This is a genomic window from Mycoplasmopsis mustelae (assembly GCF_004365095.1).
Taxonomy (GTDB): Bacteria; Bacillota_I; Bacilli_A; order Mycoplasmatales; family Metamycoplasmataceae; genus Mycoplasmopsis; species Mycoplasmopsis mustelae.
In genome coordinates, this window is record NZ_SOCN01000004.1 from 14,224 (window position 1) to 58,717 (window position 44,494).

General features: G+C 28.0%; 33 protein-coding genes and 1 pseudogene. 21 read left to right on the forward strand and 13 right to left on the reverse strand.

Annotation, left to right across the window (positions count from 1 at the left end):
- Positions 1-699, reverse strand: a pseudogene (locus BCF59_RS03215) (hypothetical protein); the annotation flags it as partial.
- A gap of 83 nt (positions 700-782) precedes the next feature.
- Here BCF59_RS03215 and BCF59_RS03220 point away from each other — a divergent pair.
- The 9 genes from BCF59_RS03220 (at position 783) to BCF59_RS03260 (ending at position 9,834) form a co-directional block, all read left to right on the forward strand.
- Entirely contained in the window at positions 783-1,244 is a 462-nt protein-coding gene (locus tag BCF59_RS03220) for a transcription antitermination factor NusB (protein WP_134111184.1), read from the forward strand.
- Positions 1,234-1,647, forward strand: a complete 414-nt coding sequence (locus BCF59_RS03225; protein ID WP_134111186.1) for a hypothetical protein — start codon at positions 1,234-1,236, stop codon at positions 1,645-1,647. Before BCF59_RS03220 ends, BCF59_RS03225 begins: the two co-directional genes overlap by 11 nt.
- Positions 1,647-2,807 (forward strand): aminotransferase class V-fold PLP-dependent enzyme, encoded by a 1,161-nt coding sequence (locus BCF59_RS03230; RefSeq protein ID WP_134111188.1) that lies wholly within the window; start codon positions 1,647-1,649, stop codon positions 2,805-2,807. The genes BCF59_RS03225 and BCF59_RS03230 overlap by 1 nt, the downstream gene beginning before the upstream one ends.
- The gene (locus tag BCF59_RS03235) at positions 2,797-3,210 is read left to right on the forward strand and encodes an iron-sulfur cluster assembly scaffold protein (protein WP_166666802.1); all 414 of its coding nucleotides are present in this window, start codon (positions 2,797-2,799) and stop codon (positions 3,208-3,210) included. The genes BCF59_RS03230 and BCF59_RS03235 overlap by 11 nt, the downstream gene beginning before the upstream one ends.
- Positions 3,203-4,444: a Y-family DNA polymerase gene (locus tag BCF59_RS03240; RefSeq protein ID WP_166666803.1), complete on the forward strand. Its 1,242-nt coding sequence runs from the start codon at positions 3,203-3,205 to the stop codon at positions 4,442-4,444. Before BCF59_RS03235 ends, BCF59_RS03240 begins: the two co-directional genes overlap by 8 nt.
- 4 nt (positions 4,445-4,448) lie before the next feature.
- Positions 4,449-5,531: a nicotinate-nucleotide adenylyltransferase gene (locus BCF59_RS03245; RefSeq protein ID WP_134111194.1), complete on the forward strand. Its 1,083-nt coding sequence runs from the start codon at positions 4,449-4,451 to the stop codon at positions 5,529-5,531.
- Positions 5,531-6,274, forward strand: coding sequence for a pseudouridine synthase (locus tag BCF59_RS03250; protein WP_134111196.1), 744 nt, complete (start codon positions 5,531-5,533; stop codon positions 6,272-6,274). The genes BCF59_RS03245 and BCF59_RS03250 overlap by 1 nt, the downstream gene beginning before the upstream one ends.
- A 434-nt stretch (positions 6,275-6,708) precedes the next feature.
- The gene (gene gyrA / locus BCF59_RS03255) at positions 6,709-9,333 is read left to right on the forward strand and encodes a DNA gyrase subunit A (RefSeq protein ID WP_134111199.1); all 2,625 of its coding nucleotides are present in this window, start codon (positions 6,709-6,711) and stop codon (positions 9,331-9,333) included.
- Positions 9,334-9,339: 6 nt separating this feature from the next.
- On the forward strand, positions 9,340-9,834 hold the full coding sequence (locus tag BCF59_RS03260; protein WP_234851426.1) for a large conductance mechanosensitive channel protein MscL: 495 nt from the start codon (positions 9,340-9,342) through the stop codon (positions 9,832-9,834).
- Between the two features lie 7 nt (positions 9,835-9,841).
- Here BCF59_RS03260 and BCF59_RS03265 read toward each other — a convergent pair whose 3' ends face one another.
- The 8 genes from BCF59_RS03265 to BCF59_RS03300 form a co-directional block, all read right to left on the reverse strand.
- Positions 9,842-11,800 (reverse strand): ABC transporter ATP-binding protein, encoded by a 1,959-nt coding sequence (locus BCF59_RS03265; RefSeq protein ID WP_134111201.1) that lies wholly within the window; start codon positions 11,798-11,800, stop codon positions 9,842-9,844.
- The gene (locus tag BCF59_RS03270) at positions 11,790-13,595 is read right to left on the reverse strand and encodes an ABC transporter ATP-binding protein (protein WP_134111203.1); all 1,806 of its coding nucleotides are present in this window, start codon (positions 13,593-13,595) and stop codon (positions 11,790-11,792) included. The genes BCF59_RS03265 and BCF59_RS03270 overlap by 11 nt, the downstream gene beginning before the upstream one ends.
- The gene (locus BCF59_RS03275) at positions 13,595-17,350 is read right to left on the reverse strand and encodes a DEAD/DEAH box helicase (protein ID WP_134111204.1); all 3,756 of its coding nucleotides are present in this window, start codon (positions 17,348-17,350) and stop codon (positions 13,595-13,597) included. Before BCF59_RS03275 ends, BCF59_RS03270 begins: the two co-directional genes overlap by 1 nt.
- 8 nt (positions 17,351-17,358) lie before the next feature.
- Positions 17,359-17,691, reverse strand: coding sequence for a PTS glucose transporter subunit IIB (locus tag BCF59_RS03280; RefSeq protein WP_234851427.1), 333 nt, complete (start codon positions 17,689-17,691; stop codon positions 17,359-17,361).
- A gap of 157 nt (positions 17,692-17,848) precedes the next feature.
- Positions 17,849-18,463, reverse strand: a complete 615-nt coding sequence (trmB, locus tag BCF59_RS03285) for a tRNA (guanosine(46)-N7)-methyltransferase TrmB (protein WP_134111208.1) — start codon at positions 18,461-18,463, stop codon at positions 17,849-17,851.
- Between the two features lie 21 nt (positions 18,464-18,484).
- Positions 18,485-19,996 carry a phospholipase D-like domain-containing protein gene (locus tag BCF59_RS03290; RefSeq protein WP_134111210.1) on the reverse strand — a complete coding sequence of 504 codons (1,512 nt, stop codon included), beginning with the start codon at positions 19,994-19,996 and terminating at the stop codon, positions 18,485-18,487.
- 48 nt (positions 19,997-20,044) lie between these two features.
- A complete protein-coding gene (locus BCF59_RS03295) occupies positions 20,045-20,272 on the reverse strand; it encodes a DUF2188 domain-containing protein (protein WP_134111212.1) in 228 nt (75 codons plus the stop codon).
- A 3-nt stretch (positions 20,273-20,275) separates the two neighbouring features.
- Positions 20,276-20,725: an RpiB/LacA/LacB family sugar-phosphate isomerase gene (locus BCF59_RS03300; protein WP_134111214.1), complete on the reverse strand. Its 450-nt coding sequence runs from the start codon at positions 20,723-20,725 to the stop codon at positions 20,276-20,278.
- 133 nt (positions 20,726-20,858) lie between these two features.
- Between BCF59_RS03300 and BCF59_RS03305 the strand changes: the two genes are divergently transcribed.
- The 9 genes from BCF59_RS03305 to glyA all read left to right on the forward strand — a co-directional run bounded on the left by BCF59_RS03305 (position 20,859) and on the right by glyA (position 30,180).
- Entirely contained in the window at positions 20,859-22,772 is a 1,914-nt protein-coding gene (locus BCF59_RS03305) for a DUF4357 domain-containing protein (protein ID WP_134111216.1), read from the forward strand.
- Between the two features lie 53 nt (positions 22,773-22,825).
- Complete coding sequence (rpmG, locus tag BCF59_RS03310) at positions 22,826-22,975, forward strand: 50S ribosomal protein L33 (protein ID WP_134111248.1); 150 nt, start codon at positions 22,826-22,828, stop codon at positions 22,973-22,975.
- Positions 22,975-23,205 (forward strand): preprotein translocase subunit SecE, encoded by a 231-nt coding sequence (gene secE, locus BCF59_RS03315; protein WP_134111218.1) that lies wholly within the window; start codon positions 22,975-22,977, stop codon positions 23,203-23,205. Before rpmG ends, secE begins: the two co-directional genes overlap by 1 nt.
- 7 nt (positions 23,206-23,212) lie before the next feature.
- Entirely contained in the window at positions 23,213-23,815 is a 603-nt protein-coding gene (gene nusG, locus BCF59_RS03320) for a transcription termination/antitermination protein NusG (protein ID WP_134111220.1), read from the forward strand.
- A 68-nt stretch (positions 23,816-23,883) separates the two neighbouring features.
- The gene (locus BCF59_RS03325; protein ID WP_134111222.1) at positions 23,884-25,131 is read left to right on the forward strand and encodes a replication-associated recombination protein A; all 1,248 of its coding nucleotides are present in this window, start codon (positions 23,884-23,886) and stop codon (positions 25,129-25,131) included.
- On the forward strand, positions 25,131-26,078 hold the full coding sequence (pheS, locus tag BCF59_RS03330; protein WP_134111224.1) for a phenylalanine--tRNA ligase subunit alpha: 948 nt from the start codon (positions 25,131-25,133) through the stop codon (positions 26,076-26,078). The genes BCF59_RS03325 and pheS overlap by 1 nt, the downstream gene beginning before the upstream one ends.
- Positions 26,068-26,757, forward strand: a complete 690-nt coding sequence (locus tag BCF59_RS03335; RefSeq protein WP_134111226.1) for a uracil-DNA glycosylase — start codon at positions 26,068-26,070, stop codon at positions 26,755-26,757. Before pheS ends, BCF59_RS03335 begins: the two co-directional genes overlap by 11 nt.
- A complete protein-coding gene (locus BCF59_RS03340) occupies positions 26,751-28,904 on the forward strand; it encodes a phenylalanine--tRNA ligase subunit beta (RefSeq protein WP_134111228.1) in 2,154 nt (717 codons plus the stop codon). The genes BCF59_RS03335 and BCF59_RS03340 overlap by 7 nt, the downstream gene beginning before the upstream one ends.
- Before the next feature lie 7 nt (positions 28,905-28,911).
- Positions 28,912-30,180: a serine hydroxymethyltransferase gene (gene glyA, locus BCF59_RS03345; RefSeq protein WP_134111230.1), complete on the forward strand. Its 1,269-nt coding sequence runs from the start codon at positions 28,912-28,914 to the stop codon at positions 30,178-30,180.
- A 17-nt stretch (positions 30,181-30,197) separates the two neighbouring features.
- Here the strand turns inward: glyA and rlmD are convergent, their stop codons facing one another.
- From rlmD to BCF59_RS03360, 3 genes are all read right to left on the reverse strand, one after another.
- Positions 30,198-31,508, reverse strand: coding sequence for a 23S rRNA (uracil(1939)-C(5))-methyltransferase RlmD (rlmD, locus tag BCF59_RS03350; RefSeq protein ID WP_134111232.1), 1,311 nt, complete (start codon positions 31,506-31,508; stop codon positions 30,198-30,200).
- Positions 31,501-32,046 (reverse strand): 16S rRNA (guanine(966)-N(2))-methyltransferase RsmD, encoded by a 546-nt coding sequence (gene rsmD / locus BCF59_RS03355; protein ID WP_134111234.1) that lies wholly within the window; start codon positions 32,044-32,046, stop codon positions 31,501-31,503. The genes rlmD and rsmD overlap by 8 nt, the downstream gene beginning before the upstream one ends.
- 66 nt (positions 32,047-32,112) lie before the next feature.
- Positions 32,113-34,206, reverse strand: a complete 2,094-nt coding sequence (locus BCF59_RS03360; protein WP_134111236.1) for a hypothetical protein — start codon at positions 34,204-34,206, stop codon at positions 32,113-32,115.
- A 143-nt stretch (positions 34,207-34,349) separates the two neighbouring features.
- Here BCF59_RS03360 and BCF59_RS03365 point away from each other — a divergent pair, with 143 nt between their 5' ends.
- The 3 genes from BCF59_RS03365 to BCF59_RS03375 are packed head-to-tail and all read left to right on the forward strand — an operon-like array spanning position 34,350 to position 37,920.
- Positions 34,350-35,969 carry a coiled-coil domain-containing protein gene (locus tag BCF59_RS03365; RefSeq protein ID WP_134111238.1) on the forward strand — a complete coding sequence of 540 codons (1,620 nt, stop codon included), beginning with the start codon at positions 34,350-34,352 and terminating at the stop codon, positions 35,967-35,969.
- Between the two features lie 11 nt (positions 35,970-35,980).
- Positions 35,981-36,946, forward strand: coding sequence for a DHH family phosphoesterase (locus BCF59_RS03370; RefSeq protein ID WP_134111240.1), 966 nt, complete (start codon positions 35,981-35,983; stop codon positions 36,944-36,946).
- Positions 36,946-37,920 carry a DHH family phosphoesterase gene (locus BCF59_RS03375; RefSeq protein ID WP_134111242.1) on the forward strand — a complete coding sequence of 325 codons (975 nt, stop codon included), beginning with the start codon at positions 36,946-36,948 and terminating at the stop codon, positions 37,918-37,920. Before BCF59_RS03370 ends, BCF59_RS03375 begins: the two co-directional genes overlap by 1 nt.
- A gap of 152 nt (positions 37,921-38,072) precedes the next feature.
- Here the strand turns inward: BCF59_RS03375 and BCF59_RS03380 are convergent, their stop codons facing one another.
- The gene (locus BCF59_RS03380; protein WP_134111244.1) at positions 38,073-44,363 is read right to left on the reverse strand and encodes a beta-N-acetylglucosaminidase domain-containing protein; all 6,291 of its coding nucleotides are present in this window, start codon (positions 44,361-44,363) and stop codon (positions 38,073-38,075) included.
- Positions 44,364-44,494: the final 131 nt, after the last annotated feature.

Consider the following 44,494-nt stretch of genomic DNA (forward strand, 5'->3'; position numbering starts at 1 on the left):
TCTTTCGAAATCAAACAAATCCCCCACACTTCGGTGCTTTCAAACAAAAGTTATTTTTAAATAAAATACAATAATTTTGTTGTCAAAAAAACATATTTTGAACACAAAGACAGTTAAAATTGCAAAATTGTACTTTCGTTGAAGAAGTGATAGGTAGCAATCTGTACCAAAAATTAATTTACCAATCTTTTGTTGTTCAATCAAATTTAATGAATATGTAATAGTAAGTGTTTTTAGTGTAGACCTTGAAATATTGTATCTTGAAATTCCTTGCGCTAATATAAGAATTTGATCTCTGAATTTTTTACTTCTTAATAAATAACCTAAATAATGTAAATCAAATGCTTCTAAATCAAACAATCTGTAGCCTACTGAAAAACTGTTTAAGTAAGTATTTTCTATATTTTTGTCTAATATCGAACTCATCGCAACCTCTTCAGGCGTTTCAGAAGATATAGTAAAGAAAATATCACCTTTATTAACTAAATTTTGTTTTTTGTCCTCTTTAATTTTCTTTAATTTACTTATATCTATAAATGTATTATTTAATATATTTAAATAATCAATGTAATAGAATTTTCCTATATTAAAATCATCTTTGGTTTTATTAGTTAAACTATTGTAAAAATCACCTAAGTTTCCCAAACTTCACCGCTTTCAAACTCTCGGCAAAACATGAGAAAAACAAATTTTTTTCATGTTTTCTCCATGTAGTTATATAAAAAACTTAGCACGATATGATATAATAAAAAGATTAAAAAATCATTAAATGAGGTGTTCTTATGCAAAAAAAAAATATATTATCTAGACGTAACAATCGTTTAAAAAATATCGCAGTAATTTATAAACGCGAATTACTAGAGATAGACTATGATATTGTAGAATTAACTAAGGAATTTAATTTAAATCAAGAGCAGATTGAACATCTTTTAATCGTTATTAAATGAGATAAATTTAATAAAACTATTTTATCAAAATTACTAAATGAAAATTGATCATTAGATCGTTTAAGCCCTTTAATTAAAGCTATTATTTTAAATGCTTGTGTAGAATTTTGAAATATTGAACCTAAAATCGTTATTAATGAAGCGATTGAAATTACTAAAGATTATTTTGGTAAACCAAACGAATTAATTTCCGGTAAATCTAATGATGAAAATTTATATCAATTTGTAAATGGAGTCTTAGAAAATTTTTATAAATTATTGATTAAATTTGAATCAGAAAGTAAAAATGTTAAATAATAACCTATTGCAATGGTTATATCAAAAAAATCTTAAAATTTTTACTTCTACTTTCGAAATATTTAAACATCTAAATTTAATTAGTAATATCAATCCGGTTTTTAAAGAACAAATAATTAATAATCTAGATGATTTAAAAAATGCTGTATATGAATTTTGTGTTCCTTTAAATAGTGATTATACTTCTTTGCTTACTAATTTTTATACATTCTTATTTTGTCACTTAATGATAAAAAAAAGAAGTCTTAATGAAATCAAAAAATCTTCTTATAAGTTTTTAATTAATGATTTAATTCTTTTTAATTCTTTCAAACGTACATTTTATTATGATTTTTTAGATGAATTTAAACAATTTCCTTGTTATAATGTGTTCTTAATTAAACTTTTAAAGAGAGTTTTGTAATGAAAAATCAATCCATCCGAAAACATTTTCCTATTTTAAAAGAAATTACATATTTTGATAGTGCTGCGTTAGTGTTAAAACCAAAAATTGCTGCTGATGCAATTTATGATTTTTATACTAAAACTTCAATATCTTCGAGAACCGCAGATACTCCATTAGGAAATTTGGTAAACCAAAAAATTGAAACAGTCCGCAAAAAAGTTGCAGATTTATTAGACGCTAAGAGTGAAGAAATTATTTTTACTAGTGGAACCACCGAAAGTATTAACTTATTCGTGAATATGTTGGCACAACTTTTAACACCAAATGATATTATTTTATTAGACACACATAATCATTCATCTAATATGATTCCTTGAATAGAAATTGCTAAAAAAACTCATAGTAAAATATTAATTAGCGACGATATTTTAAAAGACATTAATTTGCATAATAATATTAAGATTATAGCTTTTGCCCAAGAAAATAATACCTTTTATAAAAACTATGATTTAAATAAAATCAAAGATATCGCTACAGCAAAAAATATTTTAATTTTTAACGATGCTGCACAAGCTATTTGTCACCAAAAAGTTTCATTACAAATTTGCGATGTTATAGTCTTTAGCACCAATAAGTTTTATGGACCAACCGGAATGGGGGTTTTAGCAGTGCAAAAAACACTACTAAAACAACTAAAACCTGTAAAATTTGGTGGTGGAAGTGTAAATGAAATTAAAATTAACGGTGAATGAAGTTTAAAACAAACAATCGCTGCTTTTGAACCCGGAACACCAGATTTGGCTGGATTTTTTATGTTTGATAAAGCAATAGATTTTTTTAATTCTATTGGTTATCAAAAAACCAAATATATTCTTCAAAAACTTTCAATTTACCTACATCAAAGACTCTCTGAATTACCAAATATTACCATTGCAAGTAAGCCTGGTGATTACATTGCTTTAATTAATGTAAAAGGAATTAACGCACAAGACGTAGCTGGATATCTAGGTAAGAAAAATATTTATACAATTGCCGGAATTTTTTGTACTCCTTATCTTAGAAATATTGATTATGAATATTCGTATTTACGTATTTCATTGGGAATTTATAATAATTTTGAAGATATAGATAAATTAATTGATGCATTAGCAAATGGAGGTGATTTTTATGGATTTTAATCCAAACCAAGCGCGTGAAAGTATAATGTCACATTATATGCATCCACAAAACAAAGATTCAAACCTAAATGAATATCAAACTTTTTTTAGTACTAGTTGTTCTGATACTTTAAAAATTCAACTAACTTGAGAAGGCGAAGTTTTAAATGATGCAAAATTTGATGGAAATGGTTGTGCTCCATTTGTTGCCGCTACTGATATGTTTTTAAATTTGGTTAAAAATAAAACTAAAACTGAAATTAAAGAATTAGCTACTTTATTTAGCAATTTTGTTAAAGGTCAGCAATTAAACGAATCTGAATTACAAAAAATCAAAAATTTATGAGTTTTTTATAATATCAAAAGTCAACCTAATCGCATTAGTTGTAGTTTGCTAATTACACAAGTATTTGATGATGTTTAGACCATATATTTTTCATATTGATTTTGATTGTTATTTTGTTAGTGCAATTCGTGCTTTAAAACCTAATTTGAAAAACAAACCAATTGCAATCGCAAACAAACATCCTAACGCCGTAGCAATTTCTGTAAGTTATGATTTAAGAGACAAAGGAATCAGAGCAGGTTGAAAAGTTTCAAAAATTCTACAACTAGAACCTAAAACTATCATCGAACAGCCACGCTTTGATTTATACATCACTACATCGAACGCTATTTTTAGACATCTTAAAAAATATTATGCAAAGCAGTTTGAAATTGGTTCTATCGATGAATGTTATTTATTAATCCCAGAAAATATAGATAATGATGAAAAAGCAATGAATTACGCACAAAAAATCCAAACTGATGTATATCAGAATTTTAGCATCCCGATAACAATTGGTATTTCTAAAACAAAGTTTTATGCAAAAATGACAACCAACTATTTTAAACCTAACAAAATTGGTTTAACAAATGAAAGTAACTATCAAGAACGTTTTTTTAACTTAGATATCATAGAATACCACGGAATCGGAAAGCGTTTATCTGAGCGTTTTAAAGATATGCAAATTAACACTATCGGTGATTTATATCAACTTACTCCAGGCGATATTCGTCTAACTACAATTTTTCGGACAGCCGGAATTAAATTTTTACAACAATTAGATTTTTTTCAAAATAACGATACATTTCAAAGTACTTCTGATATCAAAGGGATAAGTCGCGATATTACTTTTCATAAAAAAGAAATAGATACCGACTTTATTACCAAAAACATTGAAATGCAAGCCGAAAAAGTTTCACAAAGTTTACAAAGAATTTATAAAGTAGGAAATTTAATATCCTTTGGAATTCGTACTTTTGAGCAAGGTTGAATTATCAAACATCAAAAAATAAGTGAACACATAGATAAGGCTACAGAAATTGCTAAAATTTGCATTCAAATGTATTATGATTATTTTATAAACCATAAAATAATTGGAATTAGTATTCGAATTTCAGAGTTAATTAATTCTTTCGAAAACTTTCGTAATTTAAGTATTTTACAACAAAATAAACCCAGTAAATCCAATTATGTAGTAGATCAAATTATCTATAAAGTGAATACTACTTTAAAACAAAAAAGTTTAAAAACTCTTGCTGATTATAATATTGATCGCATTAAAAAAAGAAGGGGACAGTCAGATCAAATCGAGGTCGGTGTCTTCAAGAGGTAAATTTATGAAAATAGGAATTTTTGGTGGTTCATTCAATCCCATCCACAAAGGACACATCAAGCTGGCTCGCTATGCAATTAAGTATCTACATTTAGATAAGTTATTATTAGTTCCCACTTATGTTTCACCTTTTAAAACTAAAACTAATTTAATCAAACCAATCCATAAAGTTGAAATGATTAAATTAGTTTTAGAAGAGAAAATGGAACTATGTGATTTTGAAATCAAGCAAAATAGTGTATCTTACACATTTCAAACCTTAAAGTATCTCAAACATAAATATCCTAATGATGAATTATTTTTATTAATCGGTAGTGATAATTTATCTAAGTTGCATAAATGAAAAAATATCGATTTAATCGCAGAACTAAGTCAGATCGTAATTTTTAAACGTGAAACTAAAATTAATAAAACCAATTTTAAAAAGTATCACTGTTTGCTTTTAGATAATCCAATCTTAAAGTATTCATCCACAGATTTTAAAAAAGGTAATTGCTCTCTAATTGATGATAGAGTTTTAAATTACATCCAAGCGCATGGATTATATTTAGAAAAGATTTTACATAATACTTTAAGTGCGCTGCGTGCTAAACACTCTGTTGCAACCGCTGAATTTGCGGTTCAATTAGCAAAAAAAAATAACTATTCAGCTAAAGATGCTTACATCGCTGGTTTGATGCATGACATTACCAAAGAATGAGATGTACAAAAATCCTTAGAGTTTATTAAGAAATATCAACCTGATTTTAATGAGAAAAATCCTGCTTTTTACCACCAAATTTGCGGCTATTTATGATTAAAATATCATTATAAACTTCAAAATAACGAAATCTTACAAGCCATTAGATATCACACCGAAATGCACGATAATATGTCAATGTTAGATAAAATTATCTTTGTAGCTGATAAGATTTGTCAGGGACGTAAATTTGAAGGAATACAAAAAATTCGTCAATTAGCGTTAGAAAATTTAGATCAAGGTTTTAAAGCAGTTGTTGAACGCACATATCAATGAAACAAAGCAAAAAAAGTAAATTTTAGTGATAAATCTGAAAAACTTTATCAAAAATATATCAATGAGGAATAATGCAAGCAATTCGATTACAAAAACTACTTTCGCAAGCCGGAGTTGCTTCACGTCGTGAAGCTGAAAAACTTATTAATGACGGGCACGTAAAAATCAATGGTAAGATAGCTAAAATCGGCGATAAAGCAACGTTTTCGGATTACATTTTAGTTAAAAATAAACCAATACAACAAGAAGAAAAAGTTTATTATGTTTTAAATAAACCTACTAAAACAGTTTCTACCTTCAAAGATAATTTTGATCGTACTACAGTAGTAGACTTATTAGATGTTCCGTATCGTGTTTTTCCGGTGGGGCGCTTAGATTATGATACAACCGGAGTTTTGATAATGACTAATGACGGGGATTTAACTAATAAACTATTACATCCTAAATATAAAATTCCTAGAGTATATCGTGCAAGATTAAATGAAAAATTAAAGTTTAAAGAACTAAAAACATTAAATTCAATTGTAAAAGTAAATGGTGTCAAAAGCGTGCAACAGGTAATACCAATTGGCGAAGACTCACCGAAATCTTACTTTGTTATTTTAACTCAAGGAACATACCATCATGTTAAGGAATTATTTTTAACAGTTAATAAAACAGTTATTAACCTGAAGCGTGTAGAATATGCTGGAATTACGGTTGAAAAAATGCGTTTAGGTGAATATCGTAAACTCACTTTAAAAGAAGTTAAAATGCTTAAAGATTTAGTCAAAAACCAGGAAAAAGTTCTTTTAGAAAAAAAACAAATAAACTAGATATCATTCAAAAGTAGTATATCAAAAATAGGGATTCTATTTTTGATATACAACCCATATGTTTAAAAACAGAATTAAACACTTAAATATTAAAAAATGCATACTATATTTATAAAAAGTATAAAATTTAATTATTTAATAAACTTACAAAATATAGTTTTGCAGTTTTATAGTATTAGGTTTTTCAGAATTTAATATTTTATGTACTATCTTTAATCGGAAATTTAATAACTTGCAGTACTACTATCTTACTTTGCTTCATTTATTTTTAATTTAAAAATATTAAAAGGTAGAAATAATTTTAAAGAACTAATTATTTTTAAAAATAACTAAAACTAAGAATTTATAATACTAAAAATTACATTTATTAACTTTAATCTTTCGAAAAAAAATATATAATTTAATAAATTTTAATTTATTAAATTGGAGATTTTATGTCAATAGATAAAGAAAATAAACCTTTTAATTCAGATTTACAAGATAACAAAAATCATGAAACTAATCAAGAATATGAATATGAAGAAGACAACAAAATAGTGTTTCGTAAAAAACAAGAACAGATTGTAGATGAAGAAGAGGAAGAAGTTCCACAAAATAACGATGAATATCGGGTACAATCACAAATTATTAGTGAAGAAACTAATGGGTTACATCCAGTTTTATTAGATGATGAAATGAAAACATCGTTTTTAGAATATGCAATGAGTGTGATTGTTTCTCGCGCCTTACCTGACGTAAGAGATGGTTTAAAACCCGTGCATCGTAGAATTCTTTATGATATGTCTGAACTAGGTATCACACCAGGTTCACAACACCGTAAATCAGCACGTATAGTTGGGGATGTTTTAGGAAAATATCACCCACACGGTGATAGCTCGGTTTATGAAGCAATGGTACGTATGGCACAAGATTTTTCAATGCGTTATCCACTAGTTGATGGACACGGAAATTTTGGGTCAATTGATGGCGATCAAGCTGCTGCGATGCGTTATACTGAAGCAAGAATGTCAAAATTATCAGTAGAAATGTTAGAGGGAATCAAAAAAGAAACTGTTGATTTTGTTGATAACTATGATGCAAGTGAAAAAGAACCATCAGTTTTACCATCTAGATTTCCAAACTTACTAGTTTCGGGTTCTTCAGGGATTGCTGTTGGTATGGCAACTGAAATTCCACCACACAACATTTCAGAAACCATTGATGCAACAATTGCATTAGCTAAAAACCCTAAAATAACAGTTAGAGAATTGATGCAATATATAAAAGGACCAGATTTTCCTACAGGAGCAATTATTTTAGGAACCAAAGGAATTGCTGATGCATATGAAACTGGGCGCGGAAGTATTATTGTGCGTTCTAAAACTCATGTGATTGAAAAAAATAATGGTAAATCACAAATTATCGTAACCGAAATTCCCTATGCCATAAAAAAAACAACTCTAATCCAAAAAATAGTGGATTACCACAAAAGCAAAGAAATCGAAGGAATCGCTGATTTGCGCGATGAGTCTAATCGTGAAGGGATTCGGATTGTTATTGACATAAAACGTGGGTATAATCCACACATTATCTTAAATAAACTATTTCAAAAAACATATCTTCAAACCACATATAGTGCCAACATCGTTGCATTAGTCAATGGTGAACCTAAACTTCTAAATTTAAAAGCAGTTTTAGATGAATATCTTAAACATCAAAAAAACGTTGTTATTAGACGACTTAATTTTGATTTAAAACGCGCCGAAGAACGCGCTCATATCTTAGAAGGACTTAAAATTGCAATCGCTAACATTGATGAAGTAATTCAAATTATTAAGGCTTCTAAAACAGATATAATCGCACAAGAAAAATTAGCACAACGTTTTGAACTAACCGAGCGTCAAACTAAAGCGATTTTAGATATGAACTTACGTCGTTTAACTAGCTTAAACATCGAAAAGATGCAAGAAGAATTGCAAGGTTTATTAGCAGAAATTATTAACTACAAAGCAATATTAGCTGATGAAAACAAATTAATTGATTTAATTATCACCGAACTACAAGAAATTAAACAAAAATTTGGTGATAGCAGACGTACCAAGATTGATTTTGCTGCAGTTGGTAAAATTAGCGAAGAAGATTTAATTCCACAAAACGATATCGTTATTACCACTTCAGTTAAAGGTTATGTAAAACGTATTAATTTAGAAGAATACAACGTGCAAAAACGTGGTGGCGTTGGTTCGATTAGTATGCGTACTTATCAAGATGACGATATTGCAATGATTTTACAAACCAAAACACACACCGATTTATTACTATTTTCTAACTTTGGAAAAGCTTATAGATTACGTGGGCATCAAATTCCTGAAGGTTCTAAACAAAGTAAAGGAGTTCCTTTTATTAATGTTTTAGAAACCTTAGATGTCAATAATGGAGAAAAAATTATTTCAATTATTAGTGTAGATGATTATAAGGAAAACGAATATTTAGCGACTGTAACTAAACAAGGAATTTTTAAAAAATCTAGTTTAACATTATTTAAAAACGTACGCCGTAGCGGCCTAAAAGCCTTTAAACTTAACGAAGGCGATGAATTAGTTCGTGCTTTTATCGCGGCCGATGAAGATCATATTTTGGTTGCAAATAACTACCGTCATATTGCTTTATTTAAAATTGATGATGTGCGTGCTTTAGGTCGTAATTCGCTCGGGGTTAAAGCGATAAAATTAGATGCAAACCAACAAGTTATTTCCGCTTCTTCAAACCGTGATGGCAAATACATTTTATCATTAGGTTCAAAAGGGTTCGGAAAATTAACCGATCAAAACGAATACCGCATCACAAAACGTGGTGCAAAAGGAATTGCGGGAATTAACCCTGAAAAAGCTGGAAACTTAGTCTTTGCGCGCTTTGTACAAGAAGATGATGAATTACTTGTAATTACATCAGCTGGAGTAACTATACGTATTTCAATTAACGAAATTTCTGAAAGCTCACGCACTACTAAAGGTGTTAAAATTATTAATTTAAAAGACGGAGATGAAATTGTTGCTGTAGATGTAATCAAGGCAAAATAGGAAAATATGGAAGAAAAAAAACCTAAATCATTGTGAAAAGAAACCTTTAGCGAAGCTGGAAAATTCTTTAAAAAAGGAAATATGATTTTCTTAGCTATTGGTTTTATAACCGGTTCGGTCTTTAGTGCATTAGTATCTTCATTAGCAAATGACGTTATTTTGTCAGCTATAATTCAAAACATTTTGGGTGATAAATTTAAAGATCTAAACGACTTGAGTTGACGTGGAATTAAATACGGAAAATTTTTAGGAACCTTAATTAACTTTATCGTAGTTACCTTAGTAATCTTTATCAGTTTATATATCTTTTATTTTGTTCGCTTGTATCTTAAAAAACGACGTTTAAAAAAACATCCGCCCGAAATCAAAATAGAAGAACCACCAAAACCAACAACAGACGAATTAATTTTAGAACAACTGAAATTAATGAACTCAAAAATTCCGGATACTTATAAACAACAAAACAATCCACATATAGATGAAAACAAAAAGCAGGAATAACCTGCTTTTATTGATCTCTACTTTGCGCATTCATTCACAATTGATAATATTGACCCTGAAACTCTAATAGCTCTTGATGATTACCTGCTTCGATGATTTTACCATCATTGATTACTAAAATCAAATCAGCATTTTTGATTGTACTTAAACGATGCGCAATAATAAATGTTGTGCGGTTAGCTATCACTTTATCCATCGCTTTTTGGATTTGATATTCGGTAATGGTATCAATATTAGAAGTGGCTTCATCAAAAATTAAAATAGGCGGATTTTTATATGTGGCACGAGCAATTGTAATAAGTTGTTTTTGGCCCTGTGAAAGTTTATTTCCACGATCTGCTAAATGTGTTTTTTCTTTTTCGGATAGCTTATTTATATGTTCTTGTAAGTTTGAAATATAAATTGATGAGTTTAATAATTCAATATTAAGTTCTTCGTTATCACCGTAAGAAATATTATTTGCAATCGTATCAGTAAATAAGGTTGCATCTTGTAAAATTATTCCTATAATTTTACGTAGTGAACTTTTTTCTATATCTTGAATATCGATCCCGTCGATACTAATTTGACCACTACTAGGTTCATAAAATCTAATCAATAAACTTGTAATAGTAGTTTTTCCGGCTCCGGTTGGACCAACTAAAGCAACTTTTTGACCTTTATGTGTTGAAAATGAAATATTTTTTAGGGTCGCTTTTTGATTATATGCAAAAGACACATCATCAAAAACGATATTACCTACAACTTCTTTATATTTAACAATTCAGTCACTTGAATCACTAAATTTATATACTCAAATTGCATCTGTATTTTTGGGATCACTTATTTCGTAATATTGCTCATTTTGCTTAATTACTTTTACACATTTAATTTTTCCACGATCTACTTCGGGTTGCGCTGTAAAAATATCAAAAACACGCTTTCCGCCCGCTAAGGCAATAATTATCGAATTAGCAACATCCATGATTGAAGAAACCGGGCCCGAAAAACTTTTTGCAAATTGTGTAAAGGAAATCAAAATACCGATACTTAATCCTAATCCCGCCCCATTGCCACGTACTAATAAAATAGCACCAAAAATAGCAACAATAATATATCCTACATTTCCCATTCATATAGAAAATGGAAACAATAAATCAGAATAACCGCGCGATTTGATTTCACCTTTATATAAACTTTCACTAAATTTTTGATAGTTTGAAAAAATTTGATTTTCTTGACTAAAAATTTTGATGGTACGTAAATTACCAACCACTTCTTCGGTAAAACCCGATAATGCACCATTACTTTTTTGGCGATATGCAAACCCTTTTTTAGATTGTTTAGCAATTAAAAATGAAAAGAGCAAAATCAATAACATTACAAAAATCATGATCAAAGCTAAAATTCAATCTAAACTAAACATTACAATAACCGAAACCAATAAAGTAATAAAGGTATCTATAACCCGCGGTAATGAATTAGAAATAAAATCTCGCAACGCTTCAATGTCTGAACTAAAGCGTGCCATTAAATCACCTTTAGCATTTGAATCAAAAAAACTAATCGGTAGACTTTGAATATGTTTATATAAATCGCTTCGCATGATTGACAAAATATTATTTGTAGCTTTTATTAACAATCTTTTTCAAATAAAACCCGCTAAAACAGTTACAAAAAACCAAAGTGCAGATAAACCAACTATTAAATAAAACTTATAAAAATTAAATTTTGCTGCTTCTTGCGCGCTTGGATTTTTAGAAAATTCAACTAAAAATCCATCAATAATAATTTTCCCAATAAAAACTTGATTATATAATAAACCACCGCTGCCAATAACAATCAAAACCAACGAAATCATCCAAATATATTTATGATGTTTTCAAATGATTCTAATAATGTTTTTAAGTGTTGAAATTTTCTGTTTATTAGAGAGTTTATAATCTTGCTTATTAAATAAAGATTCATTAGCATTATTAGTTTTCATCCAAACCTCCTAATGAGCTCTGAATTTGATATAACTCTGCATAATATTTACTATTATGTAATAACTGTTGATGAGTTCCTGAGGCAATAATTTTTCCGTTATCTAAAATAATTATATTATCGCAATGGCGAACAAAATTGATTTTTTGTGAAACTATCAATGTAGTAACATTTGAAAGCGAATTTAACGCATCTTGGATTGATTTTTCGGTTTTTGTATCCAAGGCACTAGTAGCATCATCTAATAATAAAATTTTAGGTTTTTTTAATAGCGCTCTAGCAATACAAAAACGTTGTTTTTGTCCACCAGATAAATTTTCACCACCTTGTTCTATGTGATAATCTAATTGATTCGGTTGATTCGCAACGAAATCTCAAATACAAGCTTGTTTTAAAACTATGATAATTTCATCATCGCTTGCTTGTGGGTTTCCTCATTTCATATTATCGCGAATACTACCACTAAAAAGCGCTGTATTTTGAAATACTGCAGAAATTGCTGCACGTAGATTGCTAAATTGATAATTACGAACATCAATGTCATCAATAAAAATTTGGCCATCAGAGACATCGTAAAAGCGTGGAATTAAGTTTAGTAAACTACTTTTTCCTGATGAAGTAGAACCAATAATACCCAAAGATTTACCTGCTTGAATTGATAAATTAATATTTTCTAAAGAATTAAAATCATTTGATTTATATTTTAAAACAACGTTTTTAAATTCTATATTTCCGGTAATTTCTTTTGCTATAGCATTGGGTTTTTGTATGATGCTAATTTGGTGATCTATAATTTCTTTATATCTTTTGGCGCTTGGTATTGAGCGAAAAAGTTCACCAGAAATGTTTAAAATTCCCATAAAAGAACCGGTAATCATTCAAATATATGTAGAAAAAGCAGTAATTGTACCAATTTCTATTTCTTGTTTTAAAACCATTGGTATTCCAATTAAAACTAAAGTAATCACTGACATAAAAATTGTATTCATAATGACAATGTGATATCATGTAAAAATTTTCTCACCTTTAATTGAGATATCTCGCATTTCTAAGTTAATTTGATCATGTTTGACTTGCTCTTGTTCCTCAGTTACATAAGATTTTATTACACGCATTGAATTTAGATTTTCTTGTAATTTTGAATTATATTCATCAGTCTTTTTAAATGTTTTTGAAAAAATTGGAATTCCATATTTTCACATAATTACAAAGAAAATTAATAATAAAGGTAAAGTAATTGCAAAAATAATAGACAAAGTTCCGGATTGTTGCGCGGCAAAAACAATACTTGCAACAAACATAATTGGTAATCTAAAAAGTGGGCGCCCAATAATTCCGTAAAGTTTAACAATGTTATCAACATCGCTACTTAAACGATTTACTATAACCCCCGTCGAAAATTTATCTAAATCTTCAAATGAAAAGGTTTGAACTTTTGCAAATAGTACATATCTCAAATTCTTTGCATAACGATAGCGCGCGACGACATTTAAATATGCTGCCAAAAGTGTAAAAATACCCGTCAATACTCCAAACACTATTAAGTAAATACTATACTTCACAATTGCTTGATATTTGATATCGTAACTTAACGATGTTTTATTTATGGTATCTAAGATGTTTTTAACAAACAAAGGCATATAAGTTTCTAAAATAATACTCACAATATTTAGGATAATTGTTGTTAAAAACAATCATCTAGTTCCATAAGAGATAGAAAACAAGGTTATTTTTTTATTTTTTGATATAACCTTGTTTTCTATAACATCATATTTGAAATTAATGTTTGTTTTCATTATTTTCCTAATATGGTTTCTAAAGTTTTAGTGAATTGGTCTACTGAATCTAAGTATTCAGAATCTAAAGGTTGTTCTGAATTTACATCTAATTCTTCATCTGATGCATCCGATAAAATTCAACCATTCAAATCATCTAAGGTATCTTTTGTAGTCGTAGGATTGATTTCAGGATTATCTAAAACTTCTGCAGCATTACTATCAAACATTTTTTGTGATTGTGGACTAAGATCAATATTAATTGCTTTTCAAAAATTATTTTCTTCTTCCAAAATTTCGCTACTATCTTGTTTTGGAACAATAATAGGTGTTAGATTAGATAATTCTTCGCTTACAGCCTCAGGATCATTACCAATAACAGCAACTTTTGGTTCTGAATTCTCGTTTTGTGGAATTTGTGTATTAGTTTGCATAACTGATTGTAAATCTTCGTTATAAACTTTATTCAGATTACTAATAAATGTCATATTACTATGAGTTTTTTTAACAAATTCTTCTTGAATACTTTCTTGATAATTACTTTCAAAATCACTATTAGCAGTCGAGATTTTATCATAAGCATCCGGAGCATCTAATTCTGTTGTTGAAATAAAGATATTAGTTTTATTAATTAAATATGTATTGGTTGGTTGATAATCATCTTTATTGTTAGTTGTAGTTTCAGAATTAAATCATAAAGTAATAATATTTTGTAGTTCAATTCAATTAAGTGGAGTAACTACGATAACATCATATTTTTTAGCTTTTAAAAAACGATATTTATCACGCTTGATTGCATAATTTTCTAAATCACTTGTCCCATAATCTAAGGTATCAAATAAAATGCATTTATATGGTTTTTGATTTTTAGTAATAACAAGATCAATATCAAATGAACCAATATTATATTTTTTAAATAATTCATAACTTGGTTTATGTTTAATTGCTTCTTGAAGTTCGCTAGAGACTAATTCTTTAAATCATGTGGTATTACTTTGGTTTTCTGAATGATTATTTTTCTTTTCTATGAATACTTTTTTATGTAATTCTCTGCGTTGTTCGTCATCTAATTCTAAAAAACTAAGTCATTTTTTAAATAACATTAAATCTTCTGTTGAGTTTGGTTGAATTTGTACTTCTGAAGCCTTAATAGTTTTAATCACTATCATCTTTTCTTTTGCACGACTAATGGCAACATTTAAAGCATTTTTACCACCACTACGAGATACATATGCAAAATTTAGTTTAGTATTTTTGTCATAAGCAACTGTTGCAACCACTAAATCAGCTTCATCACCTTGGATATTTTCTATATTACGAATGAGTAGTTTTTTAGTATAAATTGCTTGTTCTAGTCCTGGGTGTTGACTATAAATTAAATTAGTTAAATAATCACTTTGTTTTGCATTAAAAGCTAATAAAATGATTTTTTTGTAATTATCAATGTTTTTTAATAAAACATCAATAGCTTTTTCTGCTTCTGCTTTATTATGATTATTTTCTCAAACCCCATCGACTTGATGCACTTCAATTGGTTGATTTTCTATTGCATCAGCATTATCTATAACATCTAAAGATGAATTATAAAAGTACTTAGATGAAAAAGTCATTAATGACGCATGATTTGCACGATAATTCTTATCTAAAATAATTTGATATACACCTAATGAAATAGCATAATCTAATAACGATTCAACTTTACCAAAGATTGTATCATCGGTATTTCTAGTACCAAATCAATTGCTAGGTCTCATTTGTTCGCGATCACCTGCTAAAATTTTAGTTTTGGCTAAATATAAAATAGGTAACCCTTTTTCAATAAAAATTTGACTAGATTCATCTAAAATTGCATAATCAAATTCTTCTTTATTTCAAGCAGATAAATCAGTATCAGGTGTAGCGATAATTACAGGATAAATCAACTTAATCATTTCAGCATATTTTTTAACAAAGCGATATGGTTCTAAGTTTTGAATTCTAACGCTTTGTGAAAATTCTGAATACATTTGCTTTTGTTGTGGTGTAAATTTATTTATACGCTCAAACATTCGCTCAATGATAACTTGTTTAATTACTTCACTATCCGTTATTTCTTGATTAAGATCTACATTATGATTTTGTAACATATTTTGTGAATATTGAAAATTAGATTCGCCTGTAGTTTGCTTAGCCTGATTAAATAAAGAAACTAATTTATATAAACTTCCGTTAAAATGATTGTACTCTTTTTCAATTTGTTTAGAAATTTTGCAAATAGTTCAGTATTTTTTTAAAAAAGGTAGATATCTAAGATTATTTTCTTTTAAAATCGCTTTAGCAACTTTTTCGGGCTCTAACTGTGAAGAGGGATAGGATATATCTGGCAGACTAAAAATAAATTCAGCATCTTTTTGTATATCTACATTAGCTTTGTGTTTAAAAAGATAGTAATATGCATTTAGAAAATCTTTTGCATAAGATGTATCTAAATAATTATTAACTGCTCTAACGTATTTTAATTCGTTTTCTTTTAAAACCGGAGTCATTTTAATTTGTTCTATTTTGTCAAAGTTTTCTAATAAATCCAAATACTCACGAATCGGTTGATAAAAACTTTTCTTTTTTACATTTTTATAACTAAGCAAGAATAAACAAAAATGACTTAAAGAGCCTAAACGTTCTTTAATAACATCTAAAGCTGCTTTCTTTTGCGAAGCGACTATTACCGTGTATCCATAAATTAAAATATTAGTAATTAAATTAACTATTGTTTGTGATTTTCCGGTTCCAGGTGGACCTCAAATTACGGTATTTTGATTTAAAGATGAAATAATTGCTTTATCTTGCGAAAAATTAGATTTAGTTACATTAAATAAGCCAATATCTGTTCTAAAAATAGATTCTTGAATTTTATTTTTATAAACGTTTTTATTAAATTCTACTTCTAAAATAGATTCCATCTCATTATTGTTGATGATTTCTTTCATCCTATTTCTTGAATATCCACCCCAAGGCTGAAAAATACCTAAAACGGTTCCTGGATGAAAAGTAATATTTTCATTGTTTATATCATTTGGTTTTAATGAATGAAATTTATCAAAAACTTGTGTTGGTAAGGTAAATAAGTTTTCTCAATCAATTTTAAGTTGTTTAATTAATTTTTGAATTTCAAAGTTTTTAAAATTATCATTGAGATGGATGTTAAATCCAGAATTATTTAAAAAGAATAAAACTTTTTCATTTAATTTTACATCACCATCGCTGGATAAATAAGGTATAGCATTTTTAAATCTAATTTCTGCTTCTTTAAAAAATAATGGTGCATAAATTGTTTTATCTTCCTTGCGTAAGGATACAAATAAAAATCCAATATGTAAAGGCCAAGTATTGGTTTCATCCAAAATATTAGTCACTTTATTATCTAAAATTTTTCATCTTAATACAGATTTTTGCTGTATGTGCTCTAAAAAATTAATTATTTTTTGTTTTTCTGTTTGAAAATCACCATTAAAATTAATTCTCGAAACTTTATAGTAAGGATTGGTTTCAGTATCTAAAATTTCACGTAATCTTGAAAAATTAAAGCAATTTTTAAGATTTTCAATAATATTAATTAAGTTTCCATCTAATAAACTTACTTCAAATTTTTCGTTATAAACTATTTTTTTAAAGTCATCAAACCTTAATAATGTATAAAGATCAATAAAATTATCATTTACACGCGTGAAAATCGATGAATCATTAGGTGAAATATCTAATAAATTGTCTAAAATTACCTGATATTTATTATTTATCATAAAACTCCTTATTTTAATTTTGCCAATTCTGCCGCAACTGCAGATGTATATTCTCCAAAAGTAATTGAAATAGAGTTAGATTTTAAAAAAATTCCGCTAACACCTTTTAGTTTTTTGATAACTTCCACATTTACCTTCCTTGCATCTCTTATAAAAATATTAATTCGGTAGTGTTTACTTTCAAAAGATTCAATATTATCCTTAGGAAGCGCATTAATTAATGTCTCTATTTTAAAAGGAATATTGTGGATTTGAAATAAGGTATCTTTTTGGTGTTGATTACTAATTTTCTTTCATTTAAGTCATATTAAACCAAAAGTTAGAATTGTTAAAATAATCATTTTAAAAGTTCATTTTTTCATATCTATTAATTTTACAACATTTAATAAAAAATGAGCGTCTATTCATATTTGGTGATAGTATAAGCAATGTTTTAAATTATTTTTTTATAAATATACAAAGAAAAACTTTTTCTAGTACACTATAACAGAAAAAGTTTTATTTATTAAATTTTTGAGCGATTAAAAAATTAATCTTTTTACCTTTCTGTGATCATTTAATTTCGTAGTCGGTTGGTATGTTATTGTTATTATATTCGCTATTGTGTAAATCTTTAGTTTGATAAAAAATTTTTCAACCGTTCGTGCTTAATGATTGTAAGGAAAATTCAAACAATTTGTCATTATCAGTTTTAAAATATAACTTACCTTTATTAGATAAAATTTCTCTATATAAATTAAGAAACGTTTTATAAGTTAAACGTCGTTTTTCGTGTGCGTTTTTAGGTCAAGGATCAGAAAACGTTAATCAAATACAATCGCTTTGATTTTTGAAGATTTCTTTTAATTCCTTAGCATCCTTAGTAATGATAAACAAGTTTTGAAGTTTTAGTTTTTCTATTTTCTTTAGAATTTTTAGTGCAACTGTTTGATATTTTTCAAGTGCATAAAAAGTAGTATCAGGATTTAAAAGTGCCATTTGACTTATCATTTCCCCTTTACCGGCACCAATTTCAATAATATCACTTAAATTAAGGTTAATTGGAAATTTTTGAATATAAAACTTTGATTTTTCTAGTTTTTCTTGCGCTGTATTGTCAAATCTTAATCTCATAGGTATATATTATAAAAGAAATTATATTAAGTGTTTTAGTCAAGAAAAGAAAAAGTTTTCAAAAAAGTTATATTCTTTATTTAAAGTAGGATGACTTTGCAAATCAATACAAAATCTATCGTATTCTTTGAAAATATTAACTATTTGCATAACATCTCTACCATAAATAATATCCATTGTTTCATATTGCGAATTCATACTACGACTATCAAAATTATTAGTTCCTGCTCATGCGATTTGGTCGTCTATCACCCCAATTTTAGAGTGTAAAAAATGTCCTTGATAAATTTGAACTTTTAAACCATGCTGCATTAGCTTTTTTAGTTGTCATATTCCAATTTGATGCACTATTTTTTTATCCGGTAAACCAGGAAAATAAACAATAACTTCAACACCCGATCTTAAAGCAACTATAATTTCACGATATAAGGCATCAGAAGCAGAAAAATAAGGTGATGCAATTTTGATGGAACGCTTTGCTTGCGAAAGTAATTTAATTCAAGTAAATTCAGATTGCGAATGTGGAAAACTTGGTGATTCTGATACTAAAACTGAATGATTTTTATGTTGATGTCCTGTATGTTGAAAATTAAGTAAATGTTGTTTGATATCTAAATCTTCATTAGAAAAAATTTTTCATAATTTCAAAAAATGTAGGTTATAAACATTCACATATTCACCAGTAATTTTATAATTTACATCTATTCAGTGTCCATATTTTTTTGACATTGATGCATATTCATCAGAAATATTGTTACCACCTGAAAATACCACTTCTGAATCAATGATCAAGAATTTTTGATGGTTACGATTAAAACTAGAAGCATTTATAAAAGGATAATAAATTTTACCAATATAAGAGATTTTAATTCCCAATTTTTGCAATTTTTTTATTTCTTTTTTTTGAGAATAATATGCTCCAAAATAATCTACTAATCATTTAATTTCTACACCTTCAAAATGTTTTTGTCTCAATAAGTGTAATAGTTCGGTTGAAATCTCACTATTTTTAATAATATAAGAAATGATATAAATACTTTTTTTTGCTTTTTTAATATCTTTAAAAAGTTTTTGATAAAAGCGATAGCCATCGGTGATAAATTCATAATCAGAATTCATCGACGTTGTATCGTTAATTTTACTAATTGCATTTAACGCTTCACTATAGCAATCTTCAGAATGTAAATATCCATCTTTTTGGTATGTCTGAATTTTAAATTTAGCATCATCTTTGATTTTAATTTCATTTTTATTTCGCGAAATTCAACCAAACCCAAAAAATAAAGCATGTCCAATAATCGGAAATAAAATTATGATATACAATCAACCTAATTTTGCCTCAAAATTACGACGTTGCAATCCAATAAAAAACACAAAAAAGGTATTAACAAAATAAGCAATAAACAAGAATAAATAAATATATTCTATATTTATTATAAATAACAAACTTGCAATACCACCAAATAAAGCTAAGAAAAAGATAAATTGAATAATAAAAATTATTGCACGTTTAGAAATAAAAGATTTTTTCATAGTTAATTAAGAAAGCGCAATATTTAAAATATTGCGCATTTTTAATATTTAATCTGCTTTATAACCCTTGCCAGCACGGATTTTTCCATTTTCTCCGTGGATGTAGTATGTTCCAGAATTCTTTTTAGCTAAATCTCTTGCATATGGAACCGCTTCTTTTTGTGTTTCAAAAAGAATGGATGCTCTTTCTGAGCCTTCGCGACAAACTCTTCATTTCCCTTTTTCTTTATCTAAGGTTATATGTCAAACCGGTTTCATCTCTTTTTTATCTGCCATTATTTATCTAAACTCCTTGTCTAATTCATCAATTCTTGCTTGGTGTCTTCCGCCTTCATAATTAGTTTTTAAGTATTCATCAACCATTTTTTTAGCTGATTCAATACCAATTTGACGACCACCGAAAGTTAAAACATTAGCATCATTATGCAATTTTGCTAAATGTGCATCTTCTACAGTTGTAACACGCGCTGCTCTAATGTGTTTGTGTCTGTTTAAAGCATATGAAATTCCTAAACCAGTCCCACAAACCCCAATTCCAAAAGCAGGCTTTTCTTCTTCAATAAAATCTGCCATTTTATGTCCTTGGGTTGCATATGAAACCGGAAAGGCATCAGTACTTGGTCCTAAGTCCTTTGTTTCATAACCTAATGATCGCACATATTCTTTTAATTCTTGTTTAAGTTTAAAACCAGCGTGATCGCTTGCTAAAACAACAACTTTCTTATCCATAAATTTTCCTTTCAAAATTATTACAGAAATTATACAATATCATAAATAATCTGTAATAAAAAAATGAATTTTTTAAGTATAATATTAGGGAAAAAAGTAATTTTTATATAACAAGAACTAACTTAGAGGCTTTATGAATAATGAAAGAAAACAAGACAATATCATAAACTACATCATAAAAAAAGAAAATTATATGTTTGACTATGTCATATATAACGATATCGTTAAATATAGTTATGATTCTTCTATAATCATTCATAAACAATCCATCCCTCATAAACTTTATGAAAAAATTCTCGTTATTCCTGTCAAATATTTTTTAGAAAAATCAGAAAATAATGTTTTAAATTGCCTTCCAAGTCAAGGTATTTATATTCTTTTAGATTCCTTGAGAGTAAATGAAAGTATTAATAAAATAAATTTTTATGTCGGGCAAGTAAAAGAAAGACTGACTGAAAATGCTTCAATTATTTCTAGAATTAAAGAACATTCAAAAAATTCTAAGCCAATTGAAACAGTAGTATTTATCTATAACGAGCATAAAAATTTAGATTGAAATTCTCTCGGGATTTGAGAATATACAATTTATAAATCATTTAAAGATAACAAAATTTTAAATATCTTAAACAAACAAGAACCATCTTATGATAGATCTAATAAAGATAATATTAATCAAATAATTAATATTAACAACGAGTTTGTAATGCCCATTTTAGAAAATATCATTTCTAAAATTTTCTATGACTTTGTTTTAAAAAATGATTTTTATTTAACAAAAGAAAATAAAGAATCAAAAACTCAAATTGAAAATCTTGATAGAACAAGTCAATTAGAATCTGAAAAATTATTAATAAATACAAACCAAATTCCCAAAGAAACCTTAATAACAAACAATAATCAAAGTTCTACTAATAAAATCCAAACATTTAGCAACAACTGATATGTCATATGGTCTGAAGTTTTAGAAGATGGACAAAAAATAAGACATAAAACTAATGTTGTTTATAAAAATAATTTATTTGTTTTACCTAAGGGAGAAAAAATTAGACCAACTCACCCTAAAATTCAACCACGAGAAATAAGGAGAAGAAATAAATTATTTTCAAATACTTCCCTTTCGCGCGATTTCATATTATTAAAAGATGTCGAATTTAATTCACCATCAGCGGCCGGTTCATTTGTTATGGGCTATTTCGTAAATGGATATGATACATTAGTTAATGAAAATGGTATAAAGCTTTCTAATTTTAGAGAAATTCTTAAGATGACAAAAAATAATAAAGATAACAAGGAAAAAGAAGACAACAAATATACAGGTAGTTTGTGACATATTTCATGGCTAAACCCATTTTTGAAACAAAGTAAAATTAAACAAAAAGAATTTACTAAAATTTACTTCAAAGAAGATGAATTTATTGTTCCAAAAGGTGAAAAAATCAGACCCAACACCAACAAAACCTTAAGAAGTCAGATTGAGAAAAGAGATAATTGAATAAAAACTAAAAAACTTTCTAAAGATTTCATTTTATTAGAAGATTTTAAATTTAATAAAAGTTCTGGTGTTTCAACTTTTGTCTTAGGTCTCTCTTCTAGTGGAAACGAAGTCATATTAAATGAAAAAAATATAAAATTAGGTAATTATTTAAAACAAAAAAAATGATATCAAAAGACAAAAATTAGTAGAAATAGTAACAGTTTTATTAATAGCGATCTCACCAAATGATTTACCACATGAATTGATGATAACAGACAAAAACATAAAACCACTATTTATTACAAGGATGGAATTTTTATACTACCTAAAAATACATTAATAAAAAAATCTAATGACAATGATTTTTATTCTCTTTTAAAGGATAAAAGAGACAAATTTATAAAAGAAAGCAAATTATCTCCCGATTTCATTACATTAGAGGATTTACAATTCAAAACACCAAGTGCAATTCATAATTTTATTACATTTAGCAAATCTAACGGTAAAGTTTATCTTTTTAACGATAAAACTAGGGAAACTTTTAGTGAATATATCAATAAAAAGAGTAAATAATAAAACTTCTTCACTTTCTAAATAAGAAATTAATTATGGTAAAATTTCTAAATATGAAAAATAATAAAGTATCTCTTGCTTGCGAAATTTGTCGTAGAAAAAATTACACAACTAACAAAAGCAATCAAAATGCCGCAAGACTCACAGTAAAAAAGCATTGCATCCATTGTCAAGCACATACATTACACAAAGAGGAGGTTTAATGCAACAAAATACAAACAATAATGTCGCAGAACAAAATAATAAACCAACTCGCAAAAAGCACTATTGATTTAGAAAATTAGTTAAAGATGTTAAACGTGTAAGATGACCCGATTCCAAAACTAATGCTAAAAACTTTATAAAAATACTTATTTTTACTTTATTATTTGTTGTGTTTGTGTCTTTATTAACTTACGGATTTACACAATTATGAAACGTATTACACATTTAGGAGACTTATGGATAATTTAAAATGATATATGATTTCAACCGTTAGAGGTAAAGAAGATCAAGTTATTGAATCATTGAATAATCGGATTGTTGCTGAAGGTTTAGTAGATGATTTTGATAATAATGCTACCGATTTAGGGGCGTTTAAAATCTTTCTTAAACCAACTTTAACAGCAAAAGAGCAACAAAAAAAACTAGCTGGTGAAGAATATAAAATTAAATATATAAATTTATATCCTGGTTATATTTTCGCTAAAATGCATATGACTGACAAAGCCTGATTCTTAGTGCGTAATACTCAATATGTAACTGGATTAATTGGTTCATCCGGAAAAGGAGCAAAACCTACACCAGTTAGTGAATTAGAAATTAGAAAAATGTTCAAAACCGAAAAACAAGCAACCGAAAAATTTAAATCTAACAAATTTAATTTTGGTTACCATGAAAACGATTTTGTAGAAATTATTGATAAACCATACGAAGGTTATATCGGACAAATTTTGAAATTAGATCCAAAAAACAAAGAAGTGACCTTGTTGATTGAAAGATATGGTAAGAAAATTGAAATAACTTTAAGTACCGATTCAATTCGCGTTTCAGATACCAAATAAAACAAGGTTTCCTTGTTTTATTTCTATTTTTTAAGATAAAAGTTCAAAACATATAAAAAGAATTATTAATTATGAAAAAAAATTTAGCTAACCAATTACGACCCGAAAAATTAGAAGATATTGTTGGTCAAGAACATATTAAGAAACTTCTCAAAGAAGTAATTGAAAATAAAATTACTTCTAGTTTTTTATTTTTTGGCGAAAGCGGAATCGGTAAAACTACAACTGCATTGATGTTAGCTAAGCAATTAAATCTCAAATCCGGTTATTTTAATGCATCCGTAGATTCTAAAGCTGATTTAATTAAAATTTTAGATAATTCTGAAGTTATTATTATTGACGAAATCCATCGTTTAAATAAAGACAAACAAGACATTTTATTATCATATTTAGAATTTGACAAAATTATTGTATATGCAACTACAACCGAAAATCCTTATTTTAAGGTGAACCCAGCCGTACGAAGCCGTATGCAAATTTTACAATTTTATAAAATCTCTGAAAATGAGATTGCTGCTGCTTTACGTAAAATTATCAATAAACGTTTTCAACATTTAAATATTAGTGATGCAAATTTATTAAATTTAGCACAATATTCAGCAGGAGATTTAAGGGCTAGCATCAATAATTTAAACTTATTGGCACTACTTAAAAAAGACAACCAAGAAGTTAGTCAAAGTGATTTAAAAACAATTGTACCTAACATTAATTTTTATAGCGATGCTAAGCAGACGGCACATTACAACAATTTGTCAGCATTTCATAAGTCTTTACGAGGTAGTGATGTAGATGCCGCATTATATTATGGTTTTCTAATTTTACAAAGCGGAGATTATGATGGATTATTTCGTAGGATGTTAGCGATGGCTTATGAAGATATCGGCCTAGCAAACCCATTAGTTGCTTTAAAAATTGAAACTGCAATCCGCGTTTTTGAGCGTTTAGGACTACCCGAAGGTGAGTTAGCATTAACTACTGCTATAATTGAATTAGCTACTTCACCAAAAAGTAATTCGGTAGTAATCGCACGCGATAAAGTTAAAGCAATGCTTTCGGAGGGTAAAATTTATCAAATTCCTAAACACCTGAAAGATGCACATTATAAATCAGCAACCAAATTAGGTGACGGAGTCAATTATCAATACCCACACAATTTTTTTATGCATTGAACGCAGCAAAATTATCTCCCTAATGAACTTTTAAATACAAAATTTTATCACCCATGTAACAATAGCAACGAACAAAAAATTCAAAATTATTGAAAGCAACTCAAAAATGATTGAAAAGCATATTATAATAAAACAAAGGAGAAATAATGAAATTAGAAGACATTAATTCGCTTGAAGATTTAAAAAAAGCAAAAGCAAAAATCTTTGGTAATGATGGAGAAATTTTTAAACTACAACAACAAATCAAAACCGCAACAATTGAAGTAAAAAAACAATTAGGAAAACAAATTAATATTTTAAAACAAGAATATGCTACGTTTTTTGATAAAGCTGAAAACAGGTTAGAAAAATTAGCAATTGAAGCAAAAATTAACAATGAATTCATTGATGTTAGCGAACCTGGATTAAAACCTGGAAGTTTGCACCCAATTAGTATCATTGAAGAACGTATAAAAACATGATTTATTCAACACGGATACTATCAACAACAAGAAGGTGAGATTGTTTCAGATTTATATAACTTTGAGAAACTTAACATCTCAGTAAATCACCCAGCACGCGCAATGCATGATTCATTATATTTAAATGCAACCACCTTGCTCAGAACCCATAACACTGGAATTACTGCAAAAGTTTTAGAAGAAAATCCTAATAAAGAGATCTCAACTTTTGCAATTGGTAAAGTATATCGTAACGACGAAGATGATGCAACCCACTCGCACCAATTTACTCAACTGGATTTTGTTTGTGTTGGTGATGTTAGTTTTCCAAATTTAATTTGAACTTTAAAATCTTTTTTATCCTATGTTTTAGAAGAAGAAATTCAGGTGCGTTTACGTCCCAGTTATTTCCCGTTCACTGAACCCAGTGTTGAAGTAGATATGTTTTATAAAGATCGTTGAATTGAAATTTTAGGAGCAGGAATGTTACATCCAAATGTTTTAAAATTAGCAGGATTTGATACACAATTTAACGCCTTTGCGGCCGGGGTCGGTTTGGAACGATTAGCCATGATTAAATATGGTTTGAACGATATTCGTGATTTATATCGTAACGATTTAAGAATTTTGGAGCAATTTAAAAATGAAAGATAGTTTTTTAAAAATTTTACAAATCGAAGGTCGCAAACCATATTTTGAAAATATTTTGTACGAATTAAAAAACGCAGAATTAAATAAGCAAGTTATTTATCCACATCAATTAGATTTATTTAGACCGTTTGAGTTTTTTCAACTCCAAGATACCAAAGTAATCATTTTAGGTCAAGATCCATATTATTCTAATGATTTCGCTGATGGTTTAGCATTTTCAACGCGTCAAAAAACTACTCCTAAAAGTTTGAATAATATTTTTAAAGTACTTTTAAACGATTATCCAAACACTGAAATTCAAACTAATTCCTTAGTTTCGTGAGCTAAACAAGGCATATTATTAATGAATGTAATTTTCAGTGTGATACAAGGGCAACCTAATTCACACACCAATATCGGATGACAAGCATTTAGCCAGGCAGTAATTGAGGAAATTATTACTCAAAATCCAAATGTAATTTTAGTTTTATTAGGACAACAAGCACAAAAGTTTGCTAATAAATTACACAACATAAAACAATTAAATCCAGATAATATTATCAAAACTTCACATCCCTCACCTTTTAGTTATCAAAAAGGTTTTCATAAATCACAATTATTTAAAAACATTAACAATCGCCTAAAAAAACAAAACCAAACTGAAATTAATTGAAATTTATATAAAGGAGAACGAGCATGATAGTGTCTGTAAAACATTTAAATAAGTTTTTACCTAATCTTAAATTAGATCCTTATGATGTTGAAAAAGCTTTCAATGAACTTGGTTTTGAAGTAGAAAGTGTGCGTAAGTTTTCCGATGCTGAAGGAGTAATTTTCGCAGAAGTTTTAGATGTTTTTAAAAACGAAAATTCTGACCGTTTAGATGTCGTAAGGCTAAAGACAAAATTAGGTCAATTAACTATCCAAACCACCAATCGAATTTTAAAAGTTGGTGATTTAGTGATCTGTTTTCCTGAAGGTTCTAAAAAGGGTGAACAAGTTTTTAAAAACGTGCAATTAAAGGGCCATCCATCACAAGGGATGTTGGCTTCGTGATCCGAAATCGGATATCAATGAGACCTTTTAGAGCATGCAGATCAATTATTAGTTTTACCCAAAAATTTTGCAGGCATCGATGATGATCCCATGCAAGTATTAAACATCGATGATTATATTATTGAAATTGCAATTAATGCAAATCGCAATGATGCTAACTCTTATTACGTTTTAGCTTTAGAATTAGCTGCTTATTATCAAAGTGAAATTAATTTTAATTTAAGTGATGTGAAAGCAAATTTTCAAAGTGAATTTCAAGCCAGCAACGGTAAAGCAGATCATTTAAGCTTTAGTGAAATTCACGGAAATAAACAAACAAGTATTTACGAAAAAACTTTATTAGCAAAACACGGTTTTTCAAGTTTATTTGATTGAGCCGTGAATCTGACCAATCTAACTTTACTAAACATTGGTGTACCAGTACATGTTTATGATGCTAAAAAAATTAACAAAAGCATTGTAGCCGATTTATATACTGGTGAAGTAGAAATTTTAGGCACTAAAAGAATTGCCGTAAATGATGTTTTAGCAATTAAAGATGATGACGAGGTTATTTCTTTAGCTTGTGTAATGGGTCTAGAAACTACAAAAAGTTCTCAAGCAACTCAAGAATATTTATTTGAAATTGGGGTCTTTAATCCAAAATTCGTACGCCATGGTGCGAAGGAAATAAAATTACTTTCTCATTCAGCCACACAAGGCTCTCGTATAATTACCCCCTATTTAGCAGCATTAGCAATGCAATATATTAGAAATTATTGTTCGGATTTAAAAGTTTCACAAATAATTAATCCTATTAAAGTAAACCCTTTAAAAAAGATTACTATCAATGAAAATACCTTATTAAAATATGCCGGAAACAATGATCTTAAAGGTTTTGATTTAGCAATCAAAAAAATGCAAATTTTAGGATTCTATTTCAAAGATCCATATTTTATAATCCCTGGATATCGTTATGATATAGAAATTTTTGAGGATATAATTGAAGAAATTTTTAGATTTTATTCATATAAAAACTTTCAACCTAAAAGTTTCAAAACTACACCTGCTTTAATTCATCAACGTGATATTAATAAAAGTTTTTTTCAACACCAAGGATATACCGAAACAAGAACTTTTAGTCTTGTTTCGCAACAAAGAAATTTTTTAAATATCTTTAATTTTAAAGAAGATATCAAGCTTTTAACCTATGTTTCAAAAGAACACGAATGCATTCGTAACTCTATTATCACTTCACTACAAGAAGTAGTTATTTATAATCAAAAACGTAAAATTTCTGCAATAAACATCTTTGAAAGAGGAATGATTAATTACAACCACCAGGTTTTTGGTCTTGCCTCAACCACCAAGACATTCGCTGAAATCAAACAAGATATCATTAACTTCGTTTCGGTGGATTTAGAATTTCTTCCACTTAAAAATAATCCATTTATCCATCCTAATGTTTCAGCATACATTTTATATCAAAAACAAATAATTGGTTGATTAGGTAAAATTCATCCTAAATATGACACAACCAACGCTTTCTATGCTGAGTTTTATGACTTGAACTTTAAAACAACAACTAAATTTAAAGCAATTAACACAAATCCTTTAAAAACCTTAGATTTAACATTTGAGTTATTAGAGCATCAAAATATGAATGAAATTATTAATGACATTAAACAATGTGGTGAAATTTATCAAATCATTAAAATTGATGATTTTCAAAAAGAACATTGCCATAACATTACATTAAGAATTACTGCATATGACACTGTAATTGAAACTTTAAATCAAAAATTTAACAAGTAGGTAAATTATGTATAAAAAAATGACATTACATGACAAAATAGTTTCTGATGCTATTAACAACGAATTATTAAGACAACAAGAACATATCGAACTAATCGCTAGCGAAAATTATGTTTCCGAGGATGTTTTAAAAGCACAAGGAAGCGTTTTAACCAACAAATACGGTGAAGGTTATCCTAACAAAAGATATTATGGTGGTTGCCAGAACGTTGACATTATAGAACAAGCGGCAATTGATCGTTTAAAACAGCTTTTTGGAGTGAAATATGCTAACGTACAACCATATTCAGGATCAGTAGCAAATGCTGCAGCAATCGCTTCTTTAGTACCATCAGGCGGAAAAATTATGGGATTATCTTTAAATAGTGGTGGTCATCTAACCCACGGTTATAAAATTTCTTTTAGCGGGATATTCTATAATTCAGTTTCATATGATTTATCTGCTGATGAATTATTAGATTATGATGCAATCGAAAAATTAGTGCTAGCAGAAAAACCTGATTTAATTATATGTGGATATTCATCCTATTCGCGTTTAATAGATTTTAAACGTTTTCGTGAAATTGCAGATAAAGTAGGAGCAAAATTATTAGCAGATATTGCACATTTAGCCGGGTTAATTGCCGCTAAAGAATTTCCTTCACCTATTGGTTATGCAGATGTTATCACATCTACTACTCACAAAACTTTACGTGGTGGTCGCGGTGGAATTATTATGACTAATGATGAAAATTTAGCTAAAAAAATCGATCGCTGAGTATTTCCTGGATATCAAGGTGGTCCATTATTTCATGCAATCGCTGGAAAAGCAGTCGCTTTTTATGAAGCACTGCAACCCCAATTTAAAACTTATGCTAAAAATATAATCAAAAATTCACAAACCTTTTGTGAAGCTTTCAAAAATAAAGGAGCAGTGATTGTGAGTGGTGGTACTGATAACCACTTATTTATGATTAACGTTTTAAAAACATATCAAATTACCGGGAAACAAGCCGAGGACGTTCTTAATAAAATTTCTATAACTGCCAATAAAAATACTGTCCCATTTGACACGTTACCGCCAATGCAAGCGAGTGGAATCCGTCTTGGAACAGCAGCTATGACTAGTCGTGAATTTACAGAGTGAAAAAAATTAGCAGATATCATAGATACTGCTTTAAAAAATACTAATGAAATCTTATTGAAAACTCAACAAGGAATTAAACTTACTAGAGAGCTATCAAATCAAGTTAAAGCACTAACCAAACAATTTCCAATTAAAAAATCATACCTATAAATCCTTACAAGAAGGATTTATTTTTTACTTAAAAATGCTACAGTTTCAAAATGCGCTGTGTTAGGAAACATATCAAAACCTTGGATAAAATCCACATCAAAGCCTTGTTGTGCTAAAAGTCTAATATCTCTAACTAAGGTTCTTGCATCACAAGAAATATAGATAAAGAAACTAAAATTATCAAGTCATTTTATTATATCTTCTTTCAAACCAAACCGTGGTGGGTCTACAATTACAAAAGTATCTTTTGTATCAACCGGATAAATATCTAAAACATTAAAAACATCACCAGTGATGTATTTGTAATTTGTAAATTTATTATATTTTGCATTCAATTTAGCGGAATTGATCGCATCACGATTTATATCAATGCCCAAGATAGATTGATTTCGGCGGGCAACTAATTGTGAAATAACACCAACCCCACAAAATAAATCTAAAAATAATTTATTATTTTGTTTTTTAACTTTTTGTTTTATTAGTTGGAAAATTTTAGTTGTTATTTCGATATTAATTTGAAAAAACGATGTGATACTGGTTGAAAATTTTTTGCTGAGTATTTGCATTTTAAAATTCTTTTTAGAAAAAACATTACTAATTATGTCATTTTTTGAAACATAAAGCTCAATTAAACTTGGAATTTTCTCTAAATACACATTATATAACTCATGATGCAAGAAGTTTCTAGAATTTGAGCCAGAATGCAATTTTATCAAACAAGACACTTCATTTGATTTGTTGCAACGTAAGGTAATTTCACTAAAAGATTGCAATAATTTTTGTTTTCCTTTTTCAATAGAATAATCATTAATTATTTTTAATATTGTTTTTAAAGTTTCATTTAAAATGGGTTCATTTTGAATTTGTAAATCAGTATTCAATATAATATTATTGCTATTGTTATCATATTCACCAAAAACTAATTTTTTAGCATATATTTTTAAAGGAACACGTATTTTATTACGATAATGTAACGGATTTTCTGCTGCAACAAAATTATGAATAAGTTCTGGGGCAACATTTAAATTACGAGTTATTAAATTTTGCAAATAATTTTGTTTAAATTTGATTTGTTGTGAATATTCTAAATTAATAAGTGGAGCACTATTGGTACATTTATACTGCTGACTATTGCGATATGGCGATCTTTTGATCAATCTAATAACGTTAGCGAAAGCATATTTGGTAGTTTCTTTATAAATTACAACATCAGCTACTTCCCCTACAAAGAAGTTTTTAACAAAAATAGGTTTTTGATGTTGACGCGAAACCCCAAAACCTTCATAACTTAATTCGCTACATTCAACCCGTATTTTTTTATTATTCATAACAAAGATATAATATATCTACCTTTCCATACCTTTTTGTTTTATAAATCTTAAATCCTAACGGAACTTTAACTTCTGTTATTTTATTTGTTTCTACAATAATCTCACCATCATCATTGAGTATTTTTTGTTGCATAATTAACGCTAAAACATCATTCATTAATTGATAGTCTAAATAAGGAGTATCTAAATAAATAAAATCAAATTTGCTCTGATTTTTAGTTAAAAATACTAATGCATCACTATGGATTGCTTCTATTTGATTTGATATATTTAATGTATCAAGGTTAGTTTTAACAATATGAAATGCTTCACGATTTTTCTCAACAGCAACTACTTTTTTGGCACCACGGCTAAAAGCCTCTATTGCTATTGCTCCTGAACCACTAAATAAATCTAAGAAGTTTTTACCTACAATTTTAAATTGTAATGATGAAAAAACCGCTTCACGAACTTTATCAGTAGTTGGTCTAGTAATTTTAAGATCCGGCTGTAAGATTTTTCTATTTCTTAATGAACCACTAATAATTCGTAACATAAATTCTCCTTAATAATAAAACAACTACTATGTAGTTGTTTTAATTTTATCATATTTAACTAACTTTTATTTTAATTGTGTAACTTCTCCGTATAATGGAAACTCACTTAAATAAGAGGCAAAAGGTTGGTTAATTGTATTAAAATTTGAAAGATTTAATACATTAGCATTATAAATGATGGCAACTTGTTCGGTTTGTGCACCAGAAAAGAAACGATAATTATTTGTTCAAATAGTATCTTTTTGATTTTGAATAATTAGTTTGTAATTACCACCATCTTTATTAAGTTCATTTAAAATTAATTTAACTGATTCACCGTTACCGTTATTAATTTCGGTTAAACCAGTAATATCAAAACCAGATTTTTTAATAACTTCAGCAATTGCTTTAATTTTTAAATCTTTTGCTGATGCATATTTATTTACATTTTTATTTCCATAATTCAAAATATTTCAATGTGAAATACGGAGTGTATTTTTTGCTTTTAAATATTCAGAAACTAATGATGGTGCAGTTGCTAAAGTAATGTGGTTTAATTTAACATCCACAAAAACAGGTGCATGATCACTAATTTTATTTCTTATATTAGAATCGTAATTACCTTTTGAATTTGAACTATCATATCAATTATAACTTTTATTTGTAGGTCTATCAGATCTATCAAAAAATTCATTAAAAATCTTATATATATCGATTTTATAAATCAAGTTTGGATTATCTTCTGTAGTTATTGTATTATAACTTGCATCTTCACCATTTAAATAATACATTTTATCATACGGATTCGAATAACCACCTTTTGTGTTCAAAGAGGTATATCAATCTTTTAGTGGGGTATTAGTTTGAGAAACTAAAACTTTATTAACTTCTTGTGGGAAATATTTGTCAATTTTAAAGTTTTTTGCATCAATATTAGTATCACCGCCAAAAATAACTAAAGACTCATCATTCCCGCTCAGTTTTTTATAGAATTCTAAAACGTTCGGCAACGCCATAAACTCTGAGAACTCTTGAGCTCCGTTCTTAGGAACCTCTAAATTACCAAAGCGCTGGTGAAATAAACTTGAATTTGTAAGAACCTTGGATTCATAATATGAACTATTAGTTTTTGGACCAGGTGAATCAAGATGGTCAAATACAACGACAATAGGAGGACAATCAGAATGTGAAACAACTTGAAATTTAACTCCAAAAGGCGGTCTTACAAAAACACTTTTATTTTCACTTGTTATTTGAGTTTTATCTTTAATTGTATTAGGGGTTGGAGTTGCAACAGTAACACTTTGATATTGATTAGCATTCGCTGTAGGTTTTGGGATAATCTTATCTTTATTTTCCGCTGATTGATCTTCTTGTTTTAAATTAAATTTGTTTTGATATACTCTTTCAGAAATTTTTGGGTCTTGTCCAGAAATATATTTAGCAATTCTATATTTAACAATTACAAAATCACCATCTTTTTGATAATTTATTAATGAATTTATAAAAACTTTGCCACTTTTATTTGTGTTAATAGGATTCTCATCATTAGCAAGTTGATATTCTGTATTATTATCATTTAGTTCAAAAATATATAGTGGGCTTCTGTCATCAGGTAAAGATTTTTGATTTAGATATCTTGTTTCAGTAGGCATCAATAAAATTCTTTTAGATTTATAATCATAGAATAATTTTTGATTTTGACTGATTAATTCATTTAATTTATCTTTAGCAACTAAGTTTAAAAAATTATTCGCATTATCATCCGCTCAATTATCTATTGTATTTTTTTGCGTATTTTGTTTTGTATTATTGAGTTGTTTTTTTGGTTCCGAGTCATTTTTCTCTGTCTGATTGCTTATAGTATTGCTAGAGACATTTATTGAATTATTAGAATTTTCTTCCTTGGTTTCTAGTTTTTGTGTATCTGTAGGTTTATTATTAACGTTGGCTGATGCTAATACAGGATTTTCGGATGTAGTCGTTTTGGGTTGATTCTGATTTATGTTTTGATTTAAATTTGAATCATTTGAATTTTGTTTATTTTTATCATCATGTTTTTTCTTATTTTCACTAGTTGATGCTAAACTAGTTACATTATTACATCCTATTGCAAACGAAATACTTGTTGCCGAAAATACCAAAAAAGCTGTTTTTATAATTTTTTTAAATTCCGCCATAACATACCTCGCAATTATTAAACATTTGAAAATACCATATTAATTATATAAATTTTTTATAATAATTTTATAAATGTTTTGTAATTTTATTCCATAAATATTTATTTAATGAAAGAAATTTTGGTATATTTATAGATATAAATATGAAAAAGAAATTATTACAAATAAAGCGATTTAGTTTTACATTTATGCCTTTGATATCAATCGCTGCAATTACAACTAGTTGTCAAAAAAAATCAGAAACACCTATAGAAATGAAATTCCAAAAACAAATAAATTCATTAAGTAAATTGGGACTGGCAAAAGTTTTAAATTCTGTTGCTGTTAAATGATTTGATAATTTAGATGAAAACAAGAACGCAGAAATAGAAAATTTAAAAAAACAAAATCCTAAGTCATATGAAAACTTAATTTTGTTTAAAGATTCAAACAAAATTACCAACTTTATGGATGAATTATCTAAAAACATTTCAAATAATCCAAACATTAAAGCCATAAAAGATCCTCTGTATAAATCTTTTGAAATAGCAAATTTATATAATCTAAATATAAACAGGGCTTTTATAGGTAGATTTATTTCAATTTTCAATCCAAAAGATGAGGAAATAGAAGAAATTATTAATATAGTTAAATTTTCTGAAAAATTTACTTTTTTAAATAATAGTTCAATTTTTTTTGAATGAATTAATGATTCCATTAATAGTATCAATAATTCAAATAATCCCAATAATTTAAATGTGTTATCTGATAAAATTAAGGTTTTTGAGAGAAATTATGCTAATATCGTAAATAAAATATTCAAAAATACAGATAATTTTGAATATAAAAAGGCCATTACTGAAATAGATGCAATTTCTAAGGAAATTAAGAATTTACAACCTGACATCGACCAGTTCGCAAGAATATATCAACAAACAAAGTATAAAAAAGAGAATTGAAGTTATACCATTGGCAGCTATTATAAAGATAGTATCTCTGATTATCAAAATAATAGAATTGAAAACTACAAAACACTTTCAAAATTAATTAATGAGACAAACGATAAAAGCAAAAAAGAGGAATTAAATAAACTAAAAAATTTATTAACAGAAAGAAAATTTTATCCCGAAAATAACATTGAAAATGATGTAGATTACGATTTCTTTATTAACATAAAAAATAATGATGATATTTTAAAAATAACTTTTTACAACAGAGATCAAAATAATAATTTTAAATTAAACGATTTTGATTTTGACGATAACAATGATTCAAAATTACTTTCTGAAAAAATCCCAGCTAAAACCAAACATTTTGCAAAAGTTTCATTGGTTCCATTTGATTTTAAAGAAATCATAAGTAATAATTTGGAATTCACTAATTTTAATCCACCTCAAAATCTCTTAAGAGAAATTAATCCTTATAAAATATCTACATTTAATTCGTTCAGTGTTGATCAAGTTAGTTTTAAAAATAAAACTTTAAAAATCAACTTAATTAGTTCAAGCAATGATAATACAAACTTTTTTAAATCAAATTCTTTTGAATCATTGCTATATGGTAAAAACTATGCCTTAGTGTATGATACTGATACGTTCATAAAAAACTTGAGATTTGATTTGTATTTTGAAATACCAGATGATTTTTATAATTATATATACCAAGAAATTTATCAAAAAGCAAAGAAATTTATAGCTTCACAACCAAAACAAAATACTATATTATTACAAGACGAAATTAACAAATTAGCCTCTCAATTAGAATTAAAAATAACTTATGATTAAAGGAAGACATTATGCTTATAGGAAATTCAAAAGTAGCAATAGATGCTATTGAAAAATATCATAATATTATTATTTTTCACCACATCCGACCTGATGGAGACTGTCTAGGTTCACAACATGGACTTAAAGAACTAATTCAAACAAACTATCCCGATAAAAAAGTTTACGCTGTAGGAGACAACGTTGGTGTTTTAGATTTTATGAATTATCAATTTACTAAAATCGATGATATAGATTTCAATAATTCATTAGCAATTGTTGTAGACGCTTCTAATGGTAATCGTATTCAAAATGCTGAATTATTATATGAACTAAAAACTACTGCTCGTCTAAGAATTGATCATCATCCAAATCAAGCTGACATTCAATATGAATACAATTGAGTTGATGAACATTATGTTGCTGCAGCTGAAATGATTGCCCAACTGGCATATGACGCTAAATGAAAAGTTACACAAGCTGCATCAGAATTCATTTACTTAGGTATTAATACTGATTCAGGTCGTTTTTTATTCCCTGATACATCCGCACGTACCTATCAATTAGTTGCTTTTTTGATGCAAAATGGTTTTCATCCACAAAATATATTAAGACAACTAAGTAAGCGTTCTGTGCAAGACATCAAAATTGCTGGTAAAATTCTTTCCGAATTTAAAAAAGATGGCAAAGTTTTATACTATGAAATAAAAAATGAATTTTTAAATGAATTTAAGATCAACTCTTTACAAGCTGCAATATTTGTTAATGAATTAGCGAATATCGATGACAATGCCTGTTGAGCTTTATTTATCCAACTAGAAGATGGATTAATCCGTGGTCGTTTACGTTCTAATGGACCTTTAGTTAACAAAGTTGCAAATTTATATAATGGTGGCGGGCATGATAATGCGGCCGGAATTACCTTAAAATCTTGAGATCAAGTACCAGAAGTCATCACAAAATTAAATGAATTAATTTTAGAATGAGAGAATAAATAATGCAAATCGGAAATCTTGAAATTATAACTGAACAATTAAAAAAATATGATCATATCGTGATATTTCACCACATTCGCCCTGACGGAGACTGTTTAGGATCGCAATTTGGTTTAAGAGAATTATTAAAAACTAATTTTCCTAATAAAAAAGTTTATGCAGTTGGTGATGCTAAAAATACGTTTGATTTTTTAGATTTTAAAATGGATTCTATACCAAATAATGAAATTTTATCAAAATCATTAGCCGTTGTAGTTGATGCAAATTTTAAAGAAAGAATTGAAAAAAGAGAACTTTTAGATGCAAACTTATTTGCAGCAACCATTCGAATCGATCATCACCCAAACGAAGATGATTTAGGTGAAAATACCGTGCGTTGAGTTGATAGTTCTTATGTTGCAGCTGACGAAATGATTACTCATTTGGCCGTCGCAAATAATTGAAAAATCACTCAAAATGCAGCAAATTATTTATATTTAGGAATTAATACTGACTCAGGTCGTTTCCAATTTCCAAATGTTAATTCCAGAACGTTAAATTTAGCTGCAAAACTTTATGATGCAGGCTTACAAGCAGACTACATTCATAAAAATTTATCTAAATTATCATTAAATGATTTAAAATTTAATTCTTGATTAATCTCAACTCTTAAAACCAGAGATGGTGTAGCATATATTCAAAACGATTTAGAAACTACTTTAAAATTTGGTAAAACACCACAAAGTTCAGTACGCGTAAACTCTATTGGTAATATTAAAGGTTTTCCGATTTGAGTTCAATTTACAGAAGAAGAAACCGGAAAAATTCGAGTAGAATTTAGGTCAAATGGTCCAATTGTTCGAAACGTTGCTTTAAAATGAGGTGGTGGTGGCCACGAACGTGCTTCAGGTGCTATGCTTGATAGTTTTGATTTAGTAGAAGCAGTAATTGATGATTGTGTTAAGGAAGTTGCAAAATATAATGAAACAAAACTGTAGTAGTCACCCTACTACTTTTTTGCAACATTAGGTATAATCCAAATAATAACTAAAAATAATTTAGTCTAATTGATAACTTATTTTAAATAGCGAAAAAAGTGAAAAATAACTAAAAAAGACACAGTATTTACTATGTCTTTTTATTTGGTAACTTATTTGTTAGCTTTCTTCTTTTTGATTGAACGCGCTGCATATCAAGCACCAATCAATCCACCAATTACCGCAAGAGCAATTAATACTGAGATAACAATAATTGCAGTATTTTTTGATTTTGAAGGCTGTTGGTTTGTAGGATTTGTAGGTTTTGATTCTGGATTTTCAGGTTTATCTTTAGTAGCATCAGCATTATTTGTTGATTGTTGTGATTTAAATATTGATTTAAGTGATTCTGCTAATGTTTGAGATCTGAATTCTGAGAATTTATCATTGGTTGCATTTGATGCTTTAAGCGCATCAAATTCTTTTTGTAATTCTGCTTTTTTCTCAGGATCTTTAATCGAATCAATATCTCTTTGGACTTGATCTTTTAAAGTTTCTTTCTCAACTTTTTGATCCTTAATAGCAGTATTAATATCACTAATTGCTTTAGCTAATTTTTCAGGAGTTGTAGCTGCTTTTAATAATTCTTGGTATTGTTTTTGTATTTCTGGTGATTCTAACTGTGTTACTAATGGTTCAACATTGCTTTTAGCAGCGTCTACTTTATCGTTTGCGATAGTTAATTGATTTTGTGCAAGTTGAATTTGATTTTGTAAGTCTAAAATCTCTTCATTAGTTAATGTATCAGATGCATCTAACTTAACTTTTGCTTTATTTATCGCATCTGAGTATGCTTGATAACTTTCGGGAGTATAAATATCATCTTTATTTGCGATTTGATTTTGAACTAATTGTTTAAAGTTATTTAATGCTTGTTGTTTACGAGACTCTGCATCGTCAGTTGATGTTTTAATTTGTTTTGTAGCATCTTGAAGTTGTTCTAAACTTGCATCTTTATTGTTTAAAACATCTTGAAGTTGTGCTATTTGTTGTTGAACTTGTTTGACTTGATCAGGGAACTTTATTGCATTTTGATTAACAAAATCTTGTGCTTTTTGAATATTTTCTTGTAATACTTGATATTTTTTACCTAAATCACTCAATTCTAATGTTTGATAACTTTGATCAAATTGAGTATTTAAGGCTTGATAATCAGCGATTGTAGCAGTTCCAGAATTAATTTTTTGTTTTAAGTTGTTAATTTCGTTTTGAATTTTAGCATATGTTTCTGGTGTATAGTGACTTGGATTCAATGCTTGCACTTTATCTAAGTTGTTTTCAGCTAGTTGTTGATCAAAAGTTGTGTAATTTAGTAACTTTTTAGCCTCAGTCAGTTTTTGTAATAAACTATCTGCGTTTTGTTGTGTTAAATTAGCAACTGATGTAGCAGCAATTGCATTTTCAGCCAGTTGAGCTAATGATACATATTTAGCATAGTTGTCATCTTGAAAGACTGATTTTGTATCTAAAGCGCGTCATTGCTTTACTTCATTAGTTAATTTTTCAATTACATCATCATTAACCTTACTTGCTGTCACAGCTTGAGTTTCATTTAGTGATCTTTGTAATTGATTTAAGATAGTTTGATTTAAAGGTGCTTCTGATTTAGTTAAAGCATCAATTTGTGCTTTCACAGAATTGTAATTATCCTGATCTTTTTTAGTTCAGTTTTCAAATCCTGCAGGTTGAGCATTGATTGCCGCCTTTAGTGATTCTTTAGTTGGTGTTGTTTGATTTTCAGCAGTTGTTGAATCATTTGTTGAATTTGATTTTGGTGTACGTTTTAATGGAATAAATTCATAAATTTGTGGTCTATGAGTAGTTCAAGTAATTTCAAAACCAACTAATTTTTTATTTTGATCTAAATTTGATAAATCAAATGTCATATATTTAGTTGCCAATAAACCTAAATCTTTAGTTGATGATTCCTTAGTATTTGAATCATATAACATCGCTTTAACATTAGCTGGTGCTAAAACATTGTTATTAGCATCAATCATTCCATCGGAGATGATTGCTAAATCTCTATCTTGATATTTATCAGGTTCAATATAGTATTTTAAACTACCATTTATTTCCTTAGGTTCATAATATGTTGATACGTCACCATCGTGTGATAAATACACGGCGGTGTTTTTAGATGCAGCTTGATAATTTGTTCCTGAGAAATTAGGATCAACAGCATCATAAAATGTTTTACCATTAATTACAATTTCACTAAAGACTACATCACGACCACCCTTTGTATTATCGTTTTTAATTAATTTATTCATTATATCTTTAGTAAAGACAATTTTTAAGTATCTTAAATTTTTATTAGTTGAGGTGATCTTTGAGGCAATTCCAGTGATATCTCAGTATCTTAAATCTGGATGTTCTGGATCAGTTTTAACTCAATTTGCATAAACTTGATCGCCTAAAGTTTTATCACTATAAGATTGTGCATCTTTAACTGAATTTAAGTTTTCAGGATATTCAACATCTGTTGAAGTGGTATTAGTTGCAGTATTATTTGCATCCGAACTAACTGGTACACTTCCTCAATTATATACTTCAGTTCATTGTGCATTTTCTGAATCTGAATCAGAAACTAATACCTTAAAGTATCTTGCAAAATCATAAGTATCTGCGGGAGCATATAGTTTTATGTTATCCAATGCAATTTCTGAACCTAAATCATATTTTATATAATCGTCTTTGTATGGACCACCACCAAATTTATTTGTAGTATCAAAATTACCATCAAAATCATTTCCTGAGTAACGATTTCCACCTCAACCAGAAATTACTTGAATAGATGAATCTATCAATTGACCATATTTATTTCCTTTATTAACCACTACTTCTAAGGTTTCTAAATTAGTTACTGCAGCCGCACTCCGTGCAACAGATTTTGTTGTTTTATGTAAAACTCTTACATAACGTGCGTTTTGATTTTGGTGAGTTAATGTTCCATTATAATCATATCAATCAATTCCGTTACGAGATGTTTGTATTAATACATCTTCCGGAATTGAGCCAGAATTATTTAGTTTTAGCGATGAAATATTATAAATATCTTTTAAATCTAAACCAACATATTTTCCATCATTTGGTAAAGTTATTGATGGGGTAGTAGTTGAATTACCACTTGAATCTGTAGCATATAAAGTATAAGTTGAATTAACATTTTTAGTTTTTAGTTTTGATTTAATATTATTATCAGTGACATCAGTATATAGTAATTTATCCTGTGCAGCAAATACGTTAATATCTATCAACATTCATAAACCTTGATAATTTGAACGGTTTACTATTCTAAAATGTTGTGCTTTGACATAATTAGTTAAAACGTTGTATGAAGAAGGTTTAAGGTGTCCGTATAATTTTCATTGATTATCCATCGGATCTAAATACATTAAATCAGCATTAGGTAATCAGAAGTCACCGCTTCTACGTTTTTGATCAGCTCAGCTTCTGATTTGTGAATATGAACCTTGTTGAACAACTATTCTACTAATATCGGTTGGTTGATCTAATTTAAATGCAAAGTATTCATTTGCTTGAACGTTATTTTTATAAAACGCTGTATCATAAATTTTATCATTGATTTTTGTGTAATCACTATTAGTTACATTATTTCCTTGAGCAGTGTATGGACCAGCACCGGGCCCGGATGAGACATTAACCTTGAAATCTGTAATTTTTGTTAGACCGCTTGATGAAGATGAATCAGAATAATTATCGGCTTGAATTGATATAGTGTTTGAACCGATCTCTTGTGCGTTTTTTGTATTAATTATAAATTCATATATATCTATTCAACCTAATCTATATTTACTTTTAGGAGCATTTGTTAAACCATCAGTTTCATTATCTACGATACGAATTTCGCGAACATTAGCTAAGTCTAAAATTATGTTAAATGTAGGATTTTTTACACCATTTTCGGTTGGAACTTCTCATGTTTTAACAGTAGTACTATTATTCTCTTTATAATCTACAAAATCTTTACTATTTCATAATTGATATGAAACTTTAAATTTCCTGAAGTAATTATCACGACTATTAACTTGGACAGGATTAAATTTCAACCTAATATCTTTAACATATTTTGGTTTGTTAAAAGCATATCCAATTCAATCGCCCGGAGAAATGGAATCTGCATATCTATTATCTGTGGTTCTTCAAAATCTGGTATTACCTAAAATTCTAGTTACATCAATTGGATATCCGGTTGTTCAAGTTCTAGAAGTTTTAAATGTACCAATTATATTGTCGCTATTTTCTTCGTTTAGAGAATCAAAACTATAATTTCATTTTAAATCTAAAAGAGCACTAACTTTATTAACGTAATCTCGTAAATATAAGGCACCTACCTTAACTGCTTTTGAATGATAAGTAAATTCAACTGATTTTTGGTAAAACAATTTTGCTTGGGTCATGAAATTAGAAATTCTATCAATATTTGGCGCCGCTTCATATGAAGCTTCTATAGCCTGGGTGTAATACAATACGGATTCTAATAATGCATCTAATGATTGACTAAAAACATTAATTTCAGTTAAAAAATCAGACTTACTTTTATTTTCTAACAATGTTTTGTTTAATTCGTAAACTGCTTGTAATTGTGGAATTACTTTTTTAGCAGCATCAGCAACATCTTGATGTGATTGAGACGGATCTAAGTCATTATTTGATAATGCAGTTATTTTTTTTGATAACTCCGTAATTGGTGTTTTTAGTGAATCAATCGAACTGGTGTCATCATAAGATGCTTCAGCATTATTTGCATAGTGCATACGAAGCGATTTGAAAACATCCGATTCTGCACTTTGTTTATTTGAATTATTAATTACATAATTAACAGCTGCATCTAAGATATCTTTTTTACGTGCATTTCTTTGTTCTGATTGACTTTCAGTTGGTAATAATTTTCAAGTTGTATTAGCTAAATCAAAAAACCCAAAGCGAGATAACACTTCTGATGAACCAACTGCTGACATAATTATTCCATCAAATTGACTACTATCAATTGCATCATTACCACGAATGTAGTTTTCAGCTAAACGTACAAATAAATCATTGTAATCACTGCTTGGATTATTTGGAAATGGTTTTCAAAAGACCGGTCGAATTTGACGATTACCATTGCTAAATTTTGAAAGAGTATTAGCATCAATATATTGTTTAGTACTATTTGTTCCATTAATCAGTAATGGTGTAACCCCTGATGGTAAATCAACGTAATAATTAAATTTCTCATCACTATTAGATGTGAACTCGTTATCACCAAATTTAGCAACAAATAATAAATTAGTATCTAAATCTGTATAAACTTTCTTTAATTCTTGTAATCAGTTTGTTAAATCAGTTAATAACTTTTTAGTATTATTTCCTGCATCAGCACCTACTTCTACTAAAGCAATTTTTCTAACTCCAGCCTCAATAACTTGTTTATATTTAGCTTTTAATTTTTCTAAAGCTTGAGTGTAATCTTGATGATCTTGCTTTAATTTATCATCTGCAAATGAACTTAAACCAGCAGTAGAATAAACAAAGTTTACTTTAGTATTTTTCGAAACTTCTAAAATGTTTTTTAATATAGCAATTTCTGAATCGGTATAAAGTGTTGACCAACTTTGAGCAGTATTTTTTGAAGTAACTGTGAAATCATTCGCTAAAACGTCTCCTGGTCTGAAGATATAAGTATTAAGTTTATATAAACCAGCAAATTTCATAAAGTCCATAATGCTTTGTGCACCTTTATTTCAAAGGTTGTTGCTTCTTGAACTTGTATTAATAAATCCATCCATTACTCCACGAACTTTTAAATCAGCATAATCTTTAATAGTTAGATTTCTTATTTTAAAACCATCTAGTTGGTTAAAGATATGTCATAAAGTAGTTGCCCCGTAAAAAGCCGCAGTAGCATCTTTAGCTAATAAAGTAATATAACTACCATTATTAAAAGTTCCGGCGTTTAACATATATGAGTCAAGTTTATTATCTAAAGTAGCATCAGGTGTTATTCCTAAAGTCTTTAATTCATTATCAACTAAGGTGTCAGTATCATCTTTAATACCAACTAAAATATTAGTTTTTCCGCTAACAATATTTCTAGATTTTGTATATGTCAAATTTCTTAATTTTAAAACTTGATCAAATCTAGCAATAGTTGCCGCATCAATTCCGTTTTCAAATACTAAGTTAACTTCTGGAGTAATTGATATACTTCCTTCGGTATATTGAATATCTTGTACTTCTGGAAAAATATTATAAGTGATTTCTTGTTTAGTTGAAGTAGTTGTATTTGCAGAAGAATCAGATGCTGTTTCACCCGCAGCAACGGTAGCTACAGTTGCTAAAAGACCAAAACTACCTGCTGTGGAAAGCATATATTTAATTTTCTTTTTAATGTTCATTATTCCTCCATAAATTATTAAAAATAAGTTAATTAAATCTTTAAATTTATATTTAAAAACTTAATTAATTAAATTCAAACAATTTATTAAAATTTATTTTTGTACTCTAATTTTAGTTTTTTTTTTTTTTT